45 protein-coding genes and 1 tRNA gene (1 of these 46 only partly in view) are annotated in these 51,082 nt (G+C 73.5%); 30 read left to right on the forward strand and 16 right to left on the reverse strand.

Going from position 1 to position 51,082, the window contains the following annotated elements; translation table 11 throughout:
• The 5 genes in view from N0B34_RS04840 to N0B34_RS04860 are tightly spaced (at most 55 nt apart) and all read left to right on the forward strand, a layout consistent with a single transcriptional unit that may run on beyond the window.
• A protein-coding gene (locus N0B34_RS04840; RefSeq protein WP_263730172.1) for a nitrate reductase subunit alpha crosses the window boundary here: on the forward strand, nt 1–1,052 show its 3' end. Its footprint begins 2,713 nt before the window's first position; the window shows 1,052 of its 3,765 coding nt (coding positions 2,714–3,765); its start codon lies off the left edge, out of view; its stop codon occupies nt 1,050–1,052.
• Between the two features lie 55 nt (nt 1,053–1,107).
• A complete protein-coding gene (gene narH / locus N0B34_RS04845; RefSeq protein ID WP_263730173.1) occupies nt 1,108–2,862 on the forward strand; it encodes a nitrate reductase subunit beta in 1,755 nt (584 codons plus the stop codon).
• The gene (narJ, locus tag N0B34_RS04850) at nt 2,859–3,521 is read left to right on the forward strand and encodes a nitrate reductase molybdenum cofactor assembly chaperone (RefSeq protein ID WP_263730174.1); all 663 of its coding nucleotides are present in this window, start codon (nt 2,859–2,861) and stop codon (nt 3,519–3,521) included. Before narH ends, narJ begins: the two co-directional genes overlap by 4 nt.
• The gene (narI, locus tag N0B34_RS04855) at nt 3,518–4,276 is read left to right on the forward strand and encodes a respiratory nitrate reductase subunit gamma (RefSeq protein ID WP_263730175.1); all 759 of its coding nucleotides are present in this window, start codon (nt 3,518–3,520) and stop codon (nt 4,274–4,276) included. Before narJ ends, narI begins: the two co-directional genes overlap by 4 nt.
• Before the next feature lie 46 nt (nt 4,277–4,322).
• The gene (locus N0B34_RS04860; RefSeq protein ID WP_263730176.1) at nt 4,323–4,829 is read left to right on the forward strand and encodes a metallophosphoesterase family protein; all 507 of its coding nucleotides are present in this window, start codon (nt 4,323–4,325) and stop codon (nt 4,827–4,829) included.
• Between the two features lie 27 nt (nt 4,830–4,856).
• Here the strand turns inward: N0B34_RS04860 and N0B34_RS04865 are convergent, their stop codons facing one another.
• Entirely contained in the window at nt 4,857–5,003 is a 147-nt protein-coding gene (locus tag N0B34_RS04865) for a hypothetical protein (protein WP_263730177.1), read from the reverse strand.
• Nucleotides 5,004–5,102: 99 nt separating this feature from the next.
• Nucleotides 5,103–7,367 (reverse strand): putative bifunctional diguanylate cyclase/phosphodiesterase, encoded by a 2,265-nt coding sequence (locus N0B34_RS04870; protein ID WP_263730178.1) that lies wholly within the window; start codon nt 7,365–7,367, stop codon nt 5,103–5,105.
• Between the two features lie 202 nt (nt 7,368–7,569).
• Between N0B34_RS04870 and N0B34_RS04875 the strand changes: the two genes are divergently transcribed.
• On the forward strand, nt 7,570–8,328 hold the full coding sequence (locus N0B34_RS04875; RefSeq protein WP_263730179.1) for an SDR family oxidoreductase: 759 nt from the start codon (nt 7,570–7,572) through the stop codon (nt 8,326–8,328).
• Nucleotides 8,329–8,341: 13 nt separating this feature from the next.
• On the opposite strand, the gene N0B34_RS04880 is transcribed toward N0B34_RS04875, so the two are convergent.
• A complete protein-coding gene (locus N0B34_RS04880; protein WP_263730180.1) occupies nt 8,342–9,340 on the reverse strand; it encodes an asparaginase in 999 nt (332 codons plus the stop codon).
• Between the two features lie 25 nt (nt 9,341–9,365).
• Nucleotides 9,366–10,196, reverse strand: a complete 831-nt coding sequence (locus tag N0B34_RS04885) for a helix-turn-helix transcriptional regulator (protein ID WP_263730182.1) — start codon at nt 10,194–10,196, stop codon at nt 9,366–9,368.
• Nucleotides 10,197–10,286: 90 nt separating this feature from the next.
• Between N0B34_RS04885 and N0B34_RS04890 the strand changes: the two genes are divergently transcribed.
• On the forward strand, nt 10,287–10,970 hold the full coding sequence (locus N0B34_RS04890; protein ID WP_263730183.1) for an SDR family NAD(P)-dependent oxidoreductase: 684 nt from the start codon (nt 10,287–10,289) through the stop codon (nt 10,968–10,970).
• Between the two features lie 34 nt (nt 10,971–11,004).
• Here the strand turns inward: N0B34_RS04890 and N0B34_RS04895 are convergent, their stop codons facing one another.
• Nucleotides 11,005–11,616, reverse strand: a complete 612-nt coding sequence (locus N0B34_RS04895; RefSeq protein ID WP_263730184.1) for a DsbA family protein — start codon at nt 11,614–11,616, stop codon at nt 11,005–11,007.
• Between the two features lie 89 nt (nt 11,617–11,705).
• On the reverse strand, nt 11,706–12,962 hold the full coding sequence (locus N0B34_RS04900; protein WP_263730185.1) for an amidohydrolase: 1,257 nt from the start codon (nt 12,960–12,962) through the stop codon (nt 11,706–11,708).
• A gap of 160 nt (nt 12,963–13,122) precedes the next feature.
• On the opposite strand from N0B34_RS04900, the gene N0B34_RS04905 reads away from it, so the two are divergent.
• The gene (locus tag N0B34_RS04905) at nt 13,123–13,713 is read left to right on the forward strand and encodes a TetR/AcrR family transcriptional regulator (protein ID WP_263730186.1); all 591 of its coding nucleotides are present in this window, start codon (nt 13,123–13,125) and stop codon (nt 13,711–13,713) included.
• Nucleotides 13,714–13,723: 10 nt separating this feature from the next.
• A complete protein-coding gene (locus N0B34_RS04910) occupies nt 13,724–14,629 on the forward strand; it encodes an SDR family oxidoreductase (protein ID WP_263730187.1) in 906 nt (301 codons plus the stop codon).
• A gap of 18 nt (nt 14,630–14,647) precedes the next feature.
• On the opposite strand, the gene N0B34_RS04915 is transcribed toward N0B34_RS04910, so the two are convergent.
• Nucleotides 14,648–14,721, reverse strand: a tRNA-Gly gene (locus N0B34_RS04915).
• Nucleotides 14,722–14,766: 45 nt separating this feature from the next.
• Nucleotides 14,767–15,471 (reverse strand): hypothetical protein, encoded by a 705-nt coding sequence (locus tag N0B34_RS04920; RefSeq protein WP_263730188.1) that lies wholly within the window; start codon nt 15,469–15,471, stop codon nt 14,767–14,769.
• A 261-nt stretch (nt 15,472–15,732) separates the two neighbouring features.
• Here N0B34_RS04920 and tig point away from each other — a divergent pair, with 261 nt between their 5' ends.
• The 6 genes from tig (at nt 15,733) to N0B34_RS04950 (ending at nt 21,894) form a co-directional block, all read left to right on the forward strand.
• On the forward strand, nt 15,733–17,139 hold the full coding sequence (gene tig, locus N0B34_RS04925) for a trigger factor (RefSeq protein ID WP_263730189.1): 1,407 nt from the start codon (nt 15,733–15,735) through the stop codon (nt 17,137–17,139).
• Nucleotides 17,140–17,404: 265 nt separating this feature from the next.
• Entirely contained in the window at nt 17,405–18,022 is a 618-nt protein-coding gene (locus N0B34_RS04930; RefSeq protein ID WP_263730190.1) for an ATP-dependent Clp protease proteolytic subunit, read from the forward strand.
• Nucleotides 18,023–18,050: 28 nt separating this feature from the next.
• Nucleotides 18,051–18,752: an ATP-dependent Clp protease proteolytic subunit gene (locus N0B34_RS04935; protein ID WP_263730191.1), complete on the forward strand. Its 702-nt coding sequence runs from the start codon at nt 18,051–18,053 to the stop codon at nt 18,750–18,752.
• Nucleotides 18,753–18,981: 229 nt separating this feature from the next.
• Complete coding sequence (gene clpX / locus N0B34_RS04940) at nt 18,982–20,262, forward strand: ATP-dependent Clp protease ATP-binding subunit ClpX (RefSeq protein ID WP_263730192.1); 1,281 nt, start codon at nt 18,982–18,984, stop codon at nt 20,260–20,262.
• Nucleotides 20,259–20,576 (forward strand): chorismate mutase, encoded by a 318-nt coding sequence (locus tag N0B34_RS04945; RefSeq protein WP_263730193.1) that lies wholly within the window; start codon nt 20,259–20,261, stop codon nt 20,574–20,576. The genes clpX and N0B34_RS04945 overlap by 4 nt, the downstream gene beginning before the upstream one ends.
• A gap of 130 nt (nt 20,577–20,706) precedes the next feature.
• A complete protein-coding gene (locus tag N0B34_RS04950; protein ID WP_263730194.1) occupies nt 20,707–21,894 on the forward strand; it encodes a hypothetical protein in 1,188 nt (395 codons plus the stop codon).
• 78 nt (nt 21,895–21,972) lie between these two features.
• Here the strand turns inward: N0B34_RS04950 and N0B34_RS04955 are convergent, their stop codons facing one another.
• The 4 genes from N0B34_RS04955 to N0B34_RS04970 all read right to left on the reverse strand — a co-directional run bounded on the left by N0B34_RS04955 (nt 21,973) and on the right by N0B34_RS04970 (nt 28,413).
• Entirely contained in the window at nt 21,973–23,787 is a 1,815-nt protein-coding gene (locus N0B34_RS04955) for an AMP-dependent synthetase/ligase (protein WP_263730195.1), read from the reverse strand.
• Nucleotides 23,788–23,908: 121 nt separating this feature from the next.
• Nucleotides 23,909–26,563, reverse strand: coding sequence for a valine--tRNA ligase (gene valS, locus N0B34_RS04960; RefSeq protein WP_263730196.1), 2,655 nt, complete (start codon nt 26,561–26,563; stop codon nt 23,909–23,911).
• A gap of 51 nt (nt 26,564–26,614) precedes the next feature.
• Nucleotides 26,615–27,712: an alpha/beta hydrolase gene (locus N0B34_RS04965; RefSeq protein WP_263730198.1), complete on the reverse strand. Its 1,098-nt coding sequence runs from the start codon at nt 27,710–27,712 to the stop codon at nt 26,615–26,617.
• A gap of 137 nt (nt 27,713–27,849) precedes the next feature.
• Nucleotides 27,850–28,413 (reverse strand): CGNR zinc finger domain-containing protein, encoded by a 564-nt coding sequence (locus N0B34_RS04970; protein WP_263730199.1) that lies wholly within the window; start codon nt 28,411–28,413, stop codon nt 27,850–27,852.
• Between the two features lie 84 nt (nt 28,414–28,497).
• On the opposite strand from N0B34_RS04970, the gene N0B34_RS04975 reads away from it, so the two are divergent.
• From N0B34_RS04975 to cofE, 3 genes are all read left to right on the forward strand, one after another.
• Entirely contained in the window at nt 28,498–29,517 is a 1,020-nt protein-coding gene (locus N0B34_RS04975) for an EamA family transporter (RefSeq protein ID WP_263730200.1), read from the forward strand.
• A 70-nt stretch (nt 29,518–29,587) separates the two neighbouring features.
• A complete protein-coding gene (locus tag N0B34_RS04980; protein WP_263730201.1) occupies nt 29,588–30,601 on the forward strand; it encodes a TIGR03557 family F420-dependent LLM class oxidoreductase in 1,014 nt (337 codons plus the stop codon).
• Entirely contained in the window at nt 30,598–31,422 is an 825-nt protein-coding gene (gene cofE / locus N0B34_RS04985; protein ID WP_263730202.1) for a coenzyme F420-0:L-glutamate ligase, read from the forward strand. The genes N0B34_RS04980 and cofE overlap by 4 nt, the downstream gene beginning before the upstream one ends.
• 43 nt (nt 31,423–31,465) lie before the next feature.
• Here cofE and N0B34_RS04990 read toward each other — a convergent pair whose 3' ends face one another.
• Complete coding sequence (locus N0B34_RS04990) at nt 31,466–31,852, reverse strand: YbjQ family protein (RefSeq protein WP_263730203.1); 387 nt, start codon at nt 31,850–31,852, stop codon at nt 31,466–31,468.
• 56 nt (nt 31,853–31,908) lie between these two features.
• Nucleotides 31,909–32,466 carry a MarR family winged helix-turn-helix transcriptional regulator gene (locus tag N0B34_RS04995; RefSeq protein WP_263730204.1) on the reverse strand — a complete coding sequence of 186 codons (558 nt, stop codon included), beginning with the start codon at nt 32,464–32,466 and terminating at the stop codon, nt 31,909–31,911.
• 79 nt (nt 32,467–32,545) lie between these two features.
• Here N0B34_RS04995 and N0B34_RS05000 point away from each other — a divergent pair, with 79 nt between their 5' ends.
• Nucleotides 32,546–33,166: an NADPH-dependent F420 reductase gene (locus N0B34_RS05000; RefSeq protein WP_263730205.1), complete on the forward strand. Its 621-nt coding sequence runs from the start codon at nt 32,546–32,548 to the stop codon at nt 33,164–33,166.
• Nucleotides 33,167–33,215: 49 nt separating this feature from the next.
• Nucleotides 33,216–35,891, forward strand: coding sequence for a phosphoenolpyruvate carboxylase (locus N0B34_RS05005; RefSeq protein ID WP_263730206.1), 2,676 nt, complete (start codon nt 33,216–33,218; stop codon nt 35,889–35,891).
• On the opposite strand, the gene N0B34_RS05010 is transcribed toward N0B34_RS05005, so the two are convergent.
• On the reverse strand, nt 35,854–36,384 hold the full coding sequence (locus N0B34_RS05010; RefSeq protein WP_263730207.1) for an NUDIX domain-containing protein: 531 nt from the start codon (nt 36,382–36,384) through the stop codon (nt 35,854–35,856). The two genes, N0B34_RS05005 and N0B34_RS05010, sit on opposite strands and share 38 nt — an antisense overlap.
• A gap of 95 nt (nt 36,385–36,479) precedes the next feature.
• Here N0B34_RS05010 and N0B34_RS05015 point away from each other — a divergent pair, with 95 nt between their 5' ends.
• From N0B34_RS05015 to N0B34_RS05040, 6 genes are all read left to right on the forward strand, one after another.
• The gene (locus N0B34_RS05015) at nt 36,480–37,526 is read left to right on the forward strand and encodes a sigma-70 family RNA polymerase sigma factor (protein ID WP_318529962.1); all 1,047 of its coding nucleotides are present in this window, start codon (nt 36,480–36,482) and stop codon (nt 37,524–37,526) included.
• A gap of 73 nt (nt 37,527–37,599) precedes the next feature.
• Entirely contained in the window at nt 37,600–38,232 is a 633-nt protein-coding gene (locus tag N0B34_RS05020; protein WP_263730209.1) for a hypothetical protein, read from the forward strand.
• Between the two features lie 40 nt (nt 38,233–38,272).
• Nucleotides 38,273–39,262, forward strand: coding sequence for a VOC family protein (locus tag N0B34_RS05025; RefSeq protein WP_412175694.1), 990 nt, complete (start codon nt 38,273–38,275; stop codon nt 39,260–39,262).
• 37 nt (nt 39,263–39,299) lie between these two features.
• The gene (locus N0B34_RS05030) at nt 39,300–40,091 is read left to right on the forward strand and encodes an LLM class F420-dependent oxidoreductase (protein ID WP_263730210.1); all 792 of its coding nucleotides are present in this window, start codon (nt 39,300–39,302) and stop codon (nt 40,089–40,091) included.
• Between the two features lie 64 nt (nt 40,092–40,155).
• Entirely contained in the window at nt 40,156–41,970 is a 1,815-nt protein-coding gene (locus tag N0B34_RS05035; RefSeq protein ID WP_263730211.1) for a metallophosphoesterase family protein, read from the forward strand.
• Between the two features lie 50 nt (nt 41,971–42,020).
• Nucleotides 42,021–42,692: a metal-dependent transcriptional regulator gene (locus tag N0B34_RS05040; RefSeq protein ID WP_263730213.1), complete on the forward strand. Its 672-nt coding sequence runs from the start codon at nt 42,021–42,023 to the stop codon at nt 42,690–42,692.
• 24 nt (nt 42,693–42,716) lie between these two features.
• On the opposite strand, the gene N0B34_RS05045 is transcribed toward N0B34_RS05040, so the two are convergent.
• A complete protein-coding gene (locus tag N0B34_RS05045; RefSeq protein ID WP_263730214.1) occupies nt 42,717–44,465 on the reverse strand; it encodes a DUF853 domain-containing protein in 1,749 nt (582 codons plus the stop codon).
• Between the two features lie 89 nt (nt 44,466–44,554).
• On the opposite strand from N0B34_RS05045, the gene leuS reads away from it, so the two are divergent.
• The 4 genes from leuS to N0B34_RS05065 all read left to right on the forward strand — a co-directional run.
• A complete protein-coding gene (gene leuS / locus N0B34_RS05050; protein WP_263730215.1) occupies nt 44,555–47,485 on the forward strand; it encodes a leucine--tRNA ligase in 2,931 nt (976 codons plus the stop codon).
• Between the two features lie 62 nt (nt 47,486–47,547).
• Nucleotides 47,548–48,504 (forward strand): DegV family protein, encoded by a 957-nt coding sequence (locus N0B34_RS05055; RefSeq protein ID WP_263730216.1) that lies wholly within the window; start codon nt 47,548–47,550, stop codon nt 48,502–48,504.
• A 244-nt stretch (nt 48,505–48,748) separates the two neighbouring features.
• Nucleotides 48,749–49,516 (forward strand): helix-hairpin-helix domain-containing protein, encoded by a 768-nt coding sequence (locus tag N0B34_RS05060; protein ID WP_263730217.1) that lies wholly within the window; start codon nt 48,749–48,751, stop codon nt 49,514–49,516.
• Nucleotides 49,513–51,082, forward strand: a 1,570-nt coding sequence (locus tag N0B34_RS05065) for a ComEC/Rec2 family competence protein (RefSeq protein ID WP_263730219.1), incomplete at its 3' end; no start/stop codon positions are given. The genes N0B34_RS05060 and N0B34_RS05065, both read left to right, overlap by 4 nt.

The raw sequence follows: 51,082 nt of genomic DNA on the forward strand, positions 1-51,082 counted from the left end.
TGGTCGAACGGGACTACGGGGCGGTCGCCGCGAAGATGGCGACCCTCGGACCGCTCGTCGACACCCTGGGCGCCACCACCAAGGGCGTCACGTTCGACGTGCGCGAGGAGGTGGCGTACCTCGGCCAGAAGAACGGCGTGGCCCGGAACACCGGCAGCGACGTGCTCGAGGGGCGTCCGCTGCTGACCCGGGACGTCCAGGCCTGCGAGGCGATCCTCGCGCTGTCCGGCACCACCAACGGCCGCCTCGCCGTCCAGGGCTTCCACACCCTCGAGAGGCGCACCGGGACGACGATCGCCGACCTGGCGGCCGAGCACGAGGGCAAGCGGGTCACCTTCGCCGACACCCAGAGCCGTCCGGCCACGGTGATCACCTCACCCGAGTGGTCCGGCACCGAGGCGCACGGGCGGCGGTACTCGCCGTTCACGGTGAACGTGGAACGGCTCAAGCCCTGGCACACGCTGACCGGTCGGCAGCACTTCTACCTGGACCATGACTGGATGGCCGAGCTGGGCGAGCAGCTGCCGGTGTTCCGGCCACCTCTCGACATGCGCGAGCTGTTCGGTGAGCCGGAGCTCGGCTCCACCGGCGAGCTCGGCGTCACGTTGCGCTACCTGACGCCGCACAACAAGTGGTCGATCCACTCCGAGTACCAGGACAACCTCTTCATGCTGACGCTGTCCCGCGGCGGCCCGACCATCTGGATGAGCGACCTGGACGCCGCCACCGTGGGCGTGCGGGACAACGACTGGGTCGAGGCGGTCAACCGCAACGGCGTCGTCGTCGCGAGGGCCGTCGTCTCGCACCGGATGCCCCAGGGGACCGTGTACATGTACCACGCCCAGGACCGCCTGATCGACGTGCCACTGACCGAGACGACGGGCCGCCGCGGCGGCATCCACAACTCCCTGACCAGGCTGCTCATCAAGCCGAGCCACCTGATCGGCGGGTACGCGCAGCTGTCCTACGCGTTCAACTACCTCGGCCCCACCGGGAACCAGCGCGACGAGGTCACCGTCATCCGCCGGCGCTCGCAGGAGGTGCAGTACTGATGAGAGTCGCTGAGCGGCGCACTCCGGAGCGAGGAACGAGCGAAGGGGAAGCGCGATGAAGGTCATGGCTCAGATGTCGATGGTGATGAACCTCGACAAGTGCATCGGCTGCCACACGTGCTCGGTCACCTGCAAGCAGGCGTGGACCAACCGCACGGGCATGGAGTACGTCTGGTTCAACAACGTCGAGACGCGCCCGGGTCAGGGCTACCCGCGCACGTACGAGGACCAGGAGCGCTGGCAGGGCGGCTGGACGCTGAACCGCCGCGGGCGACTGCAGCTGAAGGCGGGCAGCCGTGCGAAGAACCTGCTGACCATCTTCGCCAGCCCCAAGATGCCGTCGATGGACCAGTACTACGAGCCCTGGACCTACGACTACGAGAACCTGACCAGCGCCCCGCTGCAGGAGCACACGCCGGTGGCCCGGCCGTTGTCGTTGATCACCGGCGAGCCGACCAAGGTGCGCTGGAGCGCCAACTGGGACGACGACCTGGGCGGCGCCCCGGAGCTGACCAAGGACGACCCGGTCCTGGCCAAGGTGTCGGCGGACGTCAAGCTCGAGTTCGAGAAGACGTTCATGTTCTACCTGCCGCGCATCTGCGAGCACTGCCTGAACCCGTCGTGCGCCGCCTCGTGCCCGTCCGGCGCGATCTACAAGCGGTCCGAGGACGGCATCGTGCTGGTCGACCAGGACCGCTGTCGCGGCTGGCGCAAGTGCGTCACCGGCTGCCCGTACAAGAAGGTCTACTTCAACCACCGCACCGGCAAGGCCGAGAAGTGCACGTTCTGCTTCCCGCGCATCGAGGTGGGCATCCCGACGGTGTGCTCGGAGACGTGCGTCGGCCGGCTGCGCTACATCGGCCTCGTCCTGTACGACGCCGACCGCGTGCTCGCGGCGGCCAGCGAGCCGGACGAGACCAAGCTGCTCGCGGCGCAGCGCAGCGTGTTCCTCGACCCGTTCGACGCCGAGGTGATCCGGGAGGCGGAGCGGTCGGGCATCCCGCGGGACTGGATCGACGCCGCCCAGCGCTCGCCGATCTGGAAGCTGATCAGCACCTACGAGGTGGCGCTGCCGCTGCACCCCGAGTACCGGACCATGCCGATGGTCTGGTACATCCCGCCGCTGTCGCCGGTGGTGGACGTGGTGCGGGACACGGGGGAGGACGCCGAGGAGCGGGGCAACCTGTTCGCCGCCATCGACGCGCTGCGCATCCCGGTGGAGTACCTGGCCGGCCTGTTCACGGCGGGCGACACCGCACCGGTCACGGCGGTGCTGCGCAAGCTCGCCGCGATGCGGTCGTACATGCGCGACCTGTCGATGGGGCGTGAGGGCGACGCGTCGATCCCGGCGTCCGTCGGCATGGACGAGGGCACCATGCGCGAGATGTACCGGCTGCTGGCGATCGCCAAGTACGACGAGCGGTACGTGATCCCCACCGCGCACGAGGAGCAGGCGCACGGCCTGGAGGAGCTGGCCACCGAGTGCAGCCTGGACTACGAGGGCGGCCCGGGGATGAACGAGTGGGGACCGTTCGGCGAGGGCTCGGGCGGCACGACGCCGATCGCCGTGGAGAACTTCCACATGCTGCAGCAGCGGCAGCTGACGGACACGGTCGCCGACCCGGCCACGCGCAAGGCGCGCGTCAACCTGCTCAACTGGGACGGCAAGGGGGCGCCCGAGGGGATGTTCCCGCCGCGGCCCGAGGAGGCGCGGCCGCACGAGCCGGACGGCCCGTCGGGCGAGACGCAGCCGCTGCCCGCGGGTGGCAGCGAACCCGGTCCGACGGGGTCGGGGACGGAGCCCCGATGAACCGCGTCGCCCGCGCCGCGGCCGCCCACCGGCTCGCCACCCGGCAGACGGCCGTGGTGCACCGGCTGGCGGCGCTCCTGCTGGAGTACCCGTCGCCGGAGCTGCTCGCGCTGCTGCCGCAGGTCGAGGCCGCCGCGCAGGAGCTTCCCGACCCCGTCGGGGCGCCGTTGCGGCAGCTGGCCGACCACCTCCGCCTCACGGCGCTGTCGCAGCTGCAGGCCGACTACGTCGAGACGTTCGACCTGCGCCGGCGGTGCAGCCTCTACCTCACCTACTACTCCTACGGCGACACCCGGAAGCGCGGCGTCGCGCTCGTCGAGCTCAAGCAGGCGTACCGGGCGGCCGGTGCGGAGGTGGACGGCGAGGAGCTGCCGGACCACCTGTGCATCCTGCTGGAGTTCGCCGCGACCACGGACGCGGAAGCGGGCATCGCACTGCTGCTGGCCCACCGTGCCGGCCTGGAGCTGCTGCGGCTGGCGCTCGAGGACTCGCGGTCGCCCTATGCGGGGGTGGTGGGGGCCGTGTGCGCCACGCTGCCTCCGCTCGCGGGGGACGAGCGGGACGCGGTCGCCCGGCTGGCGGCCGAGGGACCGCCGGGGGAGGAGGTCGGTCTCGAGCCGTTCATGCCGCCACCGACGCCGATGGGAGCCCGCCGATGAGCACCAAGGACCTGCTGCTGTGGGTGGTGGTGCCGTACGTCTGCCTGGCGGTGTTCGGGCTGGGCCACGTCTGGCGGTACCGGTACGACAAGTTCGGCTGGACCACCCGCTCGTCCCAGCTCTACGAGTCCCGGCTGCTGCGCTGGGCCAGCCCGCTGTTCCACTTCGGGATCCTGTTCGTCTTCCTCGGGCACGTGATGGGTCTGGGCATCCCGGAGTCGTGGACGTCGGCGGTGGGCATCAGCGAGACGGCGTACCACGTGATGGCCGTGGGGATCGGCGGCATCGCCGGGGTCTGCACGCTCGTCGGGATGGTGCTGCTGATCTACCGGCGGCGGACCGTCGGGCCCGTGTTCAGCGCCACCACCAAGATGGACAAGCTGATGTACGCCTGGCTCGCCGCGGTCGTCCTGCTGGGCCTGTGGAACACGGCCGCCGGCTCGGCGCTCAAGCTCGGCGGTGAGTACGACTACCGGCTGGGCGTGTCGGTGTGGTTCCGCGGCATCTTCTACGGGCACCTGCACCCGGAGCTGATGGCGCACGCGCCGATCGGCTTCCAGCTGCACGGGCTGCTGGCGTTCGGCCTGTTCGCGCTGTGGCCGTTCACCCGGCTGGTGCACGTGTTCAGCGCGCCGGTCTGGTACCTGTGGCGGCCGTACGTCGTCTACCGCTCGCGCAGCCCGCGGCTCGGGGCGGAGCCGCCGCGGCGGGGATGGGAGCGGGTGGAGCGGCCCGCGAGCGGCGCACGTCGCTGAGGGCGGCACCCGTGCGGCCGGTCGCGGACGGCGGCAGGATCGGGCGATGCGACTGGTGCTGCTCGCCGACACCCATGTGCCGGTGCGGGCGCGCGACCTGCCGCCCGTCGTGTGGGCGGCGGTCGACGCGGCGGACGTGGTGGTGCACGCCGGGGACTGGATCTCCGAGCAGCTGTACGCCGCGGTCGCCTCGCGGGCCGCGCAGCTGGTCGGCTGCGCCGGCAACAACGACTCGGCGGCGCTGACCAGGCTGCTGCCCACCGTCGCGACCGTCGAGCTGGACGGCGTCCGTCTCGGCGTGGTGCACCAGACCGGCCCGGCCACCGGCCGCGAGGCGCGCTGCGACCGGGACCACCCCGGCCTGGACGTGCTCGTCTTCGGCCACAGCCACATCCCGTGGGACTCGTGCACACCCACCGGGATGCGGCTGCTCAACCCCGGTTCGCCGACGGACCGGCGGCGTCAGCCGTTCGCGACGTTCATGACGGCGCAGACGCGTGACGGTGCGCTGCAGGACGTGGAGCTGCACCGGGTCGACCCGGCCTGGCGCTGAGCCGGTCGCCTGCCCGGGGACGACGTGTCAGCCCGCGTCGGACCGCCCGCCGTCCTCGGAGTCCTCCGCGGACGTCTTGCCGGGGTCGAGCTCGTTCTCGTCAGGTCCGGTGCCCTCGACGACGGGCGGCTGCGGCCGGTCGTCATCCTGCGGCTGGCTGGTCGAGCTGCTCATCGTCCGCCTCCTGTCCCGGACCACCGCGCGGCAGCCCTCGGTGATCCTCGCTCACCGGCGGACGCACCGCCCGGCGGGGCGGCTCGGGGTGACCCGCTGCTACGGCGTCGGGCGGCCCGGCGAGGGCACGCCGAAGCTGCGCCCGGCCGGTGGCCCGGACGATGCGGTCGCGCGCCCGCCGGTGTGCAGGCCGTGGCTGCGCAGGTAGTCCTCCACGGCGCGGGCCGGCTGCGCCCGGGCGAACAGGAAGCCCTGCACGTAGGGGATGTCGAGCTGCTGGAGCGCCACCAGCTGCCCGGCCCGCTCGACACCCTCGGCGACGAGCACCAGCCCCAGGGAGCGCGCGAGCGCGGTGACCGCCGCCAGCAGCGGTGAGGGGTGGGTGTCGACGGAGTTGATCAGGCTGCTGTCGAGCTTGAGCACCGAGACGGGGAACCGCTCGAGGTAGTTCAGGGCGGAGTAGCCGGTGCCGAAGTCGTCGATCGCCAGCTCCACGCCCGCCGCCGTCAGCTCGTTGAGTGCGGCGGTCAGCTCGGCACCGCCGGGCACCGCGGTCTGCTCGGTGATCTCGATGGTCAGCTGGCTGGGGAGCAGACCGGCGTTCGTGACGTGGTCGAGGACGTGCGTGACCAGGTCGGAGCGGCTGAGCGAGGCCGCCGTCATGTTGACGGCGACCCGGATGGACCGGAACGCGGGGTCGGTGTCGCACCAGGTGGCCAGCTGACGCAGCGCCGTGGCGAGGACCAGCTCGTCGAGGTCCGCGGAGAGGCCCACGTGCTCGGCGGTGGGCAGGAACTGACCGGGCAGCAGCGGGCCTCGGCTCGGGTGCCGCCACCGCACCAGCGCCTCGACGGACCGCAGGCCGGCGCCGTTGACCGCCACCACCGGCTGGTAGGCGACCCACAGCCCGCCGGACTCCGGGTGGCGCAGCGCGTGGTCCAGCTGACCGGCGAGCTCGCGCTGCCCGAGCACCTGGTCGCGCAGCTCCCGGCTGTAGACCCGGTACGTCGCTCGGCCCGCGTCCTTGGCGGCGTACATCGCGATGTCCGCGTCGACCTGCAGCCGTTCGAGGGTCTGGACGTCGGGGGAGATGACCACGCCGACGCTCGCGGAGACGCGCAGCGGCAGGCCCTCCAGCACGAAGGGCTCGGCGAACACCGAGAGGATCTGGCCGCCGATGCGGTCCGCCTGCGTCGTCGCGTCGGTGTCGGTGCCGACGGCCAGGACGCCGAACTCGTCGCCGCCGAACCGGGCGACGAGCAGCCCGGCGGGAAGGGCAGCGGTCAGCCGGTCGGCCACCTGGACCAGCAGGGCGTCGCCCACCGTGTGCCCGTAGGTGTCGTTGATCGCCTTGAAGTCGTCCAGGTCGAGCAGCGCGAGCAGCGCCGTCACGCCGTGCGGCAGGTGTGCCGACCGCGCCAGCTCGTTGCGGAACCGCCGGAGGTTGGCCAGGCCGGTCAGGGCGTCGTGCAGGCTGGCGCGCTCGCTGCGGGCGAGCAGGTCGATCGCGCGGGACATCGCGAGCAGGAAGAGCACGAGCCCTGCGGCCGCAGCGAGCCAGAGGTCCAGGTGCAGCGTGCCCAGCACCGCCCCCAGGCACAGCGCCGGCACGACGGCCCCCGCGGGCAGCAGGAGCAGGAGGCCGGGAACACGCGAGGGCGCGACGCCCGCCGAGGGCAGGCCCACCTTGGTCATCGACGGGTGCGCCGCCGCGACGCCCAGCGCCAGGTAGGAGATGTAGGAGAAGCCGTCCCACCGGGAGCCGGGGTGGTACTGACCCCCGATGGTGGCCAGCCCGACGACGGTGTCGGACGCGACCGCGCAGCACAGGGCCCCCACCAGCACCGTGAGCGACGTGCTGCGGCGTGGACGGTGGTCGCGCAGGCGCAGCAGGAGGGCGAACAGCCCGAGGTCGAGGGTCGGCAGCGCCGCCGCGGACGTCACCGCCGCCGTCGTGGCTCCGGCGTCGACGTACGGCTGGACCAGGAACTGGTAGCCGACGGTGGCGAGCGACACCAGACCGATCGCGCTCTCCAGCCAGGCGAACCGGTCCCGCTCAGCCGGCACGGGAGGGGTGAAGGCGAGGATCGCCACGCCCACGGCCAGCGAGCCGACGTCGAAGGCCAGGGACACGGCCGACGTGATGGCCTGCTCGTGCACCTGCACCGCGGAGCCGATCGCGGCCGAGACGAGCGCGAACGCCAGCAGCAGCCACGCCCGTGGCCGTGCCGGACCGCGCAGGCCCACGGACAGGATGACGGTCACCGCCGCGGCCAGCGGAGCGACGACCAGCAGCCACAGCCGCACGTGGGCACCGGTCACGGCGAAGGCGGCCACCCCGACGAGCGACAGGAGGACGGTCATCAGGAAGGGAGACGGGGTTCGATGCATCGCCGTCATCCAGGCCTCGCGCTCTCTGCCCACTCCGTCGCCCGGCGAGCGCCGCATCGCGCGCGGGTGGCACCCCCCCTATCGGCCTGCGCCTGCGCACCGGAAGAACTCCATCGGGTGGTGCGGCTCACGGAGGGCCGATTCACCCGGTGACCGCCCGCCTAGCATCGGCCGGGTGACGGACGTGCAGAGGCTGGCGGTGGCCGGTGCCACGGGCCTGATCGGCGCACAGGTGGTGGAGCTGGCGCGGACCGGCGGCCACGAGGTGGTGCCGCTGAGCCGCGCGACCGGCGTCGACCTCATGGTCCCGGGATCGGTGGGCGACCGCCTCGAGGGCGTGGACGCGGTGATCGACACGACCCGCTCGCCCGTCATGGACCAAACCGGGGCCGTCGACTTCTTCACCCGGGCAGCGGCGAACCTCGGAGCCGCAGCGCACGCCGCCGGTGTGCGGCGCACGGTCGTGCTGTCCATCGTCGGCGTGGACCGCAGCCAGGACTACCCCTGGTACGTCGCCACGCTCGCGCACGAGCGCGCGACCCGCGAGCACGCGCCCGGGCCCCGGGTGCTCCGAGCCACCCAGTTCCACGAGTTCCCCGGCCAGGTGCTCGACCGGGGCCGGCACGGCGACACCGCCCAGGTGATGCGGATGCCGACCCAGCCGGTGGAGTCGCGGGAGGTGGCGCGGCTTCTCGTCGAGCTGGCGACCGACCGGACGGAGGGCGACGTCGACGTGGCCGGTCCCCGGCGGGAGGACCTCGTGGACCTGGTCCGGCAGCTGGTCGAGCTGCGCGGCGAGCGGGTGCGGATCGAGCCGGTGCCGGCATCGCCCAGCATGACGGCCGGCTCCGTGCTGCCGGGCCCGGGCGCCCTGGTCAGGGGCGTCGACTGGCAGACCTGGGCGCGGGCGGCAGCTGCGTCAGGGCGGCTCTGAGCGTCAGGTGCCCTCAGCCGGCAGCCAGCAGCCCCGGCACCGACTCCGCGACGCGGAGCGTCCCGACCGGCACCCCACCGCCGAGCACGGGCGGCACCGGCACTGTGCGCAGCGCGGCCTGGTCGACCCCGACGCTCTCCAGCACGGCGAGCACCACCGGCAGCCGCGCCCGGTCGGCCCCGTCCTCGATCTTGATCGCGACGCCCGTCCCGTCGGGCAGCGCCAGCGCCTGCACGCCCTCGGCGCCGTCCTTCGCGACCAACCCCGGGACCGCGCGCATCAGTCGGGTCACGTCCCGGTCCTCGCCGCCCACCAGCTCGGGGAACCGGCGCATCGCCGCCAGCACCCGGCCCTCGACCGTGCCCTCGGCCGCCGTCGCGAGCCGCGCGTACGCCGTCGCGAGACCGCGCAGGCTGAACGCGAACAGGGGCGCGCCGCAGCCGTCGACGGAGACGGTCGCCGGCTGCTCGCCGGTCAGCTCGGTCATGGTCCGCTCGATCGCCCGCTGGAGCGGGTGCTCGAGGGACAGGTAGTCGTCGACCGACCAGCCGTTGACCACGCACGTCGCCACCATCGCGGCGTGCTTGCCGGAGCAGTCCTGGCACACCGGCACCGGTCCGTGGCCGGTGCGCAGCCACTCCTCGCGCTCCGGTTCGCCGAGAGGCAGCGCAGCGACGTTGCGCAGCGCCGTCTCGTCGTGCCCGTGCAGCGCGAGGATCCGCCGCACCCCGTCCCGGTGGACCGCCGCGCCCGAGTGGCTCGACGCGCCGAGCGCGAGCAGGTCCTCGGGGAGCTCGAGGCCGCTGCGGAGCATCGCGGCGAGCTGCAGGGGCTTCAGCGTCGACCTCGGGAAGACGGGCGCGTCGACGGGACCGGCGCCGAGCAGGACGCGGCCCTGGTCGTCGGCGCTGCAGAGCGAGCCGTGGTGCACGCTCTCGACGAGCTCGCCCCGGGTGCACTCCACCAGGACGACGGGTCCGGCCACGGTCGTGCCGGTCGAGTCGTGCTCCATCGTCGTCCGTCCTGTCGGGGTGGGGTCAGCGGGGCTGGGTGCCGATCGTCGAGAGCAGCGCCAGCGCGCCCGCCGCCTCGCTGCCCGGCTCCGCGGTGTACATCACGATGCGCAGGTCACCGGCTCCGGGCACGGTCAGCACGTCGCAGTCCACCACGACCTCGCCCACAGACGGGTGCACCACCGTCTTGCGCTCCGAGGCGTGCCGTTCCACCACCCCGGCGTCCCACAGCTGCGCGAACCGCTCGCTGCGTGCCCGCAGGCCGCTGACCAGGGCGTCCACCGACGGGTCGGTGGGGTGGTCGGCCGCAGCGGCGCGCAGGTCGGCGACGAGCGCGGTCTCGAAGCGGTCGAGGTCGGCGGCCGACCCGTGGCGCACGGCGCTGATCCCGAGCACGAAGTGGCGCCAGAGTAGGTTGCGCTCCGTCTCGTCGCGGAGCGGGCCGAGCAGCGCCATCCACGCGTCGTTCGCCAGCAGCATCGTCCAGGTCGCGTCCCACACGCTCACCGGCGTGCCCGAGAGCCGGTCGACCAGGCGACGGACCCCGGACGTGACGTGCCGGGACACCGTGCCGGCGCCCGGTGGGCGCAGCCCGGCGGACAGGAAGAGGTGGTCACGCTCCGCCGTGCCGAGCCCCAGAGCCCGCGCGAGTGCCTCGAGCACCCGAGCGGACGGCGCGGTGGCCCGGCCCTGCTCCAGCTGCGTGACGTAGTCGACGGAGACGCCGGCGAGCAGGGCGAGCTCGTCGCGGCGCAGGCCCGGGGTCCGCCGGCGGAACCCCGGCGGCAGGCCGACGTCCTGCGGCGCCACACGTTCCCGCCACGTGCGCAGGACGGTTCCCAGGTCGGACGGCATGGACCCAGTCTCGCTCCGCCGGCAGGCCGCTCCGCACCCTGGTACCGCGGGTACCTGCCGACCCACGGGGGACCGGCACAGGCTGCTCGCATGACCACGACCTTGATCACAGGTGGCAACAAGGGCCTCGGCCGTGAGACCGCCCGACAGCTCCTCGCCCTCGGGCACGACGTGTGGATCGGCGCCCGGGACGCCGAGCGCGGCCGGCGAGCTGCCGACGAGCTGGGCGCCCGGCTCGTGCAGCTCGACGTGACCGACGACGCCTCCGTCGCCGCCGCGGCGGCCACCGTCGGGGAGCTCGACGTGCTGGTGAACAACGCCGGGGTCTCCGGCGGGCTCGCGGCACCGGCCGACGTGACGGCGGACGTGATGCGCACGGTGTTCGACACCAACGTCTTCGGCGTCGTGCGCGTGACGCGGGCCTTCCTGCCGGCGCTGCAGCGGTCCACCGACGCGACGGTGGTCAACGTGAGCAGCGGGCTGGGGTCGATGACGCTGGCCACCGACCCGGCGTCGATCGCGAGCCGGTACCAGCTCCTCGCCTACAGCTCGGCGAAGGCGGCCGTGAACATGGTGACGGTGCAGTACGCGAAGGCGTTCCCGCAGCTGCGCGTCAATTCCGTCGACCCCGGGTTCACCGCCACCGACTTCAACGGCCACCGCGGGGTGCAGACCGTGGAGGAGGGCGCTCGCGCCATCGTGCGGGCGGCGCTGCTCGGCCGGGACGGACCGACGGGCACGTTCTTCGACCACGACGGCACGGTGCCGTGGTGATGGGGCGACGGACGGGCCCGACGGCGGGCGCCCGTCAGAGCTGCGGTCCGGCCGTCCGGGTGCGCTTCAGCTCGTAGAAGCCCGGCACGCGCGTCATCAGCACCAGGCCGTCGAACAGGTCGAGCGCCGCCTGGCCGGTCGGCGCGGGCGTCACCACCGGCCCGAAGTACCCCACGCCGTCGATGGCTATCACCGGCGTGCCGACGTCGTCCCCGACCAGGTCGATCGCCCGCTGGTGGGAGGCGCGCAGCAGGTCGTCCACCTCGGTGGTGGCCCCCACCGCCGCCAGGGACGCGGGCAGACGGACCTCCGCGAGCGACTCGGCGATGATCGCGTCGGTGTCCGTGCGGCCCTGCGGGTGCCGGCGGGTGCCCAGTGCCGTGTACAGCGGCGCCAGCACCTCGTCCCCGTGGTCCCGCGCGGCCGCGATCGCGACGCGCACGGCCGCCCACGAGTCGTCCATCAGCCGTCGGTAGTCCTCCGGCAGGTCCCGGCCCTCGTTCAGCACGGACAGGCTCATCACGTGCCAACGCAGGTCGACGTCGCGGTGCCGGCTCACCTCGGTCACCCACCGCGAGGTCATCCAGGCCCACGGGCAGGCGGGGTCGAACCAGAAGTCGACGACAGGGCGGGGCGACGGGGTCACGGGGCTCCTTCGCGGGGTGGACGGCAGCAGGAGGCAGACGGTCTCCATCATCAGGCCGCCCGGCCCGCGACGCCTCGCGCCCGGTGCCGTCAGCTCCCCGGTGCGAGGTAGGCGAGGGCGGCGACCACCTGGGTCTGCACCATGGTCGCCAAGGTGGGGTCGATGACGGGGGCGAAGAGAGGGGAGTGGTTGGCGGGGATGTCCTGCGCGACCCGGCCGGCCGCGACGGCGGCGCGGTACTCGGCCGCGTCGTGCCCGCCGACGGTCCAGTAGGCGTACGGGATGCCGAACGCGTCGGGGATGCGGGAGAAGTCCTCCGACGCGGTGACGGGTTCCTGGTGGTGCACCCGGTCGGCGCCGAAGTGGGCGACGAACGCGCGTGTCACCTGGTCGTTCGCACCCGGGTCGTTGGAGGTCAGCGGGAACTGGTCGTAGTACTCGATGTCCGGCTCGCGGGGGCTGCCGGACGCCTCGCACTCCGCGCGGACCATCCGCTCGATCGAGGCGACCACCCGCGCGCGCAGGGCCGCGTCGTACGTCCGCAGGTTCAGCAGCAGCGTCGCCCGGTCGGGGATGATGTTCGACTTCGTGCCGGCGTTCAGGGCGCCGACGGTCACCACGGCGAACGCCCCCGGCGGGGTCTCGCGGGACACGATCGTCTGCAGCCGCAGCACGATGCTGGCCGCCAGCACCACCGGGTCGACCGCGTTGTGGGGCATGGAGCCGTGCGCGCCCTTGCCGTAGACCGTGACCTTCACCGAGTCCCCGGCGGACAGCACCGGACCCGGGGTGGTGCCGATGGTTCCGGCCTCGAACGGCAGCACGTGCTGGCCCACGGCGACGTCCGGTCGCGGGATCTTCGCCGTCAGGCCGTCGTCCAGCATCGCCTGCGCGCCGGCGCCGACCTCCTCGCCGGGCTGGAGCAGCACCACGTACGTCCCCGACCAGGCCGTGCGTCGACCCGCCATGAGCGCGGCAGCCCCCAGCAGCGCCGCGGCGTGCATGTCGTGCCCGCAGGCGTGCATCACCGGCACGGGTCCCGACTCGTCCTGGACCGTCTCGGTCGACGCGTAGTCCAACCTCGTCGCCTCGCGCACAGGCAGCGCGTCGGTGTCCGCCCGGGCCAGCACCACGGGTCCGGGCCCGTTGGCCAGCACGCCGACCACTCCCGTCCCGCCGATCCGCTGCACCGCGTAGCCGAGGCCACTCAGCCGCTGCTCGAGCAGCTCGGCCGTCCGGTGCTCGCGCATGCTCAGCTCGGGATGTCGGTGCAGGTCCCGGTACAGCTCGCGCAGGCCGTCGAGCTGGTCCTTCAGGCCGACCAGCACCTCGTCCACCGCCGCCATCTCGCACCTCCGCGCCCGACAGCACCCTGCTCATGGTGCATCCGGCCGTGCGCGCCGGCCACTGACTCGTCGACCGGACGAGACGGCTCCAGGTGCTTGTCGGGCATAAGTCCCCGGGTGCAGACTTTATAAGTCTCCAAACGAGGACTTAGGAGGACCGATGGCACGGACCGGCAGGCGTCCCGGACCGACGAGCACGCGGGAGCAGATCGTCGCCGCGGCGGCCGAGTGCTTCGCGGCCCACGGGTTCGACGCGACGAGCATGCGCGGCGTCGCGGCCGCCGCCGGGGTCGACTCCGCCCTGGTCCGCCGCTTCTTCGGCAACAAGGAGCAGCTGTTCACCGAGGTGGCGACCGCTCTGATCGTGCCCGAGCGGGCCGTCGCGGCGGTCGCGGCAGGCGCACCGGAGGCCGCCGGAGAGCGGCTGGTCAGGTACTTCCTGTCCCTGCTCGGCGACGTGTCGCAGCCGGGGCCGTTCTTCGGGCTCATCCGGTCCGCCGTCGACAGCGAGCACGCCGCGGCGCTGCTGCGCCGGCTGCTCGCCGACCGCGTGCTCGGTGAGCTCGCCGCGTCGTTCCGCTCGGAGCACGCCGAGCTCGGTGCGGCGCTGGCCGCCAGCCAGCTCGTCGGCCTGGCCGTCGCCCGTTACGCGGTCCGCCTCGACGCACTGACGGCGGCGGGCGTCGACGACCTGGTCCGATGGGTCGCCCCGGTCGTCCAGTCCTACCTCACGGGCACCCGCATCTCCTGAAGGGGGAGACATGACCACCTGTGCGCACTCCCACGTGCTGGTCACCGGAGCCTCGTCCGGCATCGGTCGCGCCGCGGCGCAACGCCTGGCGAGGAGCGGCTACCACGTGTTCGCCGGCGTCCGGAAGCCGGCGGACGGAGCGGCTCTCGCCGAGGCGGCCGGCGCTGACGTGACCCCCGTGATCCTGGACGTCACCGACCCGCAGCAGGTCGCGTCGGCCGTCGAGCTCATCACCGCCCACGTGGGCGACGCCGGCCTCGCCGGCCTGGTGAACAACGCCGGGATCGGGGTGTTCGGGCCGCTGGAGCTGATCCCGCTCGAGCAGTTCCGCCGCCAGCTCGACGTCAACGTCACCGGCCAGCTCGCCGTCACCCAGGCTGCCCTCCCGCTGCTGCGGCGCGCTCGAGGCCGGATCGTCATGATCGGCTCGATCGGCGCCCGCTTCACGCCCCCGTTCGTCGGCCCGCTGGCCGCCACCAAGAGCGCCCTGGCCACGATGAGCGCCGCGCTGCGGCAGGAGCTCGCGCCGTGGGACATCCACGTGACGGTGGTGGAGCCGGGCAGCATCCGCAGCGAGGCGGTGGACAAGCTCGAGAGCGACGCCCAGCGGATGCTGGACGAGGCGACCCCCGAGGGCCGCGCGCTGTACCGGGACGCTTTCGGCCACCTGGTGGACTTCTTCGCCGACCTGCACGAGAAGGGGAGCCCACCCGAGGTCGTGGCGGCGACGGTCGAGCGCGCGCTGCGCGCCTCCCGTCCCCGGTCCTCCTACCTGTCCGGCAAGAACGCGCGCCGCATGGCGGCGATCGCGCGGCTGCTGCCGGTGCCCGCTCAGGACGCGCTGCGCCGCAGGATCGCCCGGCAACCGGCCCGGGGCGCACTGGCCGTCGGGACGGCTGCCGGATCGCGTCTGTGACGGGCGGACGAGAGTGGGTGGAGCGGACGACGGGAATCGAACCCGCGTAGCCAGTTTGGAAGACTGGGGCTCTACCATTGAGCTACGTCCGCACAGGTCCGCCAGGGCGGACCGCGGCCCTCAGGGTACCGGGCGGATCAGGCCTTCCGACGCACCACCCGAGCCGCCTGCGCGGCGGCGATCCCGCCGATGCCCCCGCGTCCCGCCCGCAGCCGCGTGAACGCCGACGCGTCCGGTCCGCCGGGCACCCGCCGCGGCAGCGAGTCGACGGCGACCAGCCAGCCCGGCCAGCCGAGCAGCCGTGCCGCGGCCTGCAGCCGCTCCGACTCGTTCTCGCTCTCGCCGAGCCGCTCGGCCAGCAGCTCCTGCAGCTCGTCGGCGGCCTGCGCCCGGTCCGCCGCGCGCGCGAGGGCCGAAGCCCCGTGCGCCCCGACCGGGCCGTCGGAGATGCCCACCGGGTTGCCGAACGGGTCCAGCTCGAGCGGCGCGTCCTCCGCACCGACGCTCGGGTCGCTGACGTAGTCGACGAGCTGCGCGCCTCCCCGGCCCGCCCACAGCCGCAGCAGCTCGTCCTTGACCACGACGACGGAGGCCACCACGGCATCGGTGCGGTCGCTGATCGCCTCCGCGAGCTCGGGAAGCCGCCGTCGGTGCGAGGCGACGTGGCCCAGCGGCGACTCGGGCACGGCGACCGTCCACCCGTCCTCGGTCGGCGCGACCCAGCCGGAGAACCGCTCTGCAGTGAGGACCTCCAGCAGCTCGTCGTGCGCCAGCCGGGTCACCAGCACGGCGTAGGTCAGCCCGTTGGGGCCGCCCACCTCGGTCTCGCCGTAGAAGCTCATCGGCGCCAGTCTGCCGGACCTCGGCGGTCCGCAGCCCCGGACGCACCCGACCCGTGCGACGGCCCCTGAGTCCGCGGGCCCTGCCGCCGGACGGCAGCGCCGAGCGCCAGGGGCGGATTGGGGCGCGAGGATGCCGTGACGTACGATCGAGGGTCGCCAGCGCGAGGTCGACGCCGCCCTGCTCGTCCCGGGCGGTACGCGCGACGCACGCGCCCCCGCCGGAGCACCGGCGCCCGCCGAACCAGTTGGAGAGCACCCGAAGTGAAGAGCGCCGTCGAGACCCTGGAGCCCACGAAGGTCAAGCTGACCGTCGAGGTGACGTACGACGAGCTCAAGCCGAGCATCGAGCACGCGTACCAGCACATCGCCGAGCAGGTCACCGTGCCGGGCTTCCGCAAGGGCAAGGTGCCGCCGCGCATCATCGACCAGCGCGTGGGACGGCCCGCCGTCATCGAGCACGCGGTCAACGAGGGGCTCGGGGAGTTCTACGCGGAGGCCGTGCGCGACAACAAGCTGCGCCCGCTCGGCCAGCCGAACGTCGAGGTCACCCAGGTGCCGGGCCTCACCAGCACCAAGCCCGGCGAGGAGGGTGAGCTGCACTTCACCGCCGAGGTGGAGGTCCGCCCCGAGATCGCGGTGCCGGCGCTCGACGGCGTCACGGTCGCCGTGGACGACATCGAGGTGACGGACGAGGACGTGCAGGCGCGTCTCGACGGCCTGCGCGAGCGCTTCGGCACCCTCGTGGGCGTCGACCGCCCCGCCGCGGACGGCGACTTCGTCCAGATCGACCTCGTCGCCACGATCGACGGCGAGGAGGTCGACAAGGTCAGCGGCGTCAGCTACCAGATCGGCTCCGGCAACATGCTCGAGGGTCTGGACGAGGCGCTCACCGACCTGTCGGCGGGGGAGACCACCACGTTCGAGAGCGCCCTGGTCGGCGGCGAGCACGCCGGTCAGACGGCCCAGGTGACGGTCACGGCGTCCACCGTCAAGGAGCGCCAGCTGCCCGAGGCGGACGACGACTTCGCCCAGCTCGCCAGCGAGTTCGACACGCTGGACGAGCTGCTGGTGGACCTGCGCGAGCAGGTCGGCCGCATCAAGACCCAGAACCGTGCCGTCCAGGCCCGCGACCGGCTGCTCGAGCAGCTGATCGGCGAGCTCGACATCCCGGTCCCGGCCGGTGTGGTCGAGGCCGAGGTCGTCCGCCACCTCGAGTCCGAGGGCCGCCTCGAGGACGACGTGCACCGCGCCGAGGTGACCGAGCAGGCCACCACCGCGCTGCGCAACCAGATCCTGCTCGACACCCTCGCCGAGGACCTGCAGGTCAAGGTCAGCCAGCCCGAGCTGGTCGACTACCTGATCAACGCCTCGCGCCAGTACGGCATGGACCCGAACACCTTCATCCAGACGATCGACCAGCAGGGGCAGATCCCGTCGATGGTGGCCGAGGTCGCCCGCTCCAAGGCGCTGGCCGTCGCGCTGCGCCGCGTGACCGTCACCGACCCGGCCGGCGCCACCGTCGACCTGTCCGAGTTCATCGGCACGGACGAGGAGGAGGCGGCGGAGGCGCCGACCACCGAGTCCGACGAGGCCGCCGAGACCACGGAGCAGGCCTCCCCGGTCGCCACGGACGCCGCGACCGACATCTCGGCGATCATCCGCGACTGAGCTCGCAACCGTCACGACGGGCCCGGGCCGGCATCATGCCGGCCCGGGCCCGTCGCACGTCCGGCCGCACCGGCCGGGCTGCCGCTGGCCCTCGGAGCCGAGGAGGGCGCCCCGTGCGCCGTCAGCGAAACGGCCCCCGCGCCGGACATGGCCCCACCTGGCAGGGCGTTAGGGTCGCTGCAGCGTCGCCGTCCAGCACGGTCCCTCGCGGGACCCGGACCGGGCGGCACGGTGATCCACCAGCACTCGACGAGGGAGCCCATCCGTGAACGAGCAGGTGCCGGCGATCGCCCGGGCCGATTCCCCGGGGTTCGGTCTCAACGACTCCATCTACAACCGACTGCTGCGCGAGCGCATCATCTGGCTCGGCTCGGAGGTGCGCGACGAGAACGCGAACGCCATCTGCGCCCAGATGATGCTGCTGGCGGCAGAGGACCCCGACAAGGACATCTGGCTGTACATCAACTCGCCGGGCGGGTCCATCACGGCCGGCATGGCGATCTACGACACGATGCAGTACGTCCAGCCGGACGTCGCGACCATCGGCATCGGCATGGCGGCCTCGATGGGGCAGTTCCTGCTCTCCTCGGGTGCCAAGGGCAAGCGCTACGCCACGCCCCACGCCCGCGTGATGATGCACCAGCCGTCCGGCGGCATCGCCGGCACCGCGACCGACGTGCGGATCAACGCCCAGCTGATCCTGCACATGAAGACCGTGCTGGCCGAGCTGACCGCCCAGCAGACGGGCAAGACGATCGAGCAGATCAACTCCGACGCCGACCGCGACCGCTGGTTCACGGCGCAGGAGGCGCTCGAGTACGGCTTCATCGACCACGTCGTCGAGACGGCCCACGCGGTCACCGGCCGCGGCGGCACGGCCTGACGTCCGACGACCTGAAGAGGAGACCTTGATGAGCATCGAGTCCCAGTTCGTCGCCGCCGCCGGCCGCCTGGCCGGCCCCGGTGGCCTCGCACCCGCCTCGCCGTCCGGCCGGTACGTGCTGCCCCAGTTCGAGGAGCGCACCGCGTACGGGTTCAAGCGGCAGGACCCCTACACCAAGCTGTTCGAGGACCGGATCATCTTCCTGGGCGTCCAGGTGGACGACGCGTCCGCGGACGACGTGATGGCCCAGCTGCTCGTCCTGGAGAGCACCGACCCGGACGGCCTGATCACCATCTACATCAACTCGCCCGGCGGCTCGTTCACCGCGCTGACCGCGATCTACGACACGATGCAGTACATCAAGCCGCAGATCCAGACGGTGTGCCTCGGGCAGGCCGCCTCCGCCGCGGCCGTGCTGCTCGCGGCGGGCTCGCCCGGCAAGCGGCTCGCGCTGCCGAACGCCCGCGTGCTGATCCACCAGCCGGCGATCGAGGGCGGCGGCTACGCCCAGGCCTCGGACATCGAGATCCAGGCGAACGAGCTGATCCGCATCCGGGAGTGGCTGGAGCAGGCGCTCGCGCACCACACCGGCCAGCCGCTGGAGCAGGTGCGCCAGGACATCGAGCGCGACAAGATCCTGACCGCTCAGCAGGCGGCGGAGTACGGGCTGGTGGACCAGGTGCTCGCCAGCCGCAAGGGCGTGGTGCCCACGACGGTCCAGCCGTCCTGAGCGACGCAGCGGCCGGTCGGCCGGCGCGGAGCACCACCGCAGGACCTGCGTCCTAGGTGCCTCCCGCGGCCGGCCGACCGGCCGGACAGGACACGCCGGGCGTTCCGGGGGGTACGGCTGACACGGCGCCTGCCGTGGTGTCCAATGGGAAGACGCGCACCGCCGCCGGAGCCGTGCTGCGGGACGATGCACGGGACGCACCGCAGGTGCACTGGAGGAAGGGGATTCTGTGGCTCGGATCGGGGACGGGGCCGACCTCCTCAAGTGCTCCTTCTGCGGAAAGTCGCAGAAGCAGGTCAAGAAGCTGATCGCCGGACCGGGCGTCTACATCTGCGACGAGTGCATCGACCTCTGCAACGAGATCATCGAGGAGGAGCTGGCGGAGAGCACCGAGGCGGGCATGGTCGAGCTGCCCAAGCCGAAGGAGATCTTCGAGTTCCTCGAGCAGTACGTGATAGGCCAGGACGCCGCGAAGCGGTCGCTGGCCGTTGCCGTCTACAACCACTACAAGCGCATCCAGGCCGGCGAGACCGGCCGCGTCGGCCTGGCCGAGGACCACGTCGAGATCGCCAAGTCGAACATCCTGCTGATCGGCCCCACCGGCTGCGGCAAGACGTACCTGGCGCAGACGCTCGCCAAGATGCTCAACGTGCCGTTCGCCATCGCGGACGCCACGGCGCTCACCGAGGCCGGGTACGTCGGCGAGGACGTGGAGAACATCCTCCTCAAGCTGATCCAGGCCGCCGACTACGACGTCAAGAAGGCCGAGACCGGCATCATCTACATCGACGAGGTCGACAAGATCGCCCGCAAGAGCGAGAACCCGTCGATCACGCGCGACGTGTCCGGCGAGGGCGTGCAGCAGGCGCTGCTGAAGATCCTCGAGGGCACCACGGCGTCGGTGCCGCCGCAGGGTGGTCGCAAGCACCCGCACCAGGAGTTCATCCAGATCGACACCACCAACGTGCTGTTCATCGTGGCGGGTGCCTTCGCCGGTCTGGACGAGATCATCACGTCACGCGCCGGCCGTCGGGGCATCGGCTTCGGTGCTCCGCTGCACACCGCCGACGACATCGACGTGTACGGCGAGGTCATGCCGGAGGACCTGCTCAAGTTCGGCCTGATCCCCGAGTTCATCGGCCGCGTGCCGGTGATCACCACGGTGTCGCCCCTCGACCGCGAGGCCCTCGTGCGGATCCTCACCGAACCGCGCAACGCCCTGGTCAAGCAGTACCAGCGCATGTTCCAGATCGACGGCGTCGAGCTCGAGTTCGACGACGACGCCGTGGCGGCGATCGCCGACCAGGCGCTCCTGCGGGGCACCGGGGCTCGCGGGCTGCGCGCGATCATGGAAGAGGTGCTGCAGCAGGTGATGTTCGAGGTCCCGAGCCGTGACGACGTGGCACGCGTGGTGATCAGCCGTGACGTCGTCCTGGCGAACGTGTACCCCACGCTCGTTCCGCGCGAGGCTCCCCGCGACAAGCGCCCACCGCGCGAGAAGAGCGCGTGAGCGACAGCCGCCCGGCCGGCTCCGTGGTGCCGGCCGAGCTCGCCCGGCTCCGGCACAGCATCGACAACATCGACGCGGCGCTGATCCACATCCTGGCGGAGCGTTTCAAGGCGACCCAGCGCGTCGGCGTGCTGAAGGCCGAGCTCGGGCTGCCGGCGTCCGACCCCGGCCGTGAGGCCGTCCAGGTCGCCAGGCTGCGCGAGCTGGCTCGCGAGGCGGACCTGGACCCGGTGTTCGCGGAGAAGTTCCTCGCGTTCATCGTCGAGGAGGTCATCCGCCACCACGAGGCGATCGCCTCCGCCCGTCAGCGCTGAGCGCGTCGCGTCGGCGCGCTGCAGGGGTGGCGCTCGGCCGCACGGGTGGCGGAAGGTAGGAGCGTCAGCCCCGGGGCCACCGGCCCCGCCGAGGTCGCCGGGGACCGTCGAGCACCGAGGAGTCCTCTCGATGGATCTGCACTGGCTCAAGCCCCTGCTCGGGCGTCCCGCTCCCTTCACCACCGTGTACCTGGATGCGACCCCGTCCCAGCTGTCCGCTGAGGCGGAGGCGGCGGACCGGTGGAAGGCGGTGCGCCGCGCGCTCGAGCGGGACGGGGCGCCGGCCGCGGTGCTGGACCAGATCGGTGAACGCCTCCAGGTGCCCGACGGTCGGCGCACCCCGCACGGCCGGGTGCTGGTGGCGGACGCCTACGGGCTCGTGGTGGACCGGTTGCTGTCCACGCCGCCTGCCCAGTCCCAAGGCATGTTCGGGCCGGCTCCGGCGCTGCTGCAGGCCATCCACGCCGCCGACGAGACGGTGGACCTGCTCGTCGTCGCGGTGGACCGCAACGGCGCCGACCTGCAGCGGGTGCAGGCGGGGGAGCGTGACGCCAAGCCGACCACCGAGGTGGTGCAGGGCGGTCACGACGAGGTGCACAAGACGCGCGGCGGTGGCCTGGACCGGCGGTCCCAGACCCGTGCCGAGGACTCGTGGCAGCGCAACGCGGAGGCGGTCGCCTCGGCGCTCGACCACCGCGTCGCCGAGGACCCGCCGGACCTCGTCGTGCTCACCGGTGACGTGCGGGCGGTCGCGCTGGTTCGTGACGCCGTCGGGCAGCCGGTGCGGGACCTCCTGGTCGAGGTGCCGGGTGGCGGCCGCGGCGAGGGTGTGCACGAGGAGGCCTTCCACGCCAAGAAGGTCGAGGCGGTGGACGCCTACCGCGCCCGACGCCGTGCGGCGACCCTCGACCGGTTCCGGCAGGCGCTGGGCCAGGGGAACGCCGCGGTGACGGCCCTGGACTCCGTGGTGGAGGTGCTGCGCCGCGGCCAGGTGGCCGAGCTGGTGCTGGGCGACGGTTCGGCGGCGCTCACGCAGCGGACGCTGTGGGTGGGTCCCGACCCGCTCCAGCTCGCGACGAGCGCCGGAGACCTGGCGGCGATCGGCGTGACGTCCGGCGAGGCACGGTCCATGCCCTGCGACGTGGCGCTGCTGCGGGCGGCCCTGGGCCAGGACGCGGGGGTGACGTTCGCGGGCGACGGTGAGGCCGAGCTGGTGGACGGTGTCGGCGCGCTGCTGCGCTGGTCGGACGGCTCGACGCCCAGCGGTGGGCTGCTGTCCCAGTCGGCCGATACGGCCCGGCTGCGCACGCTCGTCTGAGGCCCACCGGGTCGAACCGTCCACGGCGAGGCCGCCGGTACCCCACGGGCGTTCCGGCGGCCGCGCCGGCTCGGCGCGTCAGTCGTGCTGGCGGGTGTCCTCGTACAGCTCGTCGATCTGCGCCGCGAAGTCCTTGAGCACCTGGGCGCGCTTCACCTTCAGCGACGGGGTCAGGTACCCGTTCGCCTCGGTGAAGTCGGTGGTCAGCACGTGGATCTTGCGGATGGACTCGGCGCGGGACACCGCCTCGTTGGTGCGGGCGACGGCGCGGTCCAGCGCCTCCAGGACGGCCGGGTGCACCGCGGCCGTCTCGACGTCCATCGGCGGCAGGCCGTGCATCGCCAGCCAGCCCGGCAGCATCTCGGCGTCGAGCGTCACCAGGGCGCCGATGAACGGTCGCTGGTCTCCGACGACGACGACCTGGCTGACCAGCGGGTGGCCGCGCAGCCGGTCCTCGAGGAGGGCGGGCGCGACGTTCTTGCCCCCGGCGGTGACGATGATCTCCTTCGATCGGCCGGTGATCCGCAGGTAGCCGTCCTCGTCGAGCGAGCCGAGGTCGCCCGTCTTGAACCAGCCGTCCACCAGCACCTCGGCGGTCTGCTCGGGCAGGTGCCGGTAGCCACGGAACACGTGCGGCCCGGCGACCCAGATGGCGCCGTCGTCGTCCACCCGCACGCTGGTGCCGGGGAAGGCCGGTCCCACGGTCCCCACCTTGGTCAGGCCCGGGCGGTTCACCGCCGTCGGGGCGGTCGTCTCCGTCAGGCCGTAGCCCTCCAGGACGCGCACGCCGATCCCGCGGTAGAAGTGGCCGAGGCGCTCGCCGAGGGGCGCGCCTCCGGACACCGCGAACTCCGCCCGACCGCCGAGCGCGCCGCGCAGCTTGCGGTGCACCAACCGGTCGGCCAACCGGTGCTGCAGCGTCAGCACCGGGTTGGGGCCCGACGGGGTGTCGAGCGCCCGTGAGTACGTGATGGCGACCTTGGCGGCCCACCGGAAGATGCGCAGCGGCAGACCGTCGCCGGCCTTCTGCTCCGCGGAGTTGTAGACCTTCTCGAACACGCGCGGGACGGCGAGCACGAACGTCGGTTGGAACGCTGCGAGGTCCGCGATCAGGTTGCGCGCGTTGGGCGTGTGGCCCATCACCGCGCCGGACGGCACGCAGAGCACCTCGATGAAGCGGGCGAACACGTGGGCGAGCGGCAGGAACAGCAGCGTGCGCGAGTACGGCTTGGCGCAGACCTCGCCGAGGCCGGCGACGCCCTCGCGGGTGATCGAGACGAAGTTCCCGTGGGTGAGCTCGACCCCCTTGGGGCGGCCGGTGGTGCCGGACGTGTAGATGATCGTGGCGAGGGAGGCGCCGTTCGCCAGGGTGCTGCGGGCGGCGATCTCCTCGTCGGTCACCTGGGTGCCACGCGCGACCAGCGTTCCGATCGCGTCGTCGTCGAGCACCAGCACCTCGATCAGGCCCGGCAGGTCGTCGCGCACCTCGGCGACGGCGGCGGCGTGGTCGGGCGTCTCGACGATGGCGAGTCGGGCGCCGGAGTCGGACACGATCCAGCGCACCTGCTCCGGGGACGACGTCTCGTAGACCGGCACGCCGACGGCACCGGCCGCCCAGCACGCGAAGTCCACGACGGTCCACTCGTAGCGGGTGCGGGACATGATCGCGACGCGGTCGCCGGCCTGGATGCCCGAGGCGACCAGTCCCTTGGCGACGGCGTTCACCTGGTCGACGAACTCCCGGACCGTCACCTTGGTCCAGCTGCCGTCCGGACCGCCGGAGCGCTCGGCGAAGACGCCGTCGGGGTCCCGCGCGAGCCGAGCGGCGAGCATGCCGGGGATGGACAGCGCGGGATCGTCCTCGACGAGGGTGGGGGAGGTGAACTCGACCATGGGTGCTCCAGGTGCGGTGATGTCGGACCGACCCTAGTGGCTGGCAAGCGCGCGCCAGCCCGCCACGAGGGTCGCGGCGGCGCCGGGGCGCGGTGTCGACGCCGGGTCGGTCCGTCGAGGGTCAGGCGCGCTGCTCGGCGACGCCCAGCTCCGCGTCCCGCGCCACCGACGAGCCGTCCTCTCCGCTGACCAGGTGGAGCGTCCCGGTCACCCGGCCGGCGGCGCGCAGGTCGGTCAGCGCGAGCTCCACCGAGGTGCGCGCCGCGGCCGGGACCGCGAGCGTCACCGCCGTGATGGGCGTGCGCATCGACACCTTGGCCTCGGACTTCACCTTGCGGAGGGCCGCGAGGGCCGCACCGGCAGCGGTGACGACGCCGGCGTCCGCGTCACCCGCCGCGACGCGCAGCGGCTCGGCCGTCGGCCACGCGGCGCGGTGCACCGAACCCTCGCGCCACCAGGACCAGACCTCCTCGGTGGCGAACGGCAGCACCGGGGCGAACAGGCGCAGCAGCGTGTCCAGTGCGATGCCCAGCGCGGCACGCGCCGAGGCGGCACCCTCCGGGTCGTCCTCCGCGGCGTACGCGCGGTCCTTGACCAGCTCGAGGTAGTCGTCGCAGAACGTCCAGAAGAAGGTCTCGGTCACCTCGAGGGCGCGGGTGTGGTCGTAGGCCTCGAGCGCGGCCGTGGCGGTCTCGACCACGTCGGCCAGGCCCGCGAGCATCGCCCGGTCGATCGGCTGCGTCACGTGAGCGGGGTCGAGCGAGACGGGCTCGTCGGCCGCACCGAACGAGAGCGCGAACTTGCTGGCGTTGAGCACCTTGATCGCCAGGCGGCGGCCGATCTTCATCTGGCCGACCTCGAAGGCCGCGTCCGTGCCGAGCTTGGCCGAGGCCGCCCAGTACCGCACCGCGTCGGAGCCGTGCTCCTCGAGCAGGCCCATGGGCGTGACGACGTTGCCCTTGGACTTGCTCATCTTCTTGCGGTCGGGGTCGAGGATCCAGCCGCTGATCGCGGCGTCCGACCACGGCAGCGCGCCGAACTCCAGGTGCGAGCGCACCACCGTGGAGAACAGCCAGGTGCGGATGATGTCCTGACCCTGGGGCCGCAGGTCCATCGGGTACACGCGGGAGAACAGGTCGTCGTCGGACAGCCAGCCGCCGACGATCAGCGGGCTGAGCGAGCTGGTCGCCCAGGTGTCCATCACGTCCGGGTCCGCGGCGAACCCGCCCGGCACGCCGCGCTGGTCCTCGGTGAAGCCCTCGGGGCAGTCGGAGGAGGGGTCGATGGGCAGGGCGCTCTCGGCCGGCACCAGCGGGTTGCCGTGGTCGGGGTTGCCGTCCTCGTCGAGCCGGTACCACACCGGGAAGGGCACGCCGAAGAAGCGCTGGCGGGACACCAGCCAGTCGCCGTTGAGCCCGTTGACCCAGTTCTCGTAGCGCACCCGCATGAACTCGGGGTGGAAGCCGAGCTCCGCACCGCGGGTGAGCAGCGCGGCGCGCAGGTCCTCGTCCCGGCCACCGTTGCGGATGTACCACTGCCGGCTGGTGACGATCTCGAGGGGCTTGTCGCCCTTCTCGTAGAAGTTCGCCTTGCGCTGGGTCGCCACCGGCTCGCCGTCCAGCTCGCCCGAGTCGCGCAGGCTCGCGACGACCGTCTCGCGAGCCGAGAACGTCGTCTTCCCCGCCAGCTCCGCGTACAGCGCGCGGCCGCCGTCGGAGGTGATCCAGTCAGGCGTCTCACGCTGCAGGCGACCGTCGCGACCGACCACGGACCGGGTCGGCAGGCGCAGCTCGCGCCACCACTGCACGTCGGTCAGGTCGCCGAAGGTGCAGCACATGGCGATGCCGGCGCCCTTGTCCGGCTCGGCGGCGGGGTGCGCCAGCACCGGCAGCTCCACGCCGAACAGCGGGCTGGTCACGGTGCCGCCGAACAGGTGCTGGTAGCGCTCGTCGTCCGGGTGGGCGATCAGCGCCACGCACGCCGGCAGCAGCTCCGGGCGCGTCGTCTCGATGTGCACGTCGCCGCCGCCGTCGGTGCGGTGGAAGGCGACGCGGTGGTAGGCGCCCGGGTAGTCGCGGGCCTCGAGCTCGGCCTGCGCCACCGCCGTCTGGAACGTCACGTCCCACAGGCCGGGGGCCTCGGCCTGGTACGCCTCGCCGCGGGCGAGGTTGCGCAGGAACGCCGCCTGCGCGACCGCGCGGGCCCGCTCGCCGATCGTCTGGTACGTCCGCGACCAGTCGACGGAGAGGCCCAGGCGTCGCCACAGAGTCTCGAACTGCTGCTCGTCCTCCGCCGACAGGCGCACGCACAGCTCGATGAAGTTGCGCCGGGACACCGGCACCTGGTCGGCGGGCTTGACCGACTTCCCGTCGGTCCCCTGGTGCGGCGGGACGAACCCCTCGACGTAGGGCAGGGACGGGTCGCAGCGGACGCCGTAGTAGTTCTGCACGCGGCGCTCGGTCGGCAGGCCGTTGTCGTCCCAGCCCATCGGGTAGAACACCTCGGCGCCGCGCATCCGGCGGTAGCGCGCCACCACGTCGGTGTGCGTGTAGGAGAACACGTGGCCCACGTGCAGCGAGCCGGAGACGGTGGGAGGCGGGGTGTCGATCGAGTACACCTGCTCGCGCGCCGCCGTGCGGTCGAACGCGTACAGGTCCTGCTGCGACCAGGAGGCGTCCCAGCGCTCCTCGACCCCGTCGAGCGATACCCGGTCCGGTACCTCGCGCACGGCACGGGTTGCCGGGACACGGGGCGACAGGGGGTTCAGCTCGGCCATGGCCGACATTCTCCCAGAAGCGCAGGTGGTGCTGCGCACGGCGGGCGGTCCTCAGTGCGGCTGGTGGGCGGTGAGCCAGTCGAAGGCGGGTGCGGCCATCTCGCCCCAGACGGACCAGTTGTGGCCGCCCTTGTTGAGCACCTGCACGTCGACGGAGACGCCGGTCCCGGCGGCCGCCTTGAGCGCCTGCGCGTCCTTCACCGTGGTTCCGTCCTGCGCGGTGGCCGTCAGCAGGAGGTCCACCGGCGGGTTCGTGCCGTGGGCGGCCAGGGTGCGCAGGTCGGCGGCGGTCCGGTCCGCCGGCCTCGCGGACAGTGCCGGGGCGTCCGGTGCGTCGCTGCCGGACATGCTGATGGCCGTGCCGAACCGGGTGGGCTCCGTCAGCAGGAGGCGTGCGGCGCAGTAGCCGCCGCTCGACAGGCCGACGGCCGTCCATCGTGCGGCCGGATCGGCGTCGAACTCCCGCACCATCAGCTCGCGGACGTCCCGCGTGAGCCAGGTGGCCACCTGAGGGCCGCCGGCGACGTCGGCGCAGTCCCAGTTCTTGCCGCCGACGTTGGTGGTCGCCGCCACGACGATGGTCGGCGGGAGCGTGCCGGCCTGCATGCGGGCCGCCACCTCGGACGCCAGGTGCAGGCCGATGATCGCGTCGACCGGGTTGCCCGGGTATCCGGCGAGGCCGAGGATCACCCGGTACCGCGGGTGACGAGAGGGGTCCCAGCCCGGGGGGAGCGCGACGACCACATCTCCCTCGACACCGGACGCCGTGCCGGTCAGGTGCCCGCGGACGAACCCGTCGGCGGACCGGGTGAACCCCTCCGGGAGCGCCGCCGCGGTCCCCGAGGGTGTGGCGGTGGGTTCCGGTGTGCCGTGCTCGACCGGCGACTGCGCGGCCCCGACGGCGTCAGCGGGGCCGAGGGCACCCCGCAGGTCGCTCCACGACGTGAAGAACTGGTTGACGTGGTTGATCGCGGTGGCCGCCGTCGCCACCGCGAGCAGCTGGCACAGCAGCAGGAGGCCGACCCGCTGCAGCGTGCGCAGCGGCCGTGTCCCCCGCACCCGGTTCCACAGCAGGACGGCGGCCGCCATCGCCGCCGCGACCAGCACGGCGAGGGTGACGACGACGAAGAGACTGTCCGGCCTGGTCACGCCGGGATGCTAGGGCCGCCACGTGCCCGCGCGGGTCCGTTCGGACTCGTCCTCTCGTAGGCCCCCGGGATCTTCACCGGCCGAGCACCTGTGCGTCGCCGTCCGTTCACCAAGGTTCGCCGAGCGCCGGTGCGGCGTCAGCCGTCGGCCGGGTCGGCGGCCGCTCGGCGGGCGCGGTAGGCGGCGACGTGGGCGCGGTTCGCGCAGTTGTTCACGTCGCAGAACCGCCGGGACCGGTTGCGGGACAGGTCGACGAGCACGGCGCTGCAGTCGGGCGCCTCGCAGAGCGCCATGCGCGCGTACTCGTCGGACCGGATCACGTCCACCACGGCCATGGCGGCCTCGACCATGATCCGGATGGGGAGCGGCGCGTCCATGTCCGTGGCGTGCAGGTGCCAGTCCCAGCCGTCGTGGCGCACCAGGTACGGCAGCGCGCCGGCCTCGCGCAGCATCTCGTTCACCACCCCGGCGGCCTCGTCGCGGTCCACGTGCCAGAGCCGGTGCAGGCGTTCGCGCACGGCACGCACCGCCGCGACCTCGTCGTCGTCCCTGTCGTGCCGGCCTGCGTAGCCGAAGTCGGCGTAGAAGCGGTCGAGGTCCGCCACCGACGTGAGGGTGTCCACGCCGTCGCGGCGCAGGCCCGTGTTGACGAGCCAGGCGGCCGCGGTGAGCGACACCTCGGTGTCAGGGGCGAACGTCATTTTGACTCCTGTCGGCGTCTCTGGGTACTGTCACGAGCATAAGTCGCGTTCACCCCTGACATCGGGGCGTTGGAGGGGGTAGTCGTGCGCACAGCGGGATCCCGCGGCGGTGGCGTGGTGGCCGGGCTCGTCGCGGCCGCTGCGTTCGCGACCTCGGGGCCGGTGGCCAAGCCGTTGCTCGAGGCGGGCTGGACCCCGGGCGGCGCGATCCTGTTCCGCCTCTCGTTCGGCGCGCTGCTCCTGCTCGGCCCCGCGCTGTGGGCGCTGCGCGGCCGGTACGGCCTGCTGGTGACGGAGCGTCGGACCCTGCTCCTGTTCGGCCTCGTCGGCGTCGCCGGGTCGACGAGCCTGTACTACCTCGCCGTGGACCGGCTGCCGATCGCCGTCGCCCTGCTCGTCGAGTACACGGCGCCGCTGCTGCTGCTCGGGTGGGCCTGGGCCCGGACCCGCCGCACGCCCTCTCGGCTCACGCTGGTCGGCGCCGCGCTGGCGATGGGCGGGCTGGTGCTGGTGCTCGACCTGACCGGCAGCATCCACCTCGACCCGGTAGGCCTGCTGTTCGCGTTCGCCGCTGCGGTGGGGAACGCCGCGTACTTCGCGATGACGGCACGCCCGTCGCCGCTGCCGCCCGTGGCGGTGGCCGGCTCGGGGCTGGTGGTCGGCGCCCTGGTGATCGGGCTGCTGCTGGTGGTCGGCGTGCTCCCGCTCCGCACTCCCGCGGTCCCGGTGCACGTCGCCGGCACCAGCACGTCGTGGCTGGTGCTCGCCCTGGTGCTCGGAGCGCTCCCCACGGCGTTCGCTTACGGCGTCAGCACGGTCTCGGTGCGCATCCTCGGGGAGCGGACCGCGTCGTTCCTCGCCCTCGCCGAGGTGCTGTTCGCCGTGGTGCTCGCGTGGGCGCTGCTCGGCGAGGCCCCGGCCGGCGTGCAGCTGGTCGGTGCGGTGCTGGTGGTGGGCGGCGTGGCGCTGGTCCGCCGTGGTGCGACGGACGAGTCGGCGGCCCTGCTGGTCGAGCCGGCGTCTGCGGACGTCCTGGTGCTGCCCGTGGTGGACGCGTCGCTGCCGGACGCCGACCTGCGCGAGCCGCAGCCGCTGGCCGTCTGAGCAGGCGTCCTAGGCTCGTCGTCGTGCGCGCGGGACGACCTGGGCCCCGCGCCGGGCGGACGGAGACGATGTGGCAGTGACGGCGAACGGGCTGACGGTCGGCTACGCGGCGAGCCTCGAGCAGTTCCACCCGACCGAGGCGGTCGAGCTGTCGGCCGTCGCCGAGCAGCACGGGTTCTCCGGGGTGATGGCGGCGGACCACTTCCAGCCATGGGTCCCCGCCCAGGGGCAGTCGGCCTTCGTCTGGAACGTGCTGACGGCCGTCGGTGAGCGGACGACCGGTGACTTCGGCCCCGGTGTGACGGCGCCGACCTTCCGCTGGCACCCCGCGATGGTCGCCCAGGCATCGGCGACGCTCGCTGCCATGTACCCCGGCCGGCACTGGCTCGGGCTGGGATCGGGTGAGGCGCTGAACGAGCACGTGATCGCCGGGTACTGGCCCGAAGCGCCCGAGCGGATCAACCGGATGTTCGAGGCGATCGAGATCATCCGCAAGCTGTTCACCTCCTCGATCGCGGGGAAGGACACCAAGCACGCCGGGACGTTCTACAAGCTCGAGTCGACGCGCCTGTGGACCATGCCGGAGGTGCCTCCGGAGATCCTGGTCGCCACCGCGGGCCCGGTCACGGCCAAGCGCGCGGGCCGGCACGCGGACGGCCTGATCACCGTCGGTGCGCCCCTGGAGAAGATCGGCGGGCTGTTCACCCGGTTCGCCGAGGGTGCCCGGGAGGCCGGCAAGGACCCGGACGCGATGCCCAAGGTGCTGCAGCTGCACCTGTCGTGGGCGGCGACGGACGAGGATGCGATGGCCAACGCGATGCACGAGTGGCCCAACGGCGGCATGAAGTTCCCCAAGGGGGACATCCGCTCGCCGTTCGACTTCGAGCAGATGGCGCGGATGGTCCGGCCCGAGGACTTCGCCGGCCGCATGGTGGTCTCGGCGGACCCGGACGTGCACCGGGCGGAGATCCAGCGGTACGTCGACCTCGGGTTCGACCGGATCTACCTGCACAACGTCGGGCGCAACCAGCGGGAGTGGCTCGAGGTGTTCGGGCGGGACGTGCTGCCGGCGCTGAGCCGATGACGGGTGCCGACCGCGAACCGTCCGAGCTGCGGGTCTGGGCACCGGGCGGCGTCGGCGAGGTGCGCACCGGCGACGACCTGGTCGCTCTCCTGCTCGACGCGCTCGCGGCCGACGACGACCCGGACCACCGTCCCGCCGACGGCGACGTGCTGGTGCTGACCAGCAAGGTGGTGTCCAAGGCCGAGGGACGGGTGGTCGCTGCCGAGGACCGCGAGCAGGCGATCACGGACGAGACCGTGCGGGTGGTCGCGACGCGGGAGCACTCCGCCGGTGTGACACGGATCGTGGAGAACCGGCTGGGGCTGGTGATGGCCGCCGCCGGGGTGGACGCCTCGAACACCCCCGCAGGCACCGTGCTGCTGCTGCCGCTCGACCCCGATGCCTCCGCACGGGCCCTTCGGGACGGTGTCGCCGCGCGGTTCGGGGTGACGGTCGGCGTGATCGTGAGCGACACCGCCGGCAGGCCGTGGCGCGACGGTGTGGTGGACATCGCGATCGGTGTCGCCGGCCTGACACCGCTCGAGGACCTGCGGGGGCGGGCGGACAGCTTCGGGCGACCGCTGACCATGACGGTCACGGCGGTGGCGGACGAGCTGGCGGCTGCCGCGGAGCTGGTCAAGGGCAAGGCGTCCGGCCGGCCGCTCGCCGTGGTCCGGGGTTTGGGGCGGTGGGTGACCGCGGAGGACGGCCCAGGCGCGCGGGCGCTGCAGCGGACCGGCCCCGACGACATGTTCCGGCTCGGTACCGCCGAGGCCTACGCGGAGGGCTTCGCAGCGGGCCGGGCCGCCGGCGGCGCGCCCGAGGCACCCACGCAGGCGTAGACGGCGCTTCGACCCGCGCCGACGGTCAGGCCCGAGGCCGAAGTCAGGCCCCGGTGCCCGGGGTGCCGGTCGCGAACTGCGCCGACTGCGGCGTGGCGCCCGGCTCGCCGGCGGCGATCGGCTCGACGACGGCGGCGGTGCCGTACGCGCACACCTCGCTGAACTGCCCGATCGAGTCGGTGTCGAACCGCATCGCCAGGATCGCGTTGGCGCCGCGCTGCTCCGCCTCGGTCACCATCCGACGCATCACCTCGTGCCGGCTCTCGTACATGATCTTGGTGTACTCGGGGATCTCACCGCCGCCGATGGCGCGGAAGCCGGCGGTGAAGCTCGCGCCGATGTTGGTGGAGCGGACGGTCAGGCCCATCACCTCGCCGAGGACGGCGAGCACGCGGTAGCCGGGGAGGTCGTTGGAGGTGACGACGATCATGACGGCGATCCTGCCAGCGACCTCCGTCTCGTGGGGAGGGTGCGCTCGGCTGCTGCTCAGCGGTTGCGGCGCAGCAGCCGGTCGTCGGGGTCGAGCCGCGTGAGCAGGGCGGACGTGATCTCCTCGAGCTGGGCGACCTGCTCGTCCCTCAGGACGTCGATCACCAGCTCGCGGGCGGTGCGCACGTGCCCCGGCGCCGTCCGGACCAGCGTGTCCCAGCCGAGGTCGGTCAGGTGCGCGTTGGTGGCGCGTGCATCCCCGGGGCACGGGAGGCGTTCGACCAGCCCACGGACCTCGAGCCGCTTCACCACGTGCGACAGCCGGGGGAGGGTCGCGCTGGTCCGCTGGGCCAGGCCGGTCATCCGCAGCGTCCGCTCCGGTGCCTCGGACAGCATCGCCAGCACCTGGTAGTCGAAGTGCGTGAGGTCGGCGTCGCGCTGCAGCTGGGAGTCGAGCCGAGCCGGCAGAAGCTCGGCGACGGAGATCAGGCCGATCCACGCGCGCAGCTGGTCGGCGCTCAGCCAGGGCACGTCCTGGCCGTCGGTGCGGACAGGGTCGCAGGCCCGCTTCTCGGTCGCCGGGGCCGGCGGGTTCTCCTCAGTCGCCGTGGTCATGCGCCCAGTCTACGACATCAGTTGACACGTCAACTATTTGGACTATGTTGGTTGTACCGACAAACACATGGAGGTCAGGATGAGCACGGTCACCGTCATCGGCACGGGCAACATGGGGACGCAGATCGCCGGGCTGGCGGTCAAGGGCGGCGCGCAGGTCCAGGTGCTCGACCGGCACGTGGAGAAGGCGGAGACGCTCGCGGCGGCAGTGGGGGCGACCCCGGGCGCGGTCGGCGAGCCGATCACCGGCGACATCGTCGTGCTGGCCGTCCCGTACCCCGCCGTGGCAGAGCTGATCGGCACCTACGGCAGCCAGCTGGCGGGACGGACCGTCGTCGACATCACCAACCCCGTCGACTTCGCCACGTTCGACTCGCTCGTGGTGCCCGCGGGCTCGTCGGCGACCGCGCAGATCGCCGCGCAGCTGCCGTCGTCTGCCGTGGTCAAGGCCTTCAACACCAACTTCGCCGGCACGCTGGCGTCCGGACAGGTGGGCGACGCCCCGACGACCGTCCTCGTCGCCGGCGACGACGTCGCGGCGAAGGCCGGGTTCACCGAGGCCTTCGGTCCCGCGATCACCGTGGTGGACGCCGGCTCCCTGCGCCGGGCCCACGAGCTCGAGGCGCTGGGCTTCCTGCAGATGACGCTGGCGGCCGCGCAGAAGATCGGCTGGACGGGCGGATTCGCCACCGTGCGGTGACCGTGGACGCGGACGACAGTCATGGGACCTTGGCCCTACGGTTGGGCCCGTGACGTCATCCGAGAGCACCCCTGAGGCGGTCCGCGGCCTGGCGCGCCACGAGGTCCCCGAGCCGTTGCGGACCGACGTCCGCCTGCTCGGGGAGCTCCTGGGTCGCGTGCTGCGCGAGGCCGGCGGCGACGAGCTGTTCGAGGACGTCGAGCGGCTCCGGGAGCTGGCGATCCGCGCGCACGACGACCCCGAGTCCGACGCTCTGGCCCAGGCCGAGGCGCTGGTCGAGGGGTTCGACCTGACGCGGGCCGAGCACGTGGCGCGCGCGTTCACGTGCTACTTCCACCTGGCGAACCTCGCCGAGGAGTACCACCGCGTGCGCGTGCTGCGGGAGCGTGAGTCGCAGATCGCGGCCGACGAGCTCGCGCCCGACGACTCCCTGGGGTCGGCGTACGCCCAGCTGGCTGCCGAGGTGGGACCGGAGGAGGCGCGCGCCCGGCTGGGGGCCGTCGAGTTCCGTCCGGTGTTCACCGCCCACCCGACCGAGGCCAGGCGCCGGGCCGTCGCCCGCTCGATCCGGCGGATCGCCGACCTGGTCGCCGAGCGGGACGCCCTGAACATCGGCGGCACGACGCTCGCGGAGAACGAGCGCCGGCTGCTGTCCGAGATCGACACCCTCTGGCGGACCTCGCCGCTGCGCGCCGAGAAGCCGACGGTGCTCGACGAGGTCGCCACGGTGCTCAACATCTTCGACACCACCCTCTTCGACGTGCTGCCGGCCGTGTACCGCCGGCTGGACGACTGGCTGCTCGGGGACGCGGCGGGCACCACGGCCCCGGTGGTGCGGCCGTGGTCGCACCCGGGCAGCTGGATCGGTGGCGACCGCGACGGCAACCCGAACGTGACGGCCGAGGTGACCCGAGCCGCCGCGGTGCTCGCGTCCGAGCACGCGCTGACGGCACTCGAGGCGTCCGCGCGCCGTACCGCCGAGGCGATGACTCTCGACGCCGACGGCACGCCGCCCTCGGCAGGCCTCCTGGCGCTGTGGCAGCGGCAGCGGTCCCTGTCCGACTCGCTGACCGCGGCGGTGGCCGCCGAGTCGCCGAACGAGCCGCACCGCAGGGTGCTGCGCCTGATCGCGGAGCGGATCGCGGCCACTCGTCGGCGGGACGCCGACCTGGCCTACCCCGACGCAGCGGCCCTCGAGGCCGACCTGATGGTGCTGCAGAGGTCCCTCGCGGAGGCGGGCGCGGTCCGCGCGGCGTACGGCGACCTGCAGCGCCTCCTGTGGCAGGTGCAGACGTTCGGCTTCCACATGGCCGAGCTCGAGGTGCGTCAGCACTCCCAGGTGCACGCCGAGGCGCTGGCCGACATCGCCGAGCACGGGCTCGGTGGCGAGCTGGCGCCCCGGACGGTCGAGGTGCTCGACACCTTCCGCGCGATCGGCAGCGTGCAGCGCCGGTTCGGGCTCGCGGCGGTGCGCCGGTTCATCGTGTCGTTCACCCAGTCGGCCGAGCACCTCGCCGCGGTCTACCGGCTGGCGGAGCTGGCCTTCGACGGCGCCGACGACGCGCCGGTGATCGACGCGATCCCGCTGTTCGAGACGTTCGCGGACCTGCAGGCCAGCGTGGACATCCTCGAGGAGTCGCTGGCGATCCCGCAGGTCCAGCGGCGCCTGGAGCAGACCGGGCGGCACCTCGAGGTGATGCTCGGGTACTCGGACTCGTCCAAGGACGTCGGGCCGGTGTCGGCCACCCTCGCGCTGGACGACGCCCAGCGGCGGATCACCGCGTGGGCGCGCGAGCACGACATCCGCCTGACGCTGTTCCACGGCCGCGGCGGCGCCCTGGGTCGTGGCGGCGGTCCGGCGAACCGCGCGCTCCTGGCCCAGCCACCGGGGAGCGTCGACGGTCGCTTCAAGCTGACCGAGCAGGGCGAGGTGATCTTCGCCCGGTACGGCGACCCCACCATCGCCGCGCGGCACATCGAGCAGGTCACGGCGGCGACGCTGCTGGCCGGCGCGCCCTCCGTCGAGCGGCGCACGGCGGAGGCGGCCGAGCGTTTCGGCGACCTCGCGGCGCGCCTCGACGTCGCCTCGCGCCAGCGGTTCCACGCCCTGGTGCGTGCCGAGGGCTTCCCGCAGTGGTTCGCCGAGGTGACCCCGCTGGAGGAGGTCGGCCTGCTGCCGATCGGCTCCCGGCCGGCACGACGCGGTCTGTCGGTGTCGTCCCTGGACGACCTGCGCGCGATCCCCTGGGTCTTCTCCTGGTCGCAGGCCCGGATCAACCTCGCCGGCTGGTACGGCCTGGGCACGGCGCTCGACTCCGTCGGCGACGTCGACCTGCTGCGCAGCGCCTACCGGGACTGGCCGCTCTTCGCCACGGTGATCGACAACGTCGAGATGTCGCTGGCGAAGACGGACGAGCGCATCGCGGCCCGCTACCTCGGTCTCGGCGAGCGCGCCGACCTCGCCGCTCTGGTGCTGGAGGAGATGGCGCTCACGCGGCAGTGGGTCCTGGCGATCACGGACTCCGAGGTGATGCTGTCCCGCCGGCGGATCCTCGGCCGCGCCGTCGCGCTCCGCAGCCCCTACGTCGACGCCCTGTCCCTGCTCCAGCTGCGCGCCCTCCGGGCCCTGCGGACGGGCGACTCGCAGGAGAGCGTCGAGGACCTGCGCAGGCTGCTGCTGCTCACCGTCAACGGTGTGGCGGCAGGTCTGCAGAACACGGGCTGACCGGCACCGACATCACGGCGGGCAGGGCCTCGCCGTGCGCCAGCGCGTCGAGGACCGTCCGCTCGTGGGGGACGACCGGTTCGGGCAGCGCGTCCAACCGGTACCAGGCCATGGCCGCGGCTCGGTTCGCCTCCCGCAGCTCCGGTTCGCCGTCCCAGCGGTCCGCCGCGAAGAAGACGTCGACGCGCTGCTCGACGGCCGGACCGCCGCGCTCGAACCGGTGCAGCACCGTGAGCGGCTGCAGGTCCTCGACACGCACCCGAACGCCGGCCTCCTCGGCGGCCTCGCGGCACGCCGCCTCGTGCACCGACTCGCCGGGGTCGACGTGGCCGGCGAGCGTCGCCCAGTGCTCGTCCATGTACCCGGTGCCGCGACGCAGCTGCAGCAGCACCTCGTCGCCGTGCGGTCCGGGGCGGCGCAGCACCAGGTATGCCGCGGCGACGAGCAGGGTGCGGCCGGCCAGGTGGTCGTCCTCGGTGTAGCGCTGGGTCACCCGCGCAGTCTGGCACCGGGTCCCTCCGACGCCTCGGGGAGCGGGTGCCACGGCAGGGGTGCCGCGGTGTCGCCGGCCCGGGTTACCGTCCTGGTGTGACGCAGACCACAGTCCCTCCCGCCGTGCCGTCCGCCGCACCGGAGGACGTGGCCGCACCGGTCGAGCAGGACGGGTTCGACGCGCTCGTCGCGCCGCTGCGTCGCGAGCTGCTCGCCCACTGCTACCGGATGACCGGATCCCTGCAGGACGCCGAGGACGCCCTGCAGGAGACGTGGCTGCGGGCGTGGCGTGCGCTGCCGGACTTCGAGGGCAGGTCGTCCCTGCGGACGTGGATGTACCGCATCGCGACGCGTGTGTGCCTGTCCCACCTGGAGGGCAGAGCGCGACGGCCGCTGCCGGTGGGGCTGGGTGGACCGCCGGCGGACCCCGCCGTCGAGCCGCGCCAGGACCGCTCCGTGCCGTGGCTGGAACCGCTGCCCGACCGCCTGCTGTGGAGCACTCCGGGCGCCGACCCCGCCGACCGGGCGGTGGACGTCGACACCGTCCGCCTCGCCTTCGTGGCGGCGCTGCAGCACCTCACCGCGCAGCAGCGCGCCGTCCTGCTCCTCCGGGACGTGCTGGCCTGGACGGCCGCGGAGGTGGCCCAGGCGCTGCGGCTCTCGGTCGCGGCGGTCAACTCCACGCTGCAGCGGGCGCACGCCCGCATGGCCACGCTCGACGTCCCACCGGCGCCTGCGGACCTCACGCCCCACCAGCAGCACCTGCTGCGCCGGTACGTGGCGGCCTTCGAGGCGTACGACGTGCCGGCCCTCGTGACGCTGCTCGCAGCGGACGTCGTCTGGGAGATGCCGCCGTACCCCGAGTGGTACCAGGGGCCCGACGCCGTCGGGAGCCTGATCTGCCGCTGGTGCCCCGCGACCGGCCCCGGCAGCATGCGGCTGCTGGGCACGTCCTCGAACGGGCTGCCCACGTTCGGCCTCTACATGAGGGAGGCGGACGGCCGCCACCACGCCTTCCAGCTGCAGCAGGTGACCGTGGGCCCGGACGGCGTGCAGCGCGTGACCGTCTGGTTCGCGCCCGAGCTGTTCGGCGCCTTCGGCCTGCCCGACGTGGTGCCGCCGGACGAGGAGGGGCGCCACTAGGCTCGGCTGGTCGGCGCGTGAGCGCACCGCCGCAGGCACGGCCGCCGTGGCGGCCACGGCTCGGGAGGCCCCGATGAGCGACTCCGGCGAGGGCGACTTCGAGTTCGAGCGGAGGTTCGTCGCGCGGGACGTGCCGGCCGAGCTGCTCGAGGCGAACCCGACGTTGATCGTGCAGAGCTACCTGCTCGCCGCCGACGGCTATGCCGTGCGCGTGCGGGTGCAGGCGCCCGGCGTCCCCGCGGTGCAGGACCCGGGGCTGGACGAGCTGCTGCTGCTCGAGCGGTACGTCGACCGGGTCGAGTTCGCCTCGGTGACCGTCAAGGGGCCGATGGTGGCGGGGACGCGGTACGAGGCCGAGCGGGAGCTGGACCCGCTGATGGGCATCGAGATCGTGCGCCGTGGCCCGGCCCGAGTCGCGAAGCTGCGCCACGCGGTGTGGCTCGGGGACGACGGCTGGGTGATCGACGTGTTCACGGGTGCGAACGCGCCGCTGGTGGTCGCCGAGGTCGAGCGCGGCGGACCGGTGACCGACCTCGCCATCCCGTCCTTCTGCGTCACGGAGGTCACCACCGACCACCGCTTCGCGAACGACGCCCTCGCGTCGAGGCCCTTCAGCACGTGGGCCGCGGAGCTGGACGCCGAGCTGGCCGAGCACGGGCCCGTGTTCCTCTCCGAGCTGGGGACCAACCGTCGCCTCGAGCCGTGACCGCTTGAAAGTTGATGCTTCAACTATTACAGTAGTTGACATGACAACCACTCCGTCGGCCGGCACCGCTCCTCGACCCGGGGCCGGGGCCCGCACCGCCGTCGCACCGGCGCTCGCACAGGCGCACGAGTCCATCGCGGCGGGCACCGGCATGGACGCCGTCAGGCTGCTCGTCGGGGACCTTGACACCCAGCTGCGCTTCTACCGTGACGTCCTGCGCCTCGCGGTGGTCGAGCAGCCGGTGGACCGGCTCGGTACCGGTCCGGCGCAGGTGACCCTCGGCCGGGGTGGCACACCCCTCGTCGTGCTGCGGCACACACCCGACCTGCCGCCCGCGCGCCGCGGCTCGGCCGGTCTGTTCCACACGGCCCTGCTCTTCGACGACCGCGCCGACCTGGCCGAGACGCTGGCCTCGGTCGCACGCCACGCGCCGGGGACGTACACCGGCTCGGCCGACCACCTCGTCTCGCTGGCGTTCTACCTGACCGACCCCGAGGGCAACGGCGTCGAGCTGTACTGGGACCGACCGCGCGACGAGTGGCGGCACACCGCCGACGGTGGCGTGCTGATGGACTCCCTGCGGCTCGACCCGAACGAGTTCCTGGTCGAGCACCTGGGGGAGGCGCAGCTCGAGCGGCTCGAGCAGGCGGCACCGGACCCGGCCCCGGTCGATGGGGAGACGGTCGTCGGGCACGTCCACCTGTCCGTCGGTGACGTGCCCTCCGGGCGGGCGTTCTACGTGGACGCGCTCGGCTTCGACGTCACCGCGCAGTGGCACGGGGCCCTGTTCGTCTCCGCCGGCGGCTACCACCACCATCTGGCGATGAACACGTGGGCCTCGGCCGGCGCCGGCCCACGCGCGTCGTCCCTGGGCCTCGGAGAGGTGCGCATCCTGGTACCGACGGCCGGGGACCTCGACGCGCTGGCCGCACGGGTCGTCCGGGCCGGGGTGCAGGGCGAGCACGACGGGCAGACGCTGCGCTTCGAGGACCCGTGGCGCAACGTGATCCGGGTCGCGGCCGCGGCCTGAGCAGCACATCTGCACGTCGGGACGTAGCCTGCACCGCGTGACGCATCCCGTACGCATCGGTGTCCAGCTCCAGCCCCAGCACGCCGACTACCCCCAGGTCCGCGACGCCGTGCGCCGCGCTGAGGACCTCGGTGTCGACGTGGTCTTCAACTGGGACCACTTCTTCCCGCTGTCGGGCGACCCCGACGGCAAGCACTTCGAGTGCTGGACGATGCTGGGCGCCTGGGCCGAGCAGACCAGCCGGGTGCAGCTCGGCGCCCTCGTCACGTGCAACTCGTACCGGAACCCCGAGCTGCTCGCCGACATGGCCCGGACCGTCGACCACATCAGCGGTGGGCGGCTGATCCTCGGGATCGGGGCCGGCTGGAAGCAGAAGGACTACGACGAGTTCGGCTACGAGTTCGGCACGCCCGGCAGCCGGATCGCGGACCTGGCGCAGGCGCTGCCGCGGATCAAGGCCCGCCTGGCGGCAGGCAATCCGGCGCCCACCAGGGACATCCCCGTGCTGATCGGCGGGGGAGGTGAGCGCAAGACGCTGCGGGTGGTCGCCGAGCACGCCGACGTGTGGCACTCGTTCGGTGACGTGATCGAGCTGCGGCGCAAGAGCGCGATCCTCGACGAGCACGGCGCCGCGGTCGGGCGGGACACCGCATCGCTGGTCGAGCGCTCGGTCGGCGTGGGCGCGCCGCCGGAGGCGGTCGCCGACGACCTGCTCGCCGCGGGCGTCACGCTGTTCACCGTCGGGACCGGCGGTCCGGACTACGACCTCTCGCTCGCGCAGCAGTGGGTGCGCTGGCGGGACGAGCGGGCGGCGCGCGAGGGGGACTAGGGCGCAGCCGGAGCGCGCAGCCCCGCGGGTCGCTCGAGCTGGCGGCGCGCCTAGGGTGGTGACGATGCGACTCCCACGCTTCCCCCGACGCTCCCGGCGGTGGTGGCTGCACGCGAGCGTGCTCGTGCTGCTCGACGTGCTCGTCGCGGTGGTCGTCGGGGTGACCACCGCCTCCGTGCACGGGTCGTTCGGCCCGCACGAGGCGCGGTACGAGGTCACCACCGACTCGACCGTCACCATCGACGTCGGTCCGCTCGGCAGGCTGCTGGTGCGCTCACCGTTGCCGCTGACGCTCGGCGTGCGGGCGACGGTCGAGGAGATCCCCGACACGCTGACCTCGGTGGACCCCGCGACCACGCTGGCGGCACTGAGCGGGGACCTGCAGTCCTACGTCCAGTTCTTCAGCGCACCGCAGTCCACGGTCCACGACGTCACGCTGGCGCTGATCGCCGACGCGGCGGTGCGTGCGGCGGTGACGGCGCTGCTCCTCGCCGGCCTGTGGTTCCTCGGTCGGTGGCTGCTGGGCCCGGCTCGGCGCGCCGAGCTGGCGACCGCGCTGCGGGTCCACCGGCGCCTGGTCGTCGCCGTGGTGGCCGGGGTCGTCGTGTGCGGCACGGTGCTCACGTCGAGCACCGGGCCGACCCCGAGCCGCTCGACCGCGGCGATCTCGCCCGTGTTCAACGGCACCCCGCTGCAGGGCGCCCGCGTCACCGGTCGGCTCGGTGGCGTGATCGACACCTACGGCGGCTACGTCCTGTCCGCGGTGCGTGAGAACGACGCGTTCTACCAGGCTGCCGACCAGGCGCTCGTCGCCGCGTGGGCCTCCAGGCCTGCCGATCCCGTCGTCTGGTCCCGGCCCGCCCCGACCGCGACCCCCACCGCCACCCCGTCCCTGTCCGCGGCGGGCTCGACCGCAGGGGCCACCGGCGCGCCGACGGGGCTCGCGCCGCAGGCGACCGGTCTCGCACCACAGGCCGCCGGCCTGGCCGCCGCCTCCGCGTCGCCGACGTCCGCGGGCGGCTCGCCCAGCCCGTCGCCGACCCGCGCCCAGGCGAAGCTGGTCACCGTCGTGGTGGTCTCCGACCTGCACTGCAACGTCGGCATGGCGTCCCTGATGCACTCAGCGATCACCTTGTCGCGGGCCTCGCTCGTCCTCGATGCGGGGGACACGACGCTCGACGGCACACCGGTGGAGCAGTACTGCGACACCACGTTCGCGCGTGCCGTACCGGCCGGTGTCGCCCTGGTGACGTCGCCGGGGAACCACGACTCGGACACCACGAGCAAGCGGTACGCCCGTTCGGGCGCCACGGTGCTCGCGGGCTCGGTCGTGACGGTCGACGGCATCCGGATCCTCGGCGACCACGACCCGAGCCAGACCCGGGTCGGTGGCGGCACCACCTCCGTGGCCGGCGAGACCGTCGACTCCGCCGGTGCGCGGCTCGCCGACGTCGCCTGTGCGGACAAGACCGGCGTCGACCTCCTGCTGATCCACAACCCCCCGGTCGGCCAGGAAGCGCTGGACCGCGGCTGCGTGCCGGCGCAGATCTCCGGGCACTACCACGTACGCACCGATCCCGAGGTGGTCGGCGAGGGGGTGCGGTACATCAGCAGCACGACGGCCGGCGCCCAGGTCAACCAGCCGACGATCGGACCGCTGCACGGGGTGGCCGAATTGACGGTGCTGCGCTGGGACACCGAGACCCGCAGGTTCGTGGACTACCGCGTGATCGCCGTGCACCCGGACCGGACGGTCACCGTCGGTGCCGCGCAGCCGTGGCCGGTGCTGCCGCGAGCACCGTCGTCCGCCGCCGCGCCGTCGCCCGGTCCCGGACCGACCGTGGCGGGCGGCTCGGTGCCGGCGACCGCAGCACCGTGAGGTCGGCATCCCGCCCGGCACCGGCCGGCGCGGCCCCTACGCTGGACGTCGTGAGCCGGTCCCCACAGTCGCTGACGGCCGTCAGCCAGGACTACCTCAAGGTGATCTGGTCCGCCCAGGAGTGGTCGGACGCGCCCGTCACCACCAAGGCCCTCGCCGCGCGCCTGGGCGTCGGCGCGTCGACGGTCTCGGAGACCGTCCGACGGCTGGCCGACGCCGGTCTGGTGACGCACGAGCCCTACGGCGCGGTGGGGCTGACGGCCGAGGGTCGGGCGCACGCGCTCGCGATGGTCCGGCGGCACCGCCTCCTGGAGACGCTCCTCGTCGCCCATCTGGGCTACGGCTGGGACGAGGTGCACGACGAGGCCGAGGTGCTCGAGCACGCCGTCTCGGACACGTTCGTCGAACGCATCGCGGCTCATCTCGGTCATCCGACCCGAGACCCGCACGGCGATCCGATCCCCGGGCCCGACGGGTCGATGGACGTGCCGGCCGCCAGGACGCTCTGGGACGTGGAGCCGGGGGAGTGGCGGGTGGTCCGCATCTCCGACGCCGACCCGGAGCTGCTCCGCTACCTCGCTGCCCGCGGGCTGGGTCTCGACGTTCCGGTCAGCGTGACGCGGCACTCCGTCGCCGGCGTCGTGTCCGCGCGCGTCGGTGACCAGGAGCAGGTCGACCTCGGCGAGGGTGCCGCATCGGCGATCTGGGTCGGGACCCCGTGACGGCTGACGTGTCGTCCTGACGCGTCAGCGTCTGCGCAGCGTGCCGAGCAGCGTCCGGGTCAGCTCGCGTCCCAGCTGCGTGCCGGCCGATCGCAGGAACGAGTCCAGCGGGTCCCCCGCCCGGGACCTCGCCCTGGGGCGGTACGACGAGCGGGCGTCGCGCTCCGCCTCGCGCCGCGCGGCCACGGCGTCCTTCTCCTGCTGCGCGGCCTCCTGCTGGGCTGCGACCCGCGCCGCCGCTTCCTGCGCCCGCGCGGTGAGCAGCTCGTACGCCGACTGCCGGTCGACCGGCGTGCCGTAGCGCGGGGCGAGGGGAGACGCCGCGACCGCACCGAGCACGGCGGCGTCCGGTGCGGCACCCATCGACGCCTGCGGCGCCCGCAGCCGGGTCCACGCGACGGGCGTCGGGGCGCCGCCCTCCCCGAGCACGGTGACGATCGCCTCGCCGGTGCCCAGCTGCGTGAGCACCTGCTCGAGGTCGTACGACGACGAGGGGTAGGTGCGAGCCGCCGCGCGCAGCGCTGCCGCGTCCTCGGGCGTGAAGGCGCGCAGAGCGTGCTGGACCCGGCTCCCGAGCTGACCGAGCACGTCGGCCGGCACGTCCTTGGGGCTCTGCGTGACGAAGACGATGCCCACGCCCTTGGACCGGATCAGCCGCACGGTCCGGACCACCTGGTCGAGGAGCTGCGGCGAGGCGTCGTCGAACAGCAGGTGCGCCTCGTCGAAGAAGAAGACCAGCCGCGGCTTCTCCGGGTCTCCGACCTCGGGGAGCACCTCGAACAGCTCGGCGAGCAGCCACATGAGGAACGTGGAGAACAGGGCCGGCCGGTCCTGCACACCGGGCAGCTCGAGGGCCGACACGACGCCGCGTCCGTCGGGAGCCGTGCGCAGCAGGTCCGTGACCGCGAAGGCGGGCTCGCCGAAGAACGCCGCGGCCCCCTGCGACTCGAGCGTGATTAGCTCGCGCAGGATCACCCCCGCGGTCGCCGCCGACAGGCCGCCGATCGCCCTGAGCTCGGCCTTGCCGTCGTCGGAGGTGAGGAACTGGACCGTCGCGCGCAGGTCGGCCAGGTCGAGCAGCGCCAGTCCCTGGGTGTCCGCCCAGTGGAAGACCAGGCCGAGGCTCGACTCCTGCGTCTGGTTCAGCCCGAGCACCTTCGCCAGCAGCAGCGGGCCGAACTCGCTGACGGTGGTGCGGATCGGGACACCCGTGCCGGTCCCGCCCAGCGTGAACAGCTCCACCGGGAAGGACGCGGGCGTCCAGTCCTGCCCGATCGCGCGCGTGCGCTCCAGCAGCGTGTCGTTCGGGGTGCCGGGCACCGTCAGACCGGTGAGGTCACCCTTGATGTCCGCGACCAGGACAGGAACACCGGCGGCGGAGAGGGACTCGGCCATCAGCTGCAGCGTGCGGGTCTTCCCGGTGCCGGTCGCACCGGCCACCAGGGCGTGCCTGTTCAGCATGCCGAGCGGGATGCGGACCTGGGCCGCCGGGTCCGGAGAGCCGTCCTGCAGCAGCGCGCCCAGGGCGAGCGCCGGACCGGTGAAGGAGTAGCCGGCGGCGACCTGGTCGGCCAGGGCGGACGACGCGGGGGCAGGGGTGGTCGTGCGCCCGGCGGACACCTGCGCCGCGGCCAGCGCCGCAGCCGCCGCAGCGGCCTCCGCCTCCGCTGCCTGTGCCTTGGCCTTCGCGGCATCGGCGGCGGCGCGTGCCGCCTCGGCCTGCAGCTGCGCGAGCCGTACGGGGTCGACCTGGTCACCCGTCTGCGACGACATCTTCGAGAGTCTAGGAAGGACCGTCGGTCGCCGACCAGGGGAGCCGTCGCCGTCCGAGGTCCCGGCCCCCCGCCGGTAAACTCGCCCAGGTGACGTCGCAGGAGATCAGCGCCCCCCGACCGGCCGCGACCCCCGACGAGGTGCCCTACCGCTACACCCCGTCCCTCGCCGCGAAGATCGAGGCGCGCTGGCAGGACGAGTGGGACCGCCGCGGGACGTTCTTCACCCCGAACCCCACCGGTCACCTCACCGACGGCGCGGGCCGCCACGCCGAGCCGGGTCGGCGCCCGTTCTTCGTCATGGACATGTTCCCGTACCCGTCCGGGGCGGGTCTGCACGTCGGCCACCCGCTCGGGTACATCGCCACGGACGTCGTCGGCCGCTTCCGCCGGATGCAGGGCGACAACGTGCTGCACGCGCTGGGTTTCGACGCCTTCGGCCTGCCTGCCGAGCAGTACGCGGTGCAGACGGGGCAGCACCCGCGCGTCACCACCGAGGCGAACATCGCGATCATGCAGCGCCAGCTGCGGCGGCTGGGCCTGGCGCACGACCCGCGGCGGTCGTTCGCGACGATCGACCCCGAGTACATGCGCTGGACCCAGTGGATCTTCCTGGCGATCTACAACTCCTGGTACGACGAGTCCGCGCCGAACGCGGACGGCGGCCTGGGTCGTGCCCGACCCGTCGCGGACCTGGAGGCCGAGCTGGCGTCCGGCGCGCGGCCCGTGCCCGACGGCGTGCCCGGTGTAGCGGCCGGTGCCGCATGGGCCGACCTCGACGACCCGGCCCGCCGCCGAGTCGTCGACGCGCACCGTCTGGCCTACCTCTCGGAGACGCCCGTGAACTGGGCGCCGGGTCTGGGCACCGTGCTGGCCAACGAGGAGGTCACGGCCGACGGCCGCTCCGAGCGCGGCAACATGCCCGTGTTCCAGCGCAGCCTGCGGCAGTGGAACATGCGCATCACGGCCTACGCCGACCGGCTGGCGGACGACCTGGACGCCATCGACTGGCCCGAGAAGGTCAAGTCGATGCAGCGGCACTGGATCGGCCGGTCCACGGGCGCCCGCGTGCGGTTCGCCGTCGAGGGCGGTGCCGAGCTGGAGGTGTTCACCACCCGCCCGGACACCTTGTTCGGCGCCACGTTCATGGTGGTCGCGCCCGAGCACCCGCTGCTGGACGAGGTGCCCGCGCAGTGGCCGGACGGCACCCGGTCGGCCTGGACCGGGGGCTTCGACTCGCCCGCGGCCGCCGTGGCGGCGTACCGCGCCGAGACGGCCGGCCGCACCGCCGTGGAGCGTCAGGCGGACGCAGGTCGCAAGACGGGCGTGTTCACCGGCCACCTGGCGATCAACCCGGTCAACGGCGAGCCGCTGCCGGTGTTCACCGCCGACTACGTGCTGATGGGCTACGGCACCGGCGCGATCATGGCCGTGCCCGGCGGCGACGAGCGCGACTACGCCTTCGCGCAGGCCTTCGAGCTGCCGGTCGTCTACACGGTCGCCGCACCGGAGGGCACCCCCGACGGCGCACGCACCGGCGACGGCGCCGTGATCAACTCGGCCAACGACGCGCTCGACCTCAACGGGCTGGACGTCGTCACCGCCAAGGAGCGGATGACCGCGTGGCTCGTCGAGCGCGGGCTGGGGGAGGGCACCACCACCTACCGCCTGCGTGACTGGCTGTTCAGCCGCCAGCGGTACTGGGGCGAGCCGTTCCCGATCGTCTACGACGAGCACGACCAGCCCGTCGCCCTGCCGACCTCGGCGCTGCCCGTCACCCTGCCCGAGGTGCCGGACTACGCCCCACGCACGTTCGACCCGAACGACGCCGAGTCGTCCCCGGAGGCGCCGCTGGGCCGCAACGAGGACTGGGTCAACGTGACCCTCGACCTCGGCGACGGCCCCAAGCAGTACCGGCGGGACACCAACACGATGCCCAACTGGGCGGGGTCGTGCTGGTACTACCTGCGCTACCTCGACCCCGACTCGGACCAGGTCCTGGTGGACCCCGAGCTGGAGCGCTACTGGATGGGCCCCGGCCACGGGTCCCAGCCGGAGGGTTCCATCGGCGGCGTCGACCTGTACGTCGGCGGCGTCGAGCACGCCGTGCTGCACCTGCTGTACGCCCGGTTCTGGCACAAGGTGCTGCACGACCTGGGTCACGTGAGCGCCGGCGAGCCGTTCTACACGCTGTTCAACCAGGGCTACATCCAGGCGTACGCCTACACCGACGAGCGGGGCGTGCACGTGCCGGCCGCCGAGGTGGTCGAGGACGCCACGGCGACCACCGGCTACGCCTGGCAGGGCGAGCCCGTCAACCGCGAGTACGGGAAGATGGGCAAGTCGCTGAAGAACGTGGTGACGCCCGACGAGATGTACGCCGAGTACGGGGCCGACACCCTGCGCGTGTACGAGATGTCGATGGGCCCGCTGGACCTGTCGCGCCCGTGGGAGACCCGGGCGGTCGTGGGTGCGCAGCGGTTCCTGCAGCGGCTGTGGCGCAACGTGGTCGACGAGGCCACCGGTGCGACGGTGGTGAGCGAGGACGAGCCGTCGGTGGAGACGCTGCGCGTGCTGCACCGCACCATCGCCGAGGTCGGCGACGACATGGCGGCGATGCGGGTCAACACCGCCATCGCCAAGCTGATCGTCCTCAACAACCACCTCACCACGCTGGACCGGGTGCCTCGGGCCGCCGTCGAGCCGCTCGTGCTGATGACGGCCCCGGTGGCCCCTCACATCGCCGAGGAGCTCTGGGACCGGCTCGGTCACGCCGAGTCGCTGACGTACGCACCGTTCCCCGTCGCCGACCCGGCGTACCTGGTCGAGGAGTCGGTGACCTGCGTCCTGCAGGTGGCGGGCAAGGTGCGTGGACGGGTCGAGGTGGCGCCGTCGGTGTCCGACGACGAGCTGCGCGAGCTGGCGCTCGCCGATGCCGGTGTGCAGCGGGCGCTCGACGGCAGGGCGGTGCGCACGGTGGTGGTCCGCGCGCCCAAGCTGGTCAACGTGGTGCCGGCCTGACGCGGTCCGGCACCCCGATGCCACGCCCGCGCTCAGCACGGCTGCAGTCGCACGTCGCCGTCGTGACGGACTCGACCGCGGCGCTGCCCGCCGGTGCCGCCGAACGCTGGGGTGTGCGGGTGGTGCCGCTCCAGGTGCTGGTGGACGGCGCGCCGCTCGTGGGCACGGATCTGGGCGCGGCGACGATCGCGGCACTCCAGCGCGGTGCGCGCGTGACCACGTCCCAGCCCTCGGCCGCGGCCTTCGCCGACGCGTACGCCACCGCGGCTTCCGCCGGGGCGACCGCGGTGGTCTCCGTCCACCTGTCCGGCGAGCTCTCCGGGACGGTGCAGGCGGCCCGGTCCGCGGCGGAGCGGGCACCGCTGCCGGTGCACGTCGTCGACTCCCGGACCGCCGCGATGGGGCTCGGGTTCGCGGCGCTTGCGGCGGCGTGGGCGGCCGACGGCACGCCGCTGGACGGCGCCCGGGTCGACGGTCCGGCGGCCGAGGACCGGCGCCGACCGGCCTCCAGGTGGCGCATCCGGCGCGCCGGCGCCTCCGACCCTCGTCCCGTCACGGACGTCGAGGCGGTCGCCCGGGCAGCGCGGACCGCCGCGGAGTCGTCGAGGGTGTGGTTCCTGGTCGACTCGCTGGAGCACCTGCGGCGCGGTGGTCGGCTCGGCGCGGCCGCGGCCGCCCTCGGGACCGTCCTCGGGCTGCGGCCGCTGCTGACCGTCGTGGATGGTCGGCTCGTCGTGGCGGAGAAGATCCGCACACGTCGGGCGGCGGTCGAGCGGCTGCTCGCCGTGGCCACGGCCGATGCGCTCGCTCGTCGCGGCGCACGGGTCGCCGTGCATCATGCCGATCGCGCCGACGTGGCCCAGGACCTCGCGCGTCGGCTCACGGAGGCGACCCGCGGCACGGTGCGCGAGGTAGTGGTGAGCCCGGCCGGCGCCGTGCTGACGGCGCACGTGGGCCCGGGGCTGCTGGCCGTGGTCGTCTCGGACGGCGCTGCCGACGAGGTGTCAGCCCGGCTCTGACGAGCCGTCCCCAGCCCGTGGCTCAGTGCGGACGATCGGGCTGCCGCTCCGACGCTCGTCGGGGCGGCAGGACCTCACGCCTAGCGTCCCCGGCGTGTTCCGTGCCGACGCCAGCGCCGCCCGCCGTCGGCTCGACCGACTGACCCACCCGGCAGCGGCCCACCAGCCGGCAGCGGATCCGCCGCCCACCGACCGACCGCCGGCGGACCGACCGCTGCCCGAGCGACCGGTGGCGGACCGACCAGTGGCTGACGAGCCCCTCGCGGCGCCCGTGTCGCCGCCGACTCTCGGCGCCGGAGGGTGGGTCCCGACCGCCGTGCGGGCAGCGGCGCTCGACTACCAGGACTCGTACGGGGTCGCGACCGACCTCGGCGTCGGGGACGAGCCCCCGCAGCGGGTGCGCTGGAGCGTGCCGTGGCGGCTGGCGGCCTCGGCGGCGACCACGGTCGCGCTCGTCGTCGGCGCCACCCTGATCCGGGCGTCCGCTCTCGCACCGGGGGACCCGGTGGAGCTGCCCACGCCGGCGCCCGCCACCGTGTCGAGCTCCACCACGGGACTCGCGACACCCGCGTCCCCGTCCTCGACGGACGCCGCTCAGCTCGTCATCCACGTCGTCGGAGCCGTGGCCCGGCCCGGCGTGGTCCGGCTGCGGCCGGGAGCGCGGGTGCAGGACGCCATCGAGGCGGCCGGTGGTGCGGCCGGCGACGCGAACCTCGCGGCAGTGAACCTGGCGCGGCCGGTGACCGACGGCGAGCAGCTCGTCGTACCCGGACCCGGCCAGGCCGCCCAGCCGTCCGCCGAGCCGAGCCCGAGCAGCGCCGGGGCTCGCCTGGACCTCAACACGGCCACGCTGGCCGACCTCGACGCGCTCCCGGGCATCGGCCCGGTGCTCGCGCAGCGCATCCTCGACCGGCGTCTGCAGCATCGGTTCGCCTCGGTCGACGAGCTCGGCGAGGTCAGCGGTATCGGCCCGACCCTGCTGGAGCGGCTCCGACCGATGGTGCGCGTGTGAGTGCTCGTGCGAAGCGTTCCGACATCGCGCCACAGCGGTGCCCGGAAGCGGCCCCGCGCAGCGCTGCGCGTGCCGATGCCCGTCAGGACGGTGCGTCCGACGCCGGGATCCCCGAGCCGCCGGAGGTCCTCGACCTGCGCCTGCTGCCGGTGGCCATCGGGAGCTGGTCGGGCGCCGCGCTGGGAGTCGTCGGCGGTCCTGCTGCCGTGCGGTGGATCGGGACTGCGGCGATCGGTGTCGTGCTCGTCCTCGTCGTCGTGCCACGGTGCCGGCGCCCTCGGCAGCCGTCGCGCAGGGTCGCCGCCACCGTGGCGCTCGGGCTCCTCGTCCTCACGCTGGCGCTGCTCGACGCGTCCACGCAGCGCGCACTCCGGACCGGCGGTCTGCTCGCCACCACCCTGCGTGAGGGTGCGACCGCGACAGTGACGGGACGTGTCGTGGACCGCCCCGTGCCGCTGGACGCCCGGTGGAGCGACGGCGAGCCGGACCGTCGGTACACGGTCGCGGTGCGCTGGGTGGAGAGCCGCGGGCGACGGTCCGGCGCTGCGGCCTCCGTCGTCGTCGTCGCGCCGGGTGACGTGCCGCCCGGAAGCATCGTCCGTGTCACCGGCCGGCTGACGCCGTCGAGCGCCACGGACGGCACGGTGGCGACGCTCCAGGCGAGGTCGGCGGCCGAGGTCGTCGCCCGACCCGGATGGCCGGACCGCGCAGCGGAGCACGTGCGCGCGGCCACGCGCCGGATCGCGTCGCGGCTGCCGGCCGACGCCGGCGCCCTGCTCCTGGGCATGGCGCTCGGCGACAGCTCGGGTGTGCCGGACGACCTGTCGGAGGCGATGCGAACGGCCGGGCTGACCCACCTCATCGCCGTCTCGGGATCCCACTTCGCGCTCGTCGGCGCGATCGCAGCGGCTGCGGCGGCGGCCTGCCGACTGCCCGTGGCGCTGCGTGCAGGCGTCGTCGTGCTGACCGGGGCGGGTCTGCTCGTGCTCGTCGGGCCGCAGCCCAGCGTGCTCCGCGCCGCGGTGACCGGCGTGGTCGGCCTGCTCGGCCTCCTGTCCGGCCGACCTGCCCGAGCGCCTGCCGCCCTCGCGACGACGGTCACTGCGTTGCTGCTGGCCGACCCGTGGCTCGCGTTCCAGATCGGCTTCGCCCTCTCCGTGGCGGCGACGGCGGCGATCGTCGTCCTCGGCGGTGCCTGGGTACGGGTGTGGTCGCCTCGGCTCGGTCGTCCTCTCGCGGCCGCGGTGGCTGCCCCGCTCGCGGCGCAGCTGGCCTGCGCGCCGGTCCTGCTCGTGCTGCGGCCCTCGGTCGGCACGTACGCGCTGCTCGCCAACCTCGCCGCGGCGCCCGCGGTGCCGCCGGCCACCGTGCTGGGTCTCCTGACCGCTGTGGTCGCCCCGTGCTCGCCGCACGCGGCCCTGCTGCTGGCGCAGCTCGCCGGCGCCGCCTGCTGGTGGGTCGCCGCGGTCGCACGGGTCGCGGCCGCGGGGGGGGGGGGGGGGGGGGGGGGGGGGGGCCCCCCGCCCCGGGGGGGGGGGGCTGGGCGGGGGGGGGGCCCGCCGGGGT

The organism is Cellulomonas sp. SG140 (assembly GCF_025770785.1).
Lineage (GTDB): Bacteria > Actinomycetota > Actinomycetes > Actinomycetales > Cellulomonadaceae > Cellulomonas.

Bases quoted from the DNA above. Each gene is read 5' to 3' on its own strand.
- N0B34_RS05025 (WP_412175694.1), top strand. From the start codon at position 38,273: ATGACAACCACTCCGTCGGCCGGCACCGCTCCTCGACCCGGGGCCGGG.
- N0B34_RS04950 (WP_263730194.1), top strand. From the start codon at position 20,707: ATGGATCTGCACTGGCTCAAGCCCCTGCTCGGGCGTCCCGCTCCCTTC.
- N0B34_RS05000 (WP_263730205.1), top strand. From the start codon at position 32,546: ATGAGCACGGTCACCGTCATCGGCACGGGCAACATGGGGACGCAGATC.
- N0B34_RS05035 (WP_263730211.1), top strand. From the start codon at position 40,156: ATGCGACTCCCACGCTTCCCCCGACGCTCCCGGCGGTGGTGGCTGCAC.
- N0B34_RS04880 (WP_263730180.1), bottom strand. From the start codon at position 9,340: ATGGAGCACGACTCGACCGGCACGACCGTGGCCGGACCCGTCGTCCTG.
- N0B34_RS04860 (WP_263730176.1), top strand. From the start codon at position 4,323: ATGCGACTGGTGCTGCTCGCCGACACCCATGTGCCGGTGCGGGCGCGC.
- N0B34_RS04885 (WP_263730182.1), bottom strand. From the start codon at position 10,196: ATGCCGTCCGACCTGGGAACCGTCCTGCGCACGTGGCGGGAACGTGTG.
- N0B34_RS04870 (WP_263730178.1), bottom strand. From the start codon at position 7,367: ATGACCGTCCTCCTGTCGCTCGTCGGGGTGGCCGCCTTCGCCGTGACC.
- N0B34_RS05020 (WP_263730209.1), top strand. From the start codon at position 37,600: ATGAGCGACTCCGGCGAGGGCGACTTCGAGTTCGAGCGGAGGTTCGTC.
- N0B34_RS04905 (WP_263730186.1), top strand. From the start codon at position 13,123: ATGGCACGGACCGGCAGGCGTCCCGGACCGACGAGCACGCGGGAGCAG.
- N0B34_RS04955 (WP_263730195.1), bottom strand. From the start codon at position 23,787: ATGGTCGAGTTCACCTCCCCCACCCTCGTCGAGGACGATCCCGCGCTG.
- N0B34_RS04865 (WP_263730177.1), bottom strand. From the start codon at position 5,003: ATGAGCAGCTCGACCAGCCAGCCGCAGGATGACGACCGGCCGCAGCCG.
- N0B34_RS04910 (WP_263730187.1), top strand. From the start codon at position 13,724: ATGACCACCTGTGCGCACTCCCACGTGCTGGTCACCGGAGCCTCGTCC.
- N0B34_RS04995 (WP_263730204.1), bottom strand. From the start codon at position 32,466: ATGACCACGGCGACTGAGGAGAACCCGCCGGCCCCGGCGACCGAGAAG.
- N0B34_RS04935 (WP_263730191.1), top strand. From the start codon at position 18,051: ATGAGCATCGAGTCCCAGTTCGTCGCCGCCGCCGGCCGCCTGGCCGGC.
- N0B34_RS04890 (WP_263730183.1), top strand. From the start codon at position 10,287: ATGACCACGACCTTGATCACAGGTGGCAACAAGGGCCTCGGCCGTGAG.
- N0B34_RS04970 (WP_263730199.1), bottom strand. From the start codon at position 28,413: ATGACGTTCGCCCCTGACACCGAGGTGTCGCTCACCGCGGCCGCCTGG.
- N0B34_RS04990 (WP_263730203.1), bottom strand. From the start codon at position 31,852: ATGATCGTCGTCACCTCCAACGACCTCCCCGGCTACCGCGTGCTCGCC.
- narH (WP_263730173.1), top strand. From the start codon at position 1,108: ATGAAGGTCATGGCTCAGATGTCGATGGTGATGAACCTCGACAAGTGC.
- cofE (WP_263730202.1), top strand. From the start codon at position 30,598: ATGACGGGTGCCGACCGCGAACCGTCCGAGCTGCGGGTCTGGGCACCG.
- valS (WP_263730196.1), bottom strand. From the start codon at position 26,563: ATGGCCGAGCTGAACCCCCTGTCGCCCCGTGTCCCGGCAACCCGTGCC.
- N0B34_RS05045 (WP_263730214.1), bottom strand. From the start codon at position 44,465: ATGTCGTCGCAGACGGGTGACCAGGTCGACCCCGTACGGCTCGCGCAG.
- N0B34_RS04900 (WP_263730185.1), bottom strand. From the start codon at position 12,962: ATGGCGGCGGTGGACGAGGTGCTGGTCGGCCTGAAGGACCAGCTCGAC.
- narJ (WP_263730174.1), top strand. From the start codon at position 2,859: ATGAACCGCGTCGCCCGCGCCGCGGCCGCCCACCGGCTCGCCACCCGG.
- narI (WP_263730175.1), top strand. From the start codon at position 3,518: ATGAGCACCAAGGACCTGCTGCTGTGGGTGGTGGTGCCGTACGTCTGC.
- N0B34_RS04920 (WP_263730188.1), bottom strand. From the start codon at position 15,471: ATGAGCTTCTACGGCGAGACCGAGGTGGGCGGCCCCAACGGGCTGACC.